Origin of the sequence: Bacillus sp. Root920 (assembly GCF_001429445.1) — a bacterium.
GTDB lineage: Bacteria > Bacillota > Bacilli > Bacillales > Bacillaceae > Bacillus > Bacillus safensis.
The window spans coordinates 115343-173013 of the sequence record NZ_LMJV01000009.1 but is presented as its reverse complement, the minus strand read 5'-3'; the positions used below and the strand labels follow the sequence as shown (position 1 = coordinate 173013).

Here is a 57671-nt window from a genome sequence, read left to right as displayed (position 1 = left end):
CCCAGCTGTTCATTACTCTATGGGCGGATTATGGGTCGATTATGATCAAATGACGAATATCAAAGGTCTATTCGCTGCCGGAGAATGTGATTACTCGATGCACGGCGGAAACAGACTTGGTGCAAACTCACTTCTTTCTGCGATTTACGGCGGAATGGTCGCTGGACCAAATGCGGTGAAGTACATTAGCGGTCTAGAAAAATCTGCGGAAGACCTTTCTTCTGCACTATTTGACAGCGCCGTGAAGAAAGAGCAGGAGAAATGGGACAACATCCTCAGCATGGACGGAACAGAAAATGCGTACGTGCTTCATAAAGAGCTTGGTGAATGGATGACGGATAACGTTACAGTGGTTCGTTACAATGACAAACTCTTAAAAACAGATCAGAAGATCGAAGAACTAATGGAGCGCTACAAGAAGATCAACATCAATGATACCGCATCATGGAGCAACCAAGGCGCTGCCTTCACGCGTCAGCTTGACAACATGCTACAACTGGCAAGAGTCATTACGATCGGGGCATATAACCGGAATGAAAGCCGAGGCGCACACTATAAACCGGAATTCCCAGAAAGAAACGATGAAGAATTCCTTAAAACAACGATGGCTACGTTCAAAGGGAAAAATCAAAAGCCTGCATTCCACTATGAGGACGTCGATGTATCGTTAATTGCACCTCGTAAACGAGATTACTCGAAGAAAAAGGTGGAGAAATAAGATGAGTGAAAAAAACACAATTCAATTCATTATCACACGTCAAGATACTGCAGATGGAAAGCCTTATGATGAGGAATTCGAAATCCCTTACCGCCCAAATATGAACGTCATTTCCGCACTCATGGAAATTAGACGTAATCCGGTCAATAAACAAGGTGAAAAAACAACGGCGATCAACTGGGACATGAACTGTCTTGAAGAGGTGTGCGGAGCTTGTTCTATGGTCATTAATGGAAAACCACGCCAGTCATGTACAGCCTTGATTGACCAGTTAGATCAGCCGATCCGTCTTCAGCCGATGAAGACATTCCCGGTCGTGAGAGACTTGCAGGTTGATAGAAGCCGCATGTTCAACTCCTTGAAAAAAGTAAAAGCATGGGTGCCGATCGATGGCACATATGATCTTGGACCTGGACCAAGAATGCCTGAGAAAAAACGTCAATGGGCGTATGAACTTTCTAAATGTATGACATGTGGTGTCTGCCTTGAAGCTTGTCCAAACGTAAATGATAAGTCTTCCTTTATGGGCCCTGCTCCGCTTTCGCAAGTTCGTCTATTTAACGCACATCCGACAGGTGCGATGAATAAGTCTGACCGTCTAGAAGAAATTATGGGAGACGGCGGTCTTGCGAACTGCGGGAACTCTCAAAACTGTGTGCAGGCTTGTCCGAAAGGAATCCCGCTGACAACGTCAATTGCAGCACTTAACCGAGATACAACATTACAAGCTTTCCGTAACTTCTTCGGAAGCGATCACGCAGAATAACATCACATTCAGTCCTCTTTGCCAATCATGATGAGTGTTTACAAGAGGCTGGATGGAACACAAAATAAACGCCTCTTCCAATATGGGAGGGGCGTTTATTGATGAATAAGGAGATGATGAAGTGAGACTTCCATCATATATTGAGGAACCATTTGAAGAATGGAGAGCATCCTTTCGATTTTATGTCGAAACGACTGTCCGTTTTTCAGAAACGGATATGTTCGGCCATATGAACAATGTCACCCCTTTTGTCTATTTTGAAGAAGCACGGATTGCCTTTTTTCAAAAAACAGGAATTGTGGATAAACGAATGAAACGTGTGAGAGAGACGATTACAGTCGTGGCAAATCTGCAATGTGATTACATCAAACAGGTGGAGATTGGGGAGCGGCTTCGTGTGTATGTAAAGCCGGAAAAAGTCGGATCAAGCTCACTTATCCTTCATTATTTAGGAGAAAACGAGCAGCAGGAACCATGCTTTACAGGCTCAGTCACCATGGTGCAAATTAATAAAGAAACAGGCGCATCTGTCCCATTTACAGAGGAAGAAAAAGAGACATTTCAAGCTCAGCGAAATGGGTAGCATGCAGCCTCAGCAACGTGTAAGCTTCATTTTGTTATAATAAAAAGATCATATCAAGAAGAACAAAAGGAGAACACATGAAGATTTTTCAATATGACACCATTGATAGTACAAATAATGAAGCGAAAAGGCTCATTCAGCAAGGAGAAAAACCTTCATTTGCTGTCTATGCACATCAGCAGACAGAAGGAAGAGGCAGGCTAGGCAGGCCGTGGGAAACGCCTGCAGGGAATGTCGCTTTGACCATGACGGTTTTGCCGCCAGAAGAACTCTCCACCCAGTCAACGATTGCTCCGCTGACGGCACTAGCGATCTACGATGTACTCAAACCTCTCATAAGGGCTGAGGATCAGCTGGCGATCAAATGGCCAAATGATATTCTCATCAATGAAGCAAAGGTATCAGGCACATTGATTGAAGCGGACCGTACCGCCATTTATATCGGGGTTGGCATCAATGTGAAGACAAAGCCGGAGCATGTTCCGTACAAAACCATTTGCCTATCAGAGCTTACAGAGGTAAAAGCCGATCAGCTTGTGAAGGAACTTGCCGCCGCTTTTGAAAAATATCATACACGCTGGAAGAATGAAGGGTTTGAAGCACTCACTTCCCTCTATAACAAACGGTTATATCGTCTTCATAAACCGCTGCGGATCTCGTTAGACCGTGAAAAACAAACATGGGAAGAGGGCATTTGCTGCGGAGTCAACCGCTACGGTCATCTCCAGCTAAAAAATGAGAAAGGGCAAATAAAAGCTCATTCTGCCGGAGATATAGATGCACCGCTACAGCATTAAAAAAAGCAGACGAGAACATCGTCTGCTTTAAGCTTCTCTTTTAATATGAGGCTGAATCACATAGTCTTGTTTTGTGAAAACAACTCCGTCTAGAATTTCTCTTGCAGTTCGAATGACTTTGACTCTGTTTTGAGAGATGTCAATTTCCGTTTGCATAATCCCGGCAGGATGCCCAATACGAAGGGTGTCATCTTGACCTTGGAACAGCTGAGAAGGAAGCGTTTCATCCAAGAAACAGCTGGCCGTCACGCAGACAGAACCGGTAATGGCAAGTGCTTGGTGCGGTCGTTGCATCGATAGCATACGAACGATGATGTCCATATCTTCTGCTCGTCTCAAGATTCCATTTGTATCTACATAATCAGCAGGCTCGCTAATGAGCGCAAGCTTTGGAACAGCTGGAGACTGTAATGTGGCCATTTCTTTTGGTGCAAAGTGACACATTTCAGCAGCGAGGGAACGAATTTCTTCTAAATCATCCAGTAATTCGTCTGTAAACTCTTCAGGTAATTCAGTTCCTTTTAATTGAATATCTTTCGCACGAATAAAGGCAATTGGATTTGCAATGTCAACGATCGAGATTGGAATCTCACCAAACTTTGTTTGAATCGTATCAATTTTGTTTCCAGTCGGATAGGTTTTACCTGTGACAGCTCCTTCAGGTTTCTCAAAGGATAAATAAATGGGAGAACCAGTTCCTTTTACGCCTGGAATTTCTGCCTGTCCTTCAAATTTTACTTCCCCATTTTCAACTTCGACCTCTGCCGTAATGACTTTATTTGTATTGGTATTGAGGATACGTACAGTCGTAATGGGCTCAACTGCTTGAACAAGTCCTTTAATGATCGCATATGGTCCAACGGCTGATGAGATGTTCCCGCAGTTTCCTTTAAAGTCGACATATCTCTCATTAATACTGACCTGTGCAAATGTATAGTTCACATCCACATCCGGGCGTGTGGCTTTATCGATAATGGCCACTTTACTTGTTAAAGAATTACCGCCGCCGATCCCATCGACCTGCAGCCGGTCAGGACTGCCCATAATGTCTAATAGAAATGCCTCGAGCTCATCGTGTTCATATGGTGCATTGTCAGCGTGAATGAATACTCCTTTGCTTGTACCGCCTCGCATGATTGTGATTGGAACTTTTCTCATGACTCTCACCCTCAATTTTTAATTAACTGTTTATCTAAACAAAATGGTAAAGTATAATAAGAAATAAGTTAAATACATTATTTTAAGAGAAATCAATAAAAATATTTTATAATTAGTAAAAAAGGAGGGCATACAATGGATGAAAAAGATTGGCGGTTTTTAAAGGTACTTTATGAAGAAAAGAACATCACAAAAGCGGCAGAAAAATTATTTGTCTCTCAGCCTGCCTTAAGCTATCGATTGAAACAGCTTGAAGAGGAGTTTGATATGAAACTTTTCTTTAAAAGAAAACGAGGAATTGAATTTACATCAGAGGGCGAATACTTGGCTAAATACGCAAATGACATGCTCAAACAGCTGCAGCAAACGAAAGATGGCATGCTCAATATGCAAAAAAAGGTCAAAGGAACGATTCGGTTAGGGGTCTCAAGTAACTTTGCCCAGTATAAACTGCCAGAAATATTAAAAGAATTTTCTAAGCAGTATCCACATGTTCAATTTATGGTCAACACAGGCTGGAGCACAAAGGTAATGGATTTATTAGGAACATCAAGTGTGCATTTAGGGATTTTAAGAGGTGATTATGACTGGAATGGAGAGCGTTTTTTGCTCGATAAAGAGCGTCTTTGCATTATTTCAAAATCAGAAATTCAGCTAAAGGATCTCCCGAATCTGCCGCTCATTGACTATCATACAGACAGTTCATTAAAACGGCTGATTAACAGATGGTGGCAGGAAACATTCACAATGCCTCCGCTTGTCACGATGGAGACAGACCGTCAGGATACATCAAAAGAGATGGTGAAGCATGGTTTAGGCTATGCCATTGTCCCAGAAATTTGCCTCAGACCAAGTGATGAGTTATTTGTAAAAGGACTTTCGTATAAAGATGGACAGCCTGTTTTAAGAGATACATGGCTCATGTACCAGCCAGACTCACTTCATTTGTCTGTGGTGAAAGCGTTCATTGAGTTTTTAAGAAATCAGCAAGGTTGATTATAAAAGAAATTTATTGAATATACGAAAAAATCGATATTTTCATTATAAAAAAAGCTATTATATCCTTGAAATAGAAAGCGCTAACATATAGATCGCAAGTGCAAGGGGGCGCTTGCAGATCATGTAAAGAAGAGGATGGAGGGATATAAAGTGCTAGCTATTTTAGGGATCTTGATGGTCTTGACATTTACATTTCTCATTATGACAAAACGTATGCATCCGGTGGTGGCTCTAACCGTTGTACCTATCATATTTGCATTGATCGGCGGCTTTAACAAAGGATTAGGGGACATGATGCTTGATGGACTGAAAACTGTTGCACCATCAGCTGCTTTATTGTTATTTGCGATTTTATTCTTCGGTGTCATGCTGGATGCTGGATTGTTTGATCCTCTGATTAAACTCATTCTACGTATTGTAAAAGGTGATCCTGTCAAAATTGCTTTTGGGGTAGCGATTTTGTCTATGCTTGTTGCATTAGATGGTGATGGAACAACAACGTACATGATTACCGTATCAGCTATGCTGCCACTTTTCTTAAGAATTGGGATGAACCCATTAATTTTAGGAACAATTTCATTATTATCATTAGGAATTATGAGCGGAATGACGCCATGGGGCGGTCCAGCTACTCGTGCAATCGCGGCGCTTGGATTAGATGCAGGCGAATTTTTCATTCCATTACTCCCAACGATGGTTGGAGGCGGTCTTTTTATACTTTTTACTGCTTATGTACTTGGGAAAAAAGAAAGAAAACGGATTGGGATTGCAGAGATTCAGTACAAAGAAGAGCCGTCTATTTCTCCTGAATTGGCTGCGTCAATTGAAGATGGAGTAGCCGATATCAAGAGACCGAATCTGATTTGGATTAACTTCTTCTTAACAATTGCTGTCATGGTCACTCTCGTCATGGATATCATCCCAATTCCTGTACTCTTCTTAATTGGATTTGTCATCGCTCTGATGATCAACTATCCAAAGGTTGAAGATCAGCGCGAGCGAATTTTATCTCATGCAGGAAACGCATTAACGGTTATCACACTTGTATTTGCAGCAGGGATTTTCACAGGGATTTTTTCTGGAACAAAAATGGTTGAGTCCATTGCCAATTTGGTCATTTACATGATTCCGGATTCCTACAGCTCATTTTTCCCGCTGATTGTTGCTTTGACGAGTATGCCATTTACATTTGTGCTCTCAAACGATGCTTACTATTTTGGAGTTCTGCCAATCTTGGCTGAAGCCGGCGCAGCTTATGGGATTGATCCGGTGGAAATTGCACGTGCCTCTATCATAGGGCAGCCTGTTCACTTACTGAGTCCGCTTGTAGCTTCAACACTGCTGCTTGTCAGTATGCTGAACAAAGATATTGGTGATTTGCAAAAATATGCACTGCTATGGACCGTGTTAACTGCCCTTTTTACAACACTTATTGCATTGTTAACAGGCGCCATTTCAATCTTTTAAATACCACGCAAAAAAGGACGATGTCTCGGGGAGGAGACTCGTCCTTTTTTGCGTGGAAGAAAGCGCAGAAATTGGACGCTGATATGCGGGATTTCTTGATTTTAACGTCACCTACCTCAGGCACCCGGCATATGATATCTCGACTATACAGAATCCCATTCTATAGAGACTAGAGCTCTCACCTTAGCAAGGAGGGTTACAATACTTGAAGGAGAAAGAGTTTCAATCCAAGCCGCTATTAACCAAAAGAGAAAGAGAAGTATTCGAATTGCTCGTCCAAGATAAAACAACAAAAGAAATTGCAAGCGAGCTTTTTATTAGCGAAAAGACTGTTCGAAATCACATTTCGAATGCCATGCAAAAGCTAGGAGTCAAAGGCCGTTCACAGGCCGTAGTCGAGCTTCTGCGTATGGGTGAGCTAGAGCTCTAAAGTCAGCCGGTTTTCCTTCCATATTGGGGAGGAACCGGTTATTTCTATATGGTTTCCATGAGTCTCTTCTTGCATTTTCTTTAAAAAACGAGGAAAATAGACATATACGTTTTAATCAAAGTGAGATGCTATAGTGAGGTATCAATAAAATGGAAACGAATGAATCAGGCCATGTTGCAGAGATTGAAAAATCATTACGCCACATTGCCGCAATTATTAAGCAAAAAGGCAGAGAAATCCTCAATCAATATACGATTACACCTCCACAATTCATTGGGCTACAGTGGCTTTATGAATTCGGAGATATGACAATAGGTGAGCTGTCACAAAAGATGTACTTGGCTTGCAGCACAACCACTGATTTAATTGATAGAATGGAAAAAAGTGAACTTGTCGAACGGGTGAAAGATCCATCTGACCGCCGCGTGGTTCGCATTCATTTATTGCCTGAAGGCGAGCGGATCATTCAAGAAGTGATTGCTAAACGCCAAGAATACGTCAGTGAACTTCTAGGGGCTTTCTCAGAAGAAGAAGCCATCGTTTTCAACCAATCCTTAACGAAACTACAGCAGCAAATGAAAAGAAAATGAGGCGATTTTGTTGGATCAACCAATCGGCGTCATTGATTCCGGCGTCGGCGGTTTAACCGTTGCAAAGGAAATCATGAGACAACTGCCAAAAGAAAAAATCATTTATGTAGGCGATACAAAACGATGTCCATATGGCCCGCGGAAAGAAGAAGAAGTTCTTCAATATACGTGGGAAATGGCACACTACTTACTAAAACACCACCATATTAAAATGCTCGTCATTGCATGCAACACAGCAACGGCGATCGCACTGGATGAAATTAAAGCAACGCTTGATATTCCGGTTATTGGCGTCATTCAGCCTGGTGCCCGTACAGCGATCAAGGTGACAAACAACCAGCATATTGGCGTTATTGGCACTATCAATACGATCAAAAGCGAGGCATACAAAGAAGCGCTGCTGTCACTAAAAGCAGGTCTAACGGTTCAAAGTTTGGCGTGTCCGCTCCTTGTCCCATTTGTGGAAAGCGGTACGTTTTTAGATCAGACAGCAGAGGCAGTGGTCAAAGATTCCCTTGAACCGATGAAAGAAACAGGAATTGACACTCTTATTCTTGGCTGCACACACTATCCGATTTTAAAAGAGCCGATTCAGCGCTTTATGGGCAGTGATGTCAGCATTATTTCATCAGGAGATGAGACAGCGAGAGAAGCAAGTACGATTCTTTCATATAAAGGGCTGTTAAATACCTCTAAAGAAACGCCTGTCCATACATTTTACACAACAGGGCAGCAGCAAAATTTTCAAAACATCGCTCGTGACTGGTTTGGCTACCTGCCAGGGAAGGTCGAAACCGTGTCACTTGAACACATCTATCAGCAATAACCCGCTTCTATTTGAAGTGGGTTATTTTTTTATGAAAAGGGTCTAATCCTCTGGGGGAGCTCGTATACATAGTAGTACAAACTACTAGAGGAGGGTGAAGTATGCTGAAAAAAGGATCTACAGCAGCTGTTACGTGTATCGCGTCAGCCATGCTTTTGTCAGGATGCGGATTGTTTCAAACAGACCAAGCGAAAACAGAGATTGATCCACCACAAAACGTCACATATGTGAAAGAAAATAAAGAAGATAAACAAACAGCCAAAGAAGGAAAAGAAGAGAAGCAGGCAGATACGGTCATGAGAGAATTATATTTAATTGATAAAAACGGGTATGTCGTATCTCAATCCATTCCACTGCCGAAAAATGAAGGAAGTGCCAAACAAACCCTTGAATATCTCGTGGACGGGGGACCTATTTCTAACTTAATGCCGAATGGCTTCAGAGCAGTGCTGCCAGCGGATACGCGCGTATCTGTCGATATTAAAGACGGAACGGCGGTTGTCGATTTTTCAAATGAATTTAAAAACTATAAAAAAGAAGACGAGCAGCGCATTTTGCAATCTGTCACTTGGACGTTAACTCAGTTTGATTCCATAGCCAAAGTCAAATTGAAGATGAATGGACATGAACTAAAAGAAATGCCAGTGAACGGTACACCTATCTCAGATGATTTAAGCAGAGAAGACGGTATTAATATCCAGCACGAGGCTGCTGCTGATATGACAGCGACAAAGCCAGTGACGGTTTACTATTTAGCTGAATCTGATGAACAGACGTACTACGTTCCGGTGACCAAAAGAGCGCCAAAAGACGAGGATGATCCGATTACAGCAGCAATTGATGAGCTCGTCTCTGGACCAAGCAAAAAAAGCCATCTGCTTACAGACTTTGATCAAGATGTGAAGCTGAATGATGTACCAAAAGTAAAAGATGGCCATGTGACACTTGATTTCAACGAATCTATTTTTGGCAGTGCGGATGAAAAGAAAAAGGTTATTTCACAAAAAGTTCTTGATAGCATTGTGCTCACATTAACCGAGCTGCCGGACGTCAAAAGCGTATCTGTCAAGGTGAACGGCAAGGCTGAGCTTGTGAACGAAAAAGGAGCAGAGCTCACAAAGCCGGTTTCACGACCAGAACAAGTGAATACAGGTAGTTTTTAACGTCACACATTGATATAATGGAGAAAAAGAGGCATGCATATTCGCTGCCTCTTTTTTATTCCAAGCGATTAGAACGAGCAGAGGTTGTCAAAGTTAGTAGGAGAACCCCGCTGGCACTCGCGAGGAATGTATATCGTAACGGAGGTAAAACATGAGATTAGATGAAAGACAATATGACGAATTGAGAAAAATTGAAATAGAGGCAGGCTACATCACGCATCCAGAAGGCTCTGTCTTAATCTCAGCGGGAAATACGAAGGTGATTTGTAACGCATCGATCGAAGACCGCGTACCTCCTTTTTTAAGAGGAGAAGGAAAAGGCTGGATTACAGCAGAATATAGCATGCTTCCAAGAGCAACTGCACAAAGAACGATAAGAGAATCATCTAAAGGAAAAGTCACAGGACGTACGATGGAGATTCAGCGTTTAATTGGACGAGCACTCCGCGCAGTCGTTGACTTAGAAAAGCTTGGCGAACGCACGATTTGGATTGATTGTGATGTTATTCAAGCAGACGGCGGCACACGCACAGCATCCATCACAGGTGCTTTTGTTGCCATGACACTTGCGATTCAAAAGCTGCGAGCTGAAGGAGTCATCAAAGAAAACCCGATTACTGATTATTTAGCGGCGATATCCGTCGGAATTGATTCTCAGCAAGGTCTTCTGTTAGATTTAAACTATGAAGAAGATTCTTCTGCTGAAGTAGATATGAATGTCATCATGACAGGCGCTGGACGCTTTGTTGAACTTCAAGGAACAGGCGAAGAAGCGACATTCTCAAGAGAACAGCTAAACGGACTGCTTGATTTAGCCGAAAAGGGCATCAAAGAATTAATCGAAAAGCAAAAAGCAGTAACAGGAGAAGTCATCGAATAAAGAGAAGGGTTTGATCAGGATGAAAACAGCCATCATTGCAACGCACAATGCGGGCAAAGCGAAAGAATTCAAAGCCATTCTTGAGCCAAAAGGATTCACGGTCAAAACACTAGCAGACATTGGCTTTACTGAAGAAATTGAAGAAACAGGACAAACCTTCGAAGAAAATGCCATCATCAAAGCGGAGGCCATTCAAGCCAAAGCAGGTGAAATGGTCATTGCAGACGATTCCGGTCTGTCGATTGATTATCTGGGCGGAAAACCTGGCGTGTATTCAGCGAGATACGCAGGTGAGCATAAAGACGATGCGGAGAATGTGGAAAAAGTGCTGAGCGAACTTCAAGGCATTGAAAAAGAAGACCGCACAGCCAGATTCAGATGTGCCCTTGCTGTCAGCATACCGGGAAAAGAAACAAAGACGGTAGAAGGATCAGTAGAAGGCTTCATCGCAGAAAAACCAATCGGCGAAAATGGCTTCGGATACGACCCAATTTTCATCGTCAAAGACAAAGACCAGACGATGGCCGAATTATCACCAGAGGAGAAAAACAAGATCAGCCATCGAGCGGTCGCGCTTCAAAAGCTTTCATCACTGCTAGACGCAAATGAATAAGGGGGAATGAAGCCATGAAGATACTCATCATTAGTGACAGTCATGGACTCACAGACGAACTTCAAACCATTGCCAAACGGCATGCGGCTGAAGTTGACATGATGATTCACTGCGGAGATTCAGAACTCGAAACGAACCACCCAGCACTTGAAGGATACAAAGTCGTCAAAGGAAATTGTGACTTTATGGGCGATTTTGAAGAAGAGCTCCTGCTCCCACTTGATGGAGGCGGAAAACTATTTCTCACTCACGGACATCTGCATGGCATCAAACAATCCTTGCTTCAAGTCTACTACCGTGCAGAAGAGCTGGGCGCAGACATTATCTGCTTTGGCCACTCGCACATTCCAGGCAGTGAACTGCTAAGAGGAAAACTCCTCATTAACCCAGGCAGCGTGCACTTGCCAAGAGTGCGAAAAGAGCGCAGCTATGCTATACTGACACTAGATGGAAGCGAAGCAAACGTACAGTTTTTCACGGACGAAGGTCAGGCCATACAAGACCTCGAAAACACTGTCACATTGGAAGGTATTTCATAAGGGTGCAGCATTTGCCCCTTATGAAAAAACTTTCGAAAAACCGTTGACTTTAAAGAACAATAGTAATATAATAAATCTTGTCGCTGAGGTAATACACCAAAGCACAATACATAACAACATGTCCCAGTAGCTCAGCAGGATAGAGCAACGGCCTTCTAAGCCGTCGGTCGGGAGTTCGAATCTCTCCTGGGACGTACTAAATTAAAAGCCTGAAACCCTTTATTATCAAGGGTTTCAGGCTTTTTTGTTCTTTGGAACTTAAGTTCGTAACTCGCTCCAAAACAGGGTTTTGGGAGCGGATTTATTTTTAAATATTTCCGTGCCCTGTTTTTGTATCAAAGAAGCTATCAAAATGGGTGGCTGATTTCTGATCAGCTTCTTCGATGACATGGGCGTAAATTGGCATAGTTGTATCCATTTTTGTATGCCCTAACCGTTACTGAATAACTGCGATTTATTTAAATGATTGGATAATTCAGTTCATAATTTGGGTAGCAATAATAAGGCGGTCTACGCCCAATTTCAGACATTAGCCATGAATGCTCCATATAAACCATAGTAACTTTTTTCATTGAATGATTCACAAGTAATAACTCTACTTCTGGATTAAATTCATATCTCAATCCAATGACCTCCTTATATTAGGAATGTGTGGATTCCCCGCCGTCAACATGCAGCACTTGACCTGTAACAAAACGTGAATCATCAGAAGCTAGATAAACAAATGTTGGTGCAAGTTCAAATGGATGGGCAACTCGTTCCATTGGGTTAAACGCTCCATATACAGCCACTTGGTCTGACGAGAAGCTTGCTGCAATGAGTGGCGTCCAGATTCGACCTGGAGCAACAGCGTTTACACGTATTCCTTGTTTTACAACATTTTTAGCCAAAGCACGTGTCCAACCAACAATTGCACCTTTTGTGGCTGTATAATCAATCATTTGTTGCTCACCTACATACGTTACGACTGAAGAAGTACCGATAATAGAACTGCCTGGTTTTAAGTAAGGAAGCGCTGCTCTGGTTGTGTAAAAATGTGAGTATATGTTAACTTTAAAGGTGTCATCGAATTGTTCGTCTGTAATGTCAAGAAGGCTTTGTTGTTGAAATTGGATACCAACGTGGTTACATAGAACATCTAGACGTCCGAAGGTTTTTACTGTTTTCTCTACAATGGTGATACATTGCCTTTTATCTCGCAAGTCTCCTGGCATCAATAAGCAACGTTGCCCGAGTTCTTCGATTCTTGCTTTTGTTCTATTAGCATCTTCGTGTTCATCTAAGTATGCAATCGCAACGTCAGCACTTTCCTTTGCGAAGGCAATGGCTACGGCTGCACCAATACCACTATCCCCTCCTGTAATAAGAGCAACTTTTCCCGCTAACTTACCACTCCCTTTGTAATTTGTATTTTCAATAATTGGAAGTGGTACCATTAAACCTTCTACACCAGGATGACGAAGTTGACGTTGTTCAGGTAAATTAATTGGGATTTCTTCATAGCGTGTGATTTTTCCATAATTAGGGTACATGGGATAAGGTTGAGTTTTCATTTTCTCCAAAAACATCTGTTGCATTTGTTTTATTTGTTGCAACTTATGCTCATCAGATTCTTGTGCCATTTAATTCCCTCCAAACGTACTTATTCCCTTTTAATATCTATGTTGTTTACTGCTAATCCAAGTATTAATAATGGATAAACTTGTGAAGGAGTTATTTGAAGAGTTTCAGTAAACTTTCATGAGTAGGTTGGTATTTCTAGATATTTGAACGCGTTCGAAAACAAGTAATATAACGTATTATGTCAACTATCACACTCTTTTCCTTAATCCTAGATCACTACATTAAAAAATATCTTAAAGAGCGGAACAAAAGAAACTTGCTGCTTTTTGTGGCCGGGATCAATCTATTCAATTACGTGTCAAAGACGTTAAGAAACAATATGTTCTTTAAGGGAGAAGAAGACAGGCAAAGAAAAAAGAATCAAGATAAACAAGACACTTCGGAAAGCACTAGATCAATATATTAAAGATCGTGATGATCAAGAGTATGTATTTAGAAGCAGGGAGAGGCTAAACAAGCCTATCAGCCGCAGCAGTGCATACAACATTTTGAGAGAGGCAGCGGAGTATGTTGGGCTTGATAGCATAGGTACACATACATTAAGGAAAACATTTGGATACTGGCATTATAAGAAGTTCAAGGGTTTGGCTTTGCTGTAAGAAATATTCAACCACTCAAGACCAGATATTACATTGAGATATATCGGGATCACACAAGACACAATGGATAGAACAATGGACGACTTTTGCTTATAGGCTCATCTGTTTAAATGGCAGGTGGGTCTTTTTTTGCGCTCTTTTTCATCAACTAACCATAATGAGAAAATGTCCAACCCATTTTAAAGAATTGGCTGAAAAGCAAGAGGGACAAAGGATTCAACGATTCCCCTGAGTTAGACACAATAATAGATATGGTTAATTGGTGGTTTGTGTGAATAATTGTAAGAAATAAGATAATATTTTCTTTTAATAAAAAACACTTAGTGTCGATATAAAAATAAAAAGGGAATGAATATTATGGAAAGAACAAATAGATGGAACATAATTACTAAATACCTTGATTTACTTGAAGATTCCCCTATTTTATATCATTATACGAACGTTTATGGTTTAGAAGGTATAATGAAGCATAAGGAACTATGGGTATCCAATGCAGATTTTTTAAATGATAAAACGGAACGTAAGTATACAGAAAAAATCCTGTTTAATTTGATTGAGGAGAAATTAAAAGATAATAAAATGAAAGACTTGATAATGGATACTTTGACAATAGCTTTGGACATGACGGAATTTCCTACTTATGTTCTATCATTATCTATAAACAAAGATTCTAACTTATTATGGTCAAATTATTCACAAGATGATGGTTATAACATTTCATTTGATTTTGAAACACTTGAAGAAATAGGAGATTCTTTAAATTCAAGTGTTTTTAAATCAAAAGTTATATATGAAGAAGAAATACATTATGAAGCATTAAATGAATTAGCTGATTATTGCGTTGCGGCATTTAGTAAAAGTAAACCGAATTACGAAGAACTTGTAAGTGAAGTAAAAGTGGTACATACTTCTTTGCAATTACTTGCCTCCTTTTTTAAAAATTCGAGTTTTCAACAAGAGGAAGAGTATAGAATAGTGCTTATCCAAAATACTGAGAATGAACACGATTATGAATGCAGAGTCTCGAATGGAACCTTCATCCCTTATATAAAAATGAAATTTAATAAGAATAATGTCAAAGGAATAACTATAGGTCCGAAAAACAAAATGGATATATCAGAAGAAGGATTAAAGAGTTTTTTAACATTAAACAAATTTAATGTGGAGACTATAGAGATTAACCGATCCAAGATTCCATACAGGTATTAAAGAAATAGAAGGCCTTAATATTCTTTAGGCATTAAAATGGCACACTTTTGGCATAGCATTTTGTCTGAGAGCGGTTATGATTGTATTAGGTGATAAATTGAGAGCGGCTTCCATTGCAGAGGTCGTTTTTTTGTTCGACAAAATTTGCGAATAATAAAATTTTCACAAGACAGGTCGATATATCATCTGAGGTGATCATATATGACTAGGAAACTTGGAGAATCTAAAGATGTTACAAAATATTTAAAAGGTCGCTATAAAAAAAAGTACAAAAAAATATTAAAAACAACTTTGGACGAAGATGTTAAATTACAAAAAGACATTATCTTAGATCATGATAAAGATGAATTAAACAGGATGTTAAAAAGAATTGAAGCTTCTATAGAAGTAGAGAAAGACACTCAATCTTTATACAGTCAGCCTTTTTCAATAATACTTGTTATGGTAACTGTTATGATGTCAGCATCAATGGCAATGGTATCAAGTTTTATGTCACTTATGAATAATATCTTTGGTAAATATTTAGACAGTCAAGATATTAAAAAGATTAATTTTAACGAGTTGTTTAACTCTCTATCTAGTTTTAAACCTGTAATTCAATATGTGTTAATAAGTGCTGCTGTGCCTTTTTTGGTTCTGATGGTTTTTTGGACTTGTATTTATATAAAACGGCATAAATCCATTGGAAGGTTATATGCGACCTTGGTTTTATTGGAAGAGTGTATAGTAGATTATGATAAAGTAGTACAACAGCAAATTAATAGTAAATTAATTCAAGAAACAAAAACTAAAATCACATAAGTATTTCTTTCGAATGAAAGAGATGAAATATATTTTATCTTATTTGAGAGTAGATGGAGGGCATAAAATGAATGAAATCATAACTGCTGCAATTATTGCCGGTGTTGTTTCTATAGTGACAGGTATTATAACAATAATAATTCAAAATAAACATGCAAGAAGGACTTCTATAGTCGATACTATAAGTCGTCAACGAATTGATTGGGTTAACAAGATGAGGGATAATTTTGTAGAAATTAATGATTTGATTTTTACATATTCTTTAAAAAGGAGTTCATATCTTAGAGATAAAGATGGTTGGGATGGAGAATACGATTTCGTAAAGAATCTCACAACAATAAGGAAATTAAAAATTGATATTGATCTACTACTCAATCCAACAGAAGAATATGCGAATGAACTTAGTGTCAAACTTAATTCTTTGCTGCAAATATTTCCAAAATCGGAGCTTGATAAAGATGAAGCAGGGCTTTATCAAAGAGAAATTAAAAAACTTCAGCAAGTGATAATAAAATCTGAATGGAGCCGAACTAAGAAAGAAATACAACAAGGAAAGGTTTTGACTGATAAAGAGGTTAAAAAAATATATACAGAAAAAGCTAAGAAATTAAATATGGAATTAACCAGATAATAAACTTATAGAGTAAAAATCTTTCTTTTAGGAAGGTTTTTTATTTTTATATGAAAAGGAGAATTGAATCGCTGAAACCATGCAATGAACCTGAATGTCCTCAACTAACGCTTGAAGGATATTGCAAACAGCATAAGACATTGAAGTTTTCATACGATCTGCACCGTGAATCATCATCACTCTGGGGATATAACAGCCGTCAAACCGCATAAGGGAGATAAAAAAATGTTCTGGCTTTCTTCTAATTGGCAGCCACTGTGTGCGTTCTGTCACAGTAGGAAGACCGCTAAAGAAGATGGAGGGTTTGGAAATGGATTATAAAAAATGCACATGTGATCAATGCGGAACAACATTTATTATTAGATACTGTTCTAGGATTATGAAGATCGGACGTGGAATCAAACAACGTCTACTAGTGTATCCGAGGTGTAAAGCTGAGTACACATCCTACTATACAAACGCAGAAATCAGAAAGTAGCAAAGGAAAATCAGTAAGCTTATAATGCTATTCGAATGAAGAGGAACAAAAGCCTCCTTGGACAGCAAAGCACAAAAAAGTAAAGTCGGGTCAAGCATTCACGCTTGATAGATAGTTAATCAATGAGGCAAAAATGTAAAAGCTGAAATCAGGCCATTATATTACAGCAACTTTAAAGTATGTTGAAGTAAAGCAGAAGTAAAAGAAAAGCCCTTCCGACAGGAGGGGCTTTTCTTAGTTATTCATCACTGGCCAATTCCCATATTTTTTGACCGTCTGCCATATAAACTGCACTTGGTGTATCTTCATAAAGAGAGATCTCAAACAAAGTGTTTCCCTCAATTAACCAAGTATATAAACTGTCTTTTTCATTATTAAGGGGAGGCGATAAAATTTTATTTACTTGAAAGACTGTAGCGTAATATTCTTTATAATTGATGTCATCATCTTCTAGACCGTTATCAGTTTCAAAAAATGTATCAGTTCTACCGATTAGCCTTAATCCATTTTCATATTCCAATGTAAGGTCTCTATTTTTGTATTTTGATAATGTTTTAAATAAAGAATCAGGTTCCATGTCAATCCTCTTTTCTCATATTTATGATGGTTGTGAAGGCACGATGTGAGCGCCGTTTTTACTATAATGTATAATACCTCTTGTAGTCTCTTCATACTTATTGGTCTCTGTATTGTAATGCTTTCCTATGACTTGACCAAAATCCACTCTTTCTTTATTTTTTGTTTTTAACATATCACCAGTACCTGCATGTTTATCAAGCAATTTTTGTGCTTTTTTATTATCTCCAAAGAAGATACTCTTTGTTTTACCATTAGCTATCTCCTGTTTATAGTTAGGTGCATCAGGAATATGTTTCTCTTGAGCGCCTGGTTTTACTTTTACAGGGAAACCATTTACTTCACGATACGGACCTTTTGGTACGGAATGTTTGCCGAAGGAAGGTGTTTTGACAATCTTCTTGGCTACTTTCTCTCCTTTCATTATTTTAAATACGTATTTTCCTACTTTAGCGATTTTAGCTCCGGGTATCATGTACAAGCTTGATACTAGACGGTCCATGTCAGCGACTTTGTCACCTGTTACAGGGTCTCTTCCTGTGATGACTCGAATGGCATCATTTATTCCTGTAAATTCAACCGCTGTATTTAAGATGTTTGAGGTTTGTTTCAAGTCAGAAATCTTTGTGATGCTTTCAATCTTCACTTTGTTTTGATCCGATATTCGTAACCGATATAGCATTCCATCTCGAATAACTTCAACTGTTTTGGCATTTGCGAAGTCAATCTTTTCATTTGTATTATATACTTTTCCATTTACGAACACGGCGTTTTGATTGATTTTATTAGACGGTTTCTTCTTCACAAGAGTATCCACATTCGATTGCTCTTTATCATTCAGCTTGTTCAGCATGATCATCATTGGGTTTTCTTTAGGGTTGTCTATTTTTTCATTCAATTCGCTGATGTTGCTGCTGATTTTTTCTTCTTTTCCACCTTTGAAAATAGAGCCTTTTTGATAACTGGTAATTTCAATTTTCGGGCCAGTGAACATCTTGCTTAAAGTATCTATGTATTGCTTCATTGTGTGAAGGGAACTTTTTGTTTCATTTAGAGCACTTGTTTGTTCTCTGTCAAATGCATGAAGTAGTCCAATGGTTTTGAACGTCTCAAGCCAGGCTTTTTGATAGCTTTGTTGAAAAGCAGATTCGTCTACATGAGGCAAATGCTCAATATGGCTGACCCTGCTGAGCGCTTGATTCACATCGGATACAATATCAGAAATAGTCCGTTCGGCTTTTTTTAACCCTTGGTCAAGCTCGTGTTCAATGAATGATTGAGAGATAAAACCATTCGGGTTTGATTCAAAAGCATGAAGTGCCTGTTTTGTCTTTTTTAGTGCACCACTGTATTCTTCAATGACGATCTGAAAGAATTGCAAAAAGGGAATGTGACACTCCATATAAAAATCTTTTATCGCTTGTCCAGCTTCTCCCTTCAATGCACCATCTAAGGAGATGATTTGGTTGATTTGCTTTTCTAGGGACTTAACATTATGTGATTGCTGCTTCAACTTGTTCAGCGTTTGGTCAATTCCATTCTTCAACTCAAAGACATCAAGGGTTTTCATTCCGTTCTCCTTTACTTTCTGTTAGTACTCGAAGCAATTAAGCGTCCACATAAAGAAAGGGAGCTGCATAAACGACAGCTCCCAAGTTGAGGAGTTAATTTTTCTTTTTTCTGTAGTCTTTTACTAAGCTTGAAACAACTAAACCCATCACACTATAAGCCACAAGATAAAATAAAACATTTGTTACAGGTGTATCAATTTTCCCTAAGATCATCACAAGGGCAATAATAGCGCAGGGTAAAGTAATTAATAACGTTTTGGATGGCGTGCTTTGCTGTGACACTTAATGACCTCCTGATTGATCCATTAAATAGATATTTTAGTTGATTTTAACATATGGAGATTGTACGAACAACATAAGGAGGATAGCAATCTACTTTAAGAGCGGACAAATGAAACTTACTGATTTTATGGAAATCATTTCAATTAAACCTTTTGTGTAATAAAATGTATATGATTTATACAAAGGGGTGAGATGGAGGTGAAGCATCTTTTAACGGCAATCGTAGTGGCTAGCATTGTGGGGATCATTGTATATGTTGCAGACGATCGTTTAAGCATGTTTCCGTTGATGCTGATTATAGCGGTTGCGATCTATATCGTAAGCAGGATTAGCGAAGCATTGATTAAGAAATACTCAAAAGAAAATAGTTAATAGCACCGCCCTCCATTGGAAGGGCGTTTTTTTATTAACCTTCCTAATGAAAGAGGCATTGTAAAGCAGTAAATGTTCAAAAGAGAGAATATTCTTTCTCCCACTAAAAAAAGTAAGGTGTATAAGATGAAAACGAAGAACCAGTTTGTCTTGTGACGGATTTTCCTTATCATGTAATGACGAGAAACCCATGAAATTATGGGTTCTTTTATTTCTCTAGTCAAACTAAAATCAAGGTGCCACCAATTCGACTTTCATTCTATCAGGATCTTCAAAATAAACAGCGTAGTGTTTATCGCCGCCTGCGAAGGGGTGTGTATCGGTATAAAGAATTTTAACACCCATGCTTTTTAACTTTTCAGTCATATCATCTACTTGCTGCCGGGAACTGGCATGAAAAGCCAGGTGGTTTAGACCTGCCCTGCGTCTATGATAGGGTATGTCCATAAATCGTTCCTCCGTTTGTACGAAAACGATATACGTTTCTCCCAATTTCCAACTTCGACCGCTTTCCCAGGTTTGATACGGCTCGTAGCCTAACTCCTCTAAAAACCACCCCCAAAAAATAATCGAATTCTTTAAATTCGAAACATTTAGTTCAATGTGATGAATAAGCCCTTTTGACAATAGATGAGCCCCCCATTTAGAAGATTAATGATTATATGACTTAATGTAACTTAATTCAGATGAATATGGAACTCTATTTAATGGTTTAGCTGTTAATGAATAAATCTAAAGAAGAATATGCTGCTTATCGAAAGCTTTCAGCAATTTTAAGGCAAATTTAAGATCGGATTTCATTTCAAATGTATTAAATCTTTGTTACAATAAGACAGCTTTGCTCAGAAGAGACGTTCCAAGGTTCGACATTTTTTTAGCATTTCTTAAAATTTTTATGGTTTGATATGAAACTCTTTGAATGAGTCATGCGTCTCTATAAGTGTCAAAAGAAAAGAGGTTATCAATATGCTATTCAAAAAGCTATCAGAAAATAAGTCTGTAAAATGGATAGGATATACAAGCTTTTACTTACTTATTTTGCTATTATTGTTCTTTATTTACGGATTCCACACAGCAAATACGGGATCATTCATTTACAACGATTTTTAATTGGAGATTAAATTATGAAACTATTACAAACGATTCATGAATACCAGCAAACAAAACCAACACAGCCAGCATTTGTTTCTCAACATGCATCGATCACATATGATGAACTTTGGCATTTATCAGACCAAATGGCTGGTGCGATCGATGCAGTCGCAGCTGGCAGTGAACCTGTCATTGTATACGGTCATATGGAGCCAGAGATGCTGATTTCTTTCTTAGGCAGTGTGAAATCAGGCAGACCATATATTCCGGTCGATATCTCAATACCTGTCGAGCGTATCGTCTCAATTATTGAAAGCTCAAAAGCCAGTCTATTGATTTGTGCAAATGAGCAGAATGTATTAGATGTAGAAGAACACATTGATGTGAAGAGTGCGGCATCGCTTTTAGCACTTGAAAAAGAAGCACCGCCATCCACGCAGTGGGTTCAACAAGATGATGTTTTCTACATTATTTATACATCTGGCAGTACCGGAAAACCGAAGGGCGTTCAGGTAACTGCCAATAATTTAGAAAGCTTTACAGATTGGATGTGCCGTGACTTCCCAATTGGTGAGGGACGCACATTCTTAAATCAAGCACCATTTTCTTTTGACTTATCAGTGATGGATATCTATCCAGCGCTTCAATCAGGCGGCACGCTTTACTGTTTAGTAAAAGATCTCGTCAACAAGCCAAAGGATATGTTTGCAGCACTTGGTCAATCTGACGTTGAAGTGTGGACATCAACACCTTCTTTTGTGCAAATGTGCTTAATGGACCCTTCCTTTACAGGGGAGCTTTTACCTGAGCTGAAAGTTTTCTTGTTCTGCGGTGAGGCGCTTCCTGTAGCTGTAGCAAGTGCACTTCTGGAGCGTTTTCCAAAGGCGCAGGTCTTTAATACGTATGGTCCAACTGAAGCAACTGTTGCAATCACATCGATTGAAGTCACGCAGGAGATTCTTGATCAGCACGATTCTTTACCAGTCGGCTATGCCAAACCTGATACAGACATCGTCATTTTAGATGAAGAAGGCAAGACACTTCTTGATGGTGAAAAAGGAGAAATTGTCATCGTGGGGCCAAGCGTCACGAGAGGCTACTTAGGTGAACAAGCCTTGACAGATAAAGTGTTCTTTGAATACGAAGGACGTCCTGCTTACCGTACAGGTGACGCAGGTGTGGCGCAGGATGGTTTAATTACGTGCCATGGCCGTCTCGACTATCAAATTAAGCTTCATGGATACCGGATGGAGCTTGAAGAAATTGAATATCATGTAAGCGAGACAACCTATGTCAATGCTTGTGTGATTGTGCCATTCCAGCCAAACGGTCATGTTGAGTACTTGATTGCAGCGATTGTTCCAGCAGCTCATTCATTTGAAAAAGAGTATCAGCTGACAAGCGCGATTAAGAAAGAAATGGCGGATTCACTGCCAGCGTACATGATCCCAAGAAAGTTTGTCTATCTTGAGCAGCTGTACATGACGCCAAACGGGAAGGTTGACCGTAAGAGAATCGCGAAAGAGGTTCTTCTATGATTCCGTTTAGTTCATTCTTTTTCTTCATTCTAATTGGTATTCTTCTTTTGCCGACGATCATTCTTGGTCTTCGCGGCAAAAGAATGCAGGGCTACAACATGTTTGCAACGGTTGTGGCGCTGGCACTTATTTTCTCAAAGGATGCCCATGGCGCGTTGCTGCTCTTCTTGTTCACGGTGTGGCAAATCTTCATCATCCGCCTGTACCTTGCGTACAGGTTAAAGGCGAATCAGGCATCTGTTTTCTATGCAGCAGTGGTGGCATCTATTTTGCCGCTTGTGCTGTCAAAGATTTTACCGTTCTTTTTAACTCATCAGCCGCACCAGCCGCCGCCAATGAACTGGCTGAGCTTTTTGGGGATCTCGTACTTAACATTTAAAGGTGTTCAGTTAATTATCGAGACAAGAGACGGCTTGATTAAGAAGAAAATTCCGATTCACCGTTTGGTCTATTTCATTGTCTTTTTCCCGACGATTTCATCAGGTCCGATTGACCGTTACCGCCGATTTGAAAAGGATATGGATACGCCGCCTGAAAAGGAAGCATACAGTGATCTTCTATATGCCGGTATTCATAAAATTTTTATTGGCTTCTTATATAAGTTTATTATTGGTTATCTAATTCACACATATATTCTGATGAATATTCATCACATTAGTAGCAGTCACTTTGTTCAGCAGTTAACGTATATGTATGCTTACAGCATGTATTTGTTCTTTGACTTTGCTGGATATACAATGTTTGCTGTAGGTGTGAGTTATATTATGGGCATTAAGTCGCCAGAGAACTTTAATAAACCGTTTATCAGCCGAAACATTAAAGACTTCTGGAATCGCTGGCATATGTCCCTGTCCTTCTGGTTCAGAGACTACGTGTTTATGAGATTTGTGTTCTTTATGACCAAAAAGAAGTGGATTAAGAACCGTATGGCTGTATCAAATATCGGGTACTTTGTCCTCTTTCTATTGATGGGTGCTTGGCATGGTCTTGCCCTTCAATATATTATTTACGGACTATATCATGCAGTTGTTATGTCCGGTTACAATTTATTTGAGAAATGGAATAAAAAGCACAAGTGGTGGCCGGATAATAAGGTCACAATGGTTGTGTCGATCATTATTACATTCCATGTGATTTGTTTCGGATTTTATATTTTTTCAGGAAAACCATTTCATCATTAATGATTAAGGGAGTAGAAAATTATGGAATTTAAAAATCAAGTATACGGTATTATTGCAGAGGTTTGTCAGGACGACGTTGTGAAAGAAAATCCAGAGATTGCGATTTTTGAAGAAGGTCTTCTTGATTCATTTGGTACAGTAGAACTGCTTATGGCAATTGAAAGTCAACTCGGAATCACTGTTCCGATTACAGAATTCGATCGTGATGTGTGGGATACGCCGAATCATATTGCTGAGCAGCTGGCAGAGATGAAGTAATGAAAAAGCGTTTTTTTGGGCCGCTTATTTTAGCGGCTGTTCTATTCATTGGTGTTCTTCTTGTACCAAATGCATGGCTCTCACACCTGATCCCAAAAGACAAATTACAAAAGTCAGCCACAGAATTAGATCCAGGGATGTTTCAAGGGCTTTATTTACAAGATGAAATGCTAAAAGATCCAACTTATTTGCCGATCTATGGATCTTCTGAACTATCACGTTTTGATCCATATCACCCTTCGAATTTCTTTCATGAGAATCCTCAAGGGTTTACACCTTATCTTATTGGAAAAGGTGGATCGCAATCATTAATTCATGCGATGAACTTTGCAGCGCATATGGATGAATTAAAAGGGAAGAAGCTTGTATTTATCGTGTCCCCGCAGTGGTTTGTGAAATGGGGATCTGACGAGAATCACTTTGCCCCTAACTATTCAGCGCTTCAAGCGCTTAATCTCGCCTATAATAAAGAAATTGATCCAACTGTGAAAAAAGAGCTGATCAAAAGAATCATGAAGTTTAAAGCAGTCAAAAACGACATGGTGATTACAGAGCTTTTTAAAGCAGAGCTATCTGGGAACAAGTTCGCTTATGGCGCGATTTCTCCTATTGCGAAAATGTACTATGGCATGCTTCAAAAGAAAGACATGTACTATACGATTGGATCGGGGCATGAGCGCAAGCTTCAACCGTCTCCTTCAGTCAAAGGAAAAACATGGGCTGAGCTTGAAAAAGAAGCGAGCATTTTTGGTGCGAAAAGAGCAGGGGACAACCCGTTTTATATTAATCAAAAACTGTTTGACCACAAGCTGAAACCGATCATGAAAAAGATGAAGGATTCCCGTGAAGGTCATTCTTATGCGGAATCACCAGAATACAAAGATTTTCAAATCATGCTTGATATTTTAAAACAGGCAGGGGCAAAGCCTTTGTTTGTAACGATTCCTGTCAACGGAAAGTGGTATGACTACACCGGTTTTCCGAAAGAAGGCCGTACAGGTTATTATGAAAAAATCAATCGTCAAATTCGAGATAATGGGTATGAAGTCGCTGATTTGACTAAGCATGAGTACGATCCTTATTTCTTTAAAGATACGATTCATGTGTCTTATAAAGGATGGGTGTACATCGATAAGGCAATTGAAAAGTTTTACAAAGAGCAGTAGAATGCAGCAGCTTTCTGCTGCTTTTTGTTTGTCGAATCGGCGGATATCTTGTATAACTAAGGGTAAAGGGCTATGCTGTAGATGGAGGCGATATGATGAATCGTTCTGAGAAAAAAGAACTATTAAAGCGTTCGAAGAAGCATTTTAATGATCATGCCTTTTGGGAAAAGTTAAAAAAGACGGCACAAAAAGCTGGTGTCTCTCTTGTCTATGCTTTGCTATTACTTTACTATACATTGCAAAAACCCGAAGTGCCGGTCAAAGCAAAGACCTTGATTATTGGAGCACTCGGCTACTTTATCCTTCCACTTGATCTCATTCCGGATACATTGGTTGGTGTCGGCTATACAGATGATTTAGGAGCCATTACATTTGCTTTGCTTCAAGTAGCAATGTACATTGATGATGATGTGAAAGGGAAAGCAAAAGACAGGCTGTCAAAATGGTTCGGCGAAAAAACCGATACGTCTTTAATTGATCAAAAGCTTGAGGATGGCGGTATGCCGTCTGTATAAAGAAAAGCCTCCGTTATTGGAGGCTTTTTTCTTTACCCTAAAAATTTCACGCAAACTGGATGAGGGACGGTAATGTCTGATTGTAAGACAGTGAGTCGTCCTGTTTCTTTGTCGCGTTTGTATAACACAAGATTGCTAGATTCTTGGTTTGAACCGACGAGGAATTCTTCTGTTGGATCAAGCACAAAATCTCTAGGCCAGTTTCCTTCAGAAGAAGCAATCTCGACAAGGCTTAATTGGCCGTCAGCGTCTGTTTTAAAAATCGCAATGCTGTCATGACCGCGATTTCCTGCATAAACAAATTGTCCGTCTGAAGAGACATGAATGGCACTTCCTTGATTGTTCTCCGTAAAATCGCTTGGAATGGTCGCGATTGTTTGGATCTCTTCAAAATGACCATCTTCAAAGTAACGAAGCACAATGACCTCTGAGCTTAGCTCTGTCATGACATATGCCACAGGTTTCGTTGGGTGGAATGTGATATGACGAGGTCCGCTGCCTGGCTTTGTTTCAAATGTATGAGCAAGCTCAAGTTTGCCGTCTTCTTTCTTATACGTATAAATTCCATCTGTTCCAAGGTCAACAGCCACTGCAAATTGTTCATCTGGCGTGAGACCCATAAAGTGAGTGTGCGGTTTTTCCTGACGATCTTCGTTAGGGCCAGTTCCTTCATGCTGCGCCTGTGAGAGCGTGCGGATCACTGAGCCGTTTTCAGCATCGATTTCATACATCTCTGCTGTCCCTTTATGATAGTTCGCTGTATACGCCGTTTTCGTTTGACTGTCCACGCTGACGTGGCAAGGAGAAGCTCCATCGGCAAGCTCTTGGTTGATGAAGTGAAGTCTGCCTGTTGTTGAATCAATTTGATACGCAGCAAGGCCGCCCTGTGATCCTTTTTTCACAACAGCATAAACAAACTTTTGATCCTCTGACACGGTTAAATATGTAGGATTTTCAAGCTCAGCAGCGACTTCTACTTGCTCAATCTGCTGCTTGTCCGTATTTAATGTAAACGTATAAACACCTTTACTGTCTCCCTTTGTATACGTACCGATATAACCTCTGATGTTAGCCATGTATTGCCCTCCTTCTATTAGATGCTCTCATTCTATCATAAATTCATAGGAAAACGCTTTAGAAAGGCATGCCAAAAGAAAAACAAAGTCAATGAAATCTCACAATATTCATCAAAAATGTTGTGAAAAAATATCACAAAAGTTTTCTCAAAAGAAAACCGTTCATGTAAAGTAAATAAATTGAAGAAAAAATACAAAAAATTTTAAGTTTTTTCATTCCTTGTCTAGCAAAGGTGTAAGCGTATACATTTAATTTTGATTAGTCTAAATTGTCTAATAATTTTAAAAATGCTGTTGACACTGTATGGAAAGCGGCGTAAGATGGGTTCAACAAAAGCTAAACAAACACGCAGTGCAAGCGAGAGACACTTCAATATAAAGTGTCTGAAAATTCAACTACTTTTTGTTTGAAAGAGAGGGTGCTCACTGAAAATGGAAGACCAAAAGGAACAGTGGATCTTTTTAAACGATGAACTCGTGAAAAAAGAGGATGCGAAAATTTCAGTTTACGATCATGGCTTCTTATATGGCGACGGTGTTTTCGAAGGGATTCGCGTGTATAACGGAAATATCTTTCGAATGAAAGAACATTTAGACCGCCTGTATGATTCCGCCAGATCCATTATGCTGAGCATTCCATATTCACTTGAGGAACTCACGGAGAAAATGATTCATACAGTTGAAAGGAACGGCCTAAAGGATGCCTATATCCGCCTTGTCGTCTCAAGAGGAGCGGGTGATCTTGGTTTAGATCCTAACAACTGCGGGAGAGCCAACACAGTGATCATTGTAGAGCCGCTGGCCATTTTTCCAAAGCACCTATATGAAACGGGTATTGATATTGTAACGGTTCCAACAAGACGAAATCGTCCAGATGTCCTTAGCCCAAAAGTGAAATCATTAAATTATTTGAATAACATTCTTGTCCGAATCGAAGCCCATATGGCCGGTGTGAGTGAAGCGCTGATGCTCAACGATCAAGGGTACGTGGCGGAAGGTTCTGCAGACAACGTGTTTATTTATAAAAAAGGCAAGCTTTATACACCGCCAGGTTATATCGGCGCACTTGAAGGCATCACAAGAAATGCCATCATGGAGATTGCAGAAGACTTAGGCTACGAAGTGAAAGAAGAACCATTCACAAGACATGATGTGTATACAGCTGAAGAAGTATTTCTAACAGGAACCGCAGCCGAAGTCATCGCCGTTGTAAAAGTTGACGGCCGTACAATCGGTGAAGGAAAACCTGGGTTCCACACAAACAAACTTCTTGAACAATTCCGTAAGCGAGTAGTTGAAGAGGGAGAAAAAGTCGTTTTTGCAGATGAAAACATTCATGCAAGTTAAATAGATATCGATAAACGTTGAAGAGGACTAGTAGCTTTAGAGTCAGTATCTACAGAGAGCCGGTGCTAGCTGGAAACCGGTGTTACTTTCTAAAGTGAACTCACCTCTGAGTGTCTGCTTGAAATGATAGTAGGGCAGACCGAGTGACATTGCTCACTCGTTACCAAAATGGACGAAAGATGTCCATGAGACGGCAGCAGGGTTTGCCGTGAACAAGGGTGGTACCGCGAAAAACAAAGCTTTTTCGCCCCTTTGACCTAGTGAAAAGTAGTGTCATTGTGGGGTGAGAAGGCTTTTTTATATGGTCTCATATCTCTATCTTGAATGGAAAAGGGTGAAAGGACTTGACTGAAGCAAGACAAAGAGGAGGAAATCAAATGGGGACAAATGTACAAATGGAGACGGAAAAATCAAAAGCACCACAAACGATGAACGGTGCACTCATGTTAATTGAAGCACTCAAAAGAGAAAAAGTAGAAGTCATTTTCGGCTATCCGGGCGGAGCAGTTTTGCCAATCTACGATAAAATTTACGATTCTGGTTTATTTCATGTCCTGCCAAGACATGAGCAGGGAGCGATTCACGCAGCAGAAGGATACGCAAGAGTATCTGGTAAACCGGGTGTTGTCATTGCCACATCAGGGCCGGGAGCGACAAACCTTGTGACAGGAATTGCAGATGCGATGATTGATTCACTTCCCCTTGTTGTATTCACAGGGCAGGTGGCAACGTCAGTCATTGGATCGGATGCATTCCAAGAAGCAGATGTACTCGGCATCACAATGCCAATTACAAAGCACAGCTACCAGGTAAGGAATCCAGAGGAATTACCGGGTGTCATTAAAGAGGCATTCCATATCGCAACAACAGGCAGACCTGGTCCAGTCTTGATTGATATTCCAAAAGATGTCGCAGGCATTGAAGGAACCTTTGAATATGATCAGCCAATTGATTTACCTGGTTATCAGCCAAAAGTAGAGCCGAACTATTTGCAAATTCGCAAATTAGTAGAAGCTGTCAGCAGAGCGAAAAAACCAGTCATTCTAGCAGGAGCCGGCGTACTTCATGGCAAAGCATCTGAAGAATTAAGACAGTATGTAGAGCAGCAGCAAATCCCAGTCGCTCATACACTGCTTGGACTTGGCGGATTCCCGGCAAAGCACCCTCTTTTCCTAGGGATGGCTGGTATGCATGGCACATATGCAGCGAACATGGCTCTTCATCAATGTGATCTGCTCATTTCAATCGGAGCAAGATTTGATGACAGGGTAACAGGCAACCTCAATCATTTTGCGAAACATGCGAAGGTCGCTCATATTGACATCGACCCAGCGGAAATCGGCAAGAACATTCATACCCATATCCCGGTTGTTGGAGACAGTAAGCTCGTTCTTGAAGAACTGATCAAGCAAGACGGGAAGCAAGGGGAATCAGACGAATGGAAAAATCAATTAGATCAGTGGAAGGAAGAATATCCACTCTGGTACGTTGAAAACGAAGCAGAAGGCTTTAAGCCTCAAAAGCTGATTGAATACATTCATCAATTCACAAAAGGTGAAGCCATTGTCGCAACTGATGTCGGACAGCATCAAATGTGGGCAGCGCAGTTCTATCCATTTGAAAATGCAGATAAGTGGGTCACATCTGGAGGTCTTGGCACAATGGGCTTCGGATTACCAGCAGCCATCGGCGCTCAGCTGGCTGATCAAGAGGCAACTGTTGTGGCGATTTTAGGAGACGGAGGTTTCCAAATGACCCTGCAAGAACTTGCCGTTATCCGTGAGCTGAACCTTCCAGTCAAAGTGATTGTACTCAATAATCACAGCCTTGGAATGGTAAGACAATGGCAAGAAATTTTCTACGAAGAACGCTACTCACATTCTAAATTTTCAGAGCAGCCAGACTTCGTCAAATTATCTGAAGCTTATGGCATTAAAGGAATCAGAATCTCATCAGACGAAGAGGCGAAAGAAAAGCTTGAAGAAGCCTTAACCTCTAGAGAGCCTGTTTTCATCGATGTCAATGTAGCGCGAGATGAAAAAGTATTCCCGATGGTAGCACCGGGGAAAGGACTTCATGAGATGGTGGGGGTGAAACCTTGAAAAGAATTATTGTGTTGACTGTATTAAATCGATCAGGCGTACTGAACAGAATCACAGGCCTCTTTACTAAAAGACACTACAACATTGAAAGTATTACGGTCGGCCATTCTGAGATTCAAGATGTATCACGCATCACGTTCGTCGTCCATGTAGACCAGGAGAAAGACATCGAGCAGCTGACAAAACAGCTGAACAAACAAATCGATGTGCTGAAAGTAACAGACATTACAAACCAATCAATCGTTCAGCGAGAGCTGGCTTTGATAAAAGTCGTATCTGCACCAGCATCTAGAATGGAGATCACAGGGGTCATTGAACCGTTTAGAGCTTCTATTGTAGATGTGAGCAGAGAGAGTGTCGTCATTCAGGTGACAGGTGAGTCTTCAAAAATTGAAGCACTCATTGAATTACTTAAGCCATACGGCATTAAAGAAGTCGCCAGAACTGGCACCACGGCCTTTGCGAGAGATAATCAGCAAAAGCCGCAAACAAATAAAACAATTTCAATTGTCTAAACAAAAGGAGAGAGTCAAATGGTAAAAGTATATTATAACGGTGATATTCAAGAAAACGTATTAAATGGTCAAAAGGTAGCAATCATTGGTTACGGTTCACAAGGTCATGCACATGCATTGAACTTAAAAGAAAGCGGCGTAGATGTGATCGTCGGCGTAAGAAAAGGCGGATCTTATACAAAAGCACAAGAAGACGGTCATCAAGTATTCACAGTAAAAGAAGCAGCGGCACAAGCAGACGTCGTGATGGTACTACTTCCAGATGAGCAGCAAAAGAAAGTATATGATGAAGAAATCAAAGATCAATTAGAAGCTGGCAACTCACTTGTATTCGCACACGGATTCAACGTTCACTTCCATCAAATTGTTCCTCCAAGTGACGTAGACGTGTATCTTGTAGCTCCAAAAGGACCAGGACATCTTGTGAGAAGAACATATGAGCAAGGCGCTGGTGTACCTGCCCTATTTGCTATCTATCAAGATGTATCTGGCCAAGCGAAAGACAAAGCACTTGCTTATGCGAAAGCGATCGGCGGAGCAAGAGCGGGCGTTCTTGAAACAACATTTAAAGAAGAAACAGAAACGGATCTATTCGGTGAGCAGGCAGTTCTTTGTGGAGGTCTTACTTCACTAGTAAAAGCAGGATTCGAAACGTTAACAGAAGCTGGTTATCAGCCAGAGCTTGCATACTTCGAGTGTCTGCATGAACTAAAATTGATCGTTGACCTTATGTATGAAGAAGGATTAGAAGGCATGAGATATTCAATCTCTGATACAGCACAATGGGGTGATTTCGTATCAGGACCACGCGTTGTGGATGCAAAGGTAAAAGAGTCAATGAAAGCTGTTTTGACTGATATCCAAAACGGAACATTTGCAAAAGAATGGATTGTTGAAAACCAAGTGAATCGTCCACGTTTCAATGCGATCAATGCAAATGAAAATGAGCACCAAATTGAAATCGTTGGTAGAAAGCTTCGTGAAATGATGCCTTTCGTTAAACAAGGAAAGAAAAAGGAAGCGGTGAGCGTCGGTGCGGAAAATTAATTTTTTTGACACAACACTTCGGGATGGAGAGCAATCACCAGGAGTGAACTTAAATGCACAAGAAAAGCTAATCATTGCAAAGCAGCTTGAGCGCCTTGGGGTTAATATCATTGAAGCGGGATTTCCCGCTTCATCCCGAGGGGATTTCTTAGGCGTACAAGAAATTGCAAGAACGATTAAAAACTGTTCTGTTGCTGGTCTTGCACGATGTGTGAAAGGTGACATTGATGCTGCATGGGAAGCATTAAAAGATGGAGTGGAGCCAAGGCTTCATGTCTTTATTGCCACTTCTGATATTCACCTGAAGCATAAACTAAAGAAAACACGTGAAGAAGTCGTAGAACAGGCTGTCGCAATGGTGAAATATGCGAAAGAACGTTTTCCAGTTGTCCAATGGTCAGCAGAAGATGCGTGCCGTACAGATCTTGCTTTCTTAGCAGAAATTGTAGAAAAGGTCATTGACGCTGGGGCGAGTGTCATTAACTTGCCAGATACAGTTGGATACCTAGCGCCAAAAGAGTACGGAAACATCTTTAAATATATGAAGGAACACGTTCCAAATATCGACCGCGTCAACTTGTCCGCTCACTGTCACGATGATTTAGGAATGGCTGTAGCAAACTCACTTGCTGCTATTGAAAATGGCGCAGATCAAATTGAAACGGCTGTCAACGGAATTGGCGAGCGCGCTGGAAATGCCGCGTTAGAAGAAATTGCAGTGGCTCTTCATATTCGAAAAGACTTTTACCAGGTCGAATCAACGATTCAATTGAATGAAATTAAGCGTACAAGTGATGTAGTGAGCAAATACTCAGGAATGATTGTGCCGCGTAATAAAGCAGTCGTTGGAAACAACGCTTTTGCACATGAATCAGGTATTCACCAAGATGGCTTCCTCAAAGAAAAAACAACCTATGAAATTATTTCTCCAGAGCTTGTCGGTGTGACAACAGATGTGCTTGTCCTTGGAAAACACTCCGGAAGACACGCGTTTAAAGACCGCATGAAAACACTAGGCTTTAAACTAACGGAAGACGAAATCAATAAATTCTTTGAGACTTTCAAGAACTTGACAGAGAAGAAGAAAGAAATTACAGATGATGATTTGATCTCTATTATATTAGAAGAAAAAGTAGCAGATCGAAAAATTGGCTACGAATTTGAAAGTCTGCAAGTGCACTATGGAACAGAACAAATGCCAACAGCAACGGTTTCGCTGAAAAACCAAGAAACGCAGGAAGTCATCCAAGAAGCAGCTACAGGTGCAGGCAGTGTAGAAGCTGTGTACAACACGCTTGAGCGCTGTATGGAGGAAAGAATTCATTTGCTGGACTACCGCATTCAATCAAATGGAAAAGGCAGAGATGCACTAGCTGAAGTATATGTCACTGTTTCAATAGAAGGAAAAGAAACAGCAGGACGCGGAGTAGCGCAAGATGTGCTTGAAGCATCGGCGAAAGCTTACGTCAATGCAGTGAACAGGCATTTAATCTTCAAATCAAATCTGATTGAAATTGAGAAACATCACGCGATCTCATAGGAAAGGAGGAAGGTTCTCATGAAAAAGAAAATTGCACTTTTGCCCGGCGATGGAATCGGACCGGAAGTCGTGACATCAGCAGTCGCTGTCCTTCAAGAGACGGCGGCGCAATTTAGGCACGAATTTGAATTCGAAACTGCGCTCATTGGCGGTATCGCAATAGATGAAAAAAACAACCCGCTTCCAAAGGAAACAGTAGATGTATGCAAAAGCGCTGATGCGATTTTATTAGGAGCAGTCGGTGGACCAAAGTGGGATCAAAACCCGCCAGAGCTTCGTCCAGAAAAAGGCTTGCTCGCTATTCGTAAACAGCTGGACTTATTTGCAAACATCCGCCCTGTAAAGGTGTTCGATAGTTTAAGCGAGGCATCTCCGTTAAAACAGGATCACATTAACGGAGTCGATTTCGTCATCGTTCGTGAATTAACAGGCGGTCTCTATTTTGGTGAACCAAGCGAACGCTATACGGATGATGAAGGAAAAGAAGCTGCCGTTGATACGCTCCTTTATACAAAGGAAGAAATTGTCCGCGTATTAAAAGAAGCGTTCGACATGGCTTTAACGAGACGGAAAAAAGTGACGTCTGTGGATAAAGCGAATGTCCTTGCTTCTAGTAAACTATGGCGGGATGCGGTAGAAGAAGTTGCTGCCCAATATCCAGAAGTTGAATTTGAGCATATGCTCGTCGATAATGCTGCCATGCAGCTGATTTACAAGCCCGCTCAATTTGATGTCATTGTAACAGAGAATATGTTCGGTGACATTTTAAGCGATGAAGCTTCGATGATTACTGGATCACTCGGCATGCTGCCATCTGCTAGTTTATCAAGCACTGGCCTTCATTTATATGAGCCAATTCATGGTTCAGCACCCGATATTGCGGGGCAAAACGTTGCAAACCCTCTGGCAACCATTTTATCAGCAGCAAGCTTGCTTAGAACATCCTTTGCATTAGAAGAAGAAGCGGCTGCAATAGAAGAAGCTGTGGAAACTGTTCTTGCCTCTGGCAAACGAACAAAAGATTTAGCAGCAAAAGAGGGAACATATCAAACAACTGAAGAAATCACTAATGCGGTTGTAGACGCACTCAAGCAGCGTGTGCAAACCATTGTATAAATAGAATCTTGTGGAATTAGATAGAGGGAGGAAAAGGGTTATGCCTCGAACAATCATCGAAAAAATATGGGATCAGCATGTAGTCAAAAGCGGCGAGGGGAAACCAGACCTTTTATATATTGATCTGCACTTGGTGCATGAAGTGACATCACCTCAAGCATTTGAAGGATTAAGACAAAAAGGGCGCAAGGTGAGAAGACCTCAAAACACGTTTGCGACGATGGATCACAACATCCCAACTGTGAATCGATTTGTGATCAAAGATGAGATTGCTAAAAAGCAAGTGAGTGCCTTAGAGCGCAACTGTGCGGAATTTGGCGTTCGTCTTGCTGACCTTCATAGTGTTGACCAAGGAATCGTCCATGTCGTTGGACCGGAGCTTGGATTGACACTTCCGGGGAAAACAATTGTTTGTGGAGATAGTCATACATCAACTCACGGCGCGTTTGGCGCACTTGCCTTTGGAATCGGTACAAGTGAGGTTGAACATGTACTTTCTACACAAACACTTTGGCAGCAGCGTCCGAAAACGTTAGAAATTAGAGTAGACGGAAAGCTTCAAAAAGGGGTAACTGCCAAAGATGTCATTTTAGCTGTCATTGGTGCGCACGGTGTGAAGTTCGGTTCAGGTTATGTCATTGAATACACTGGGGAAGTATTCAGAAACATGACGATGGATGAGCGGATGACCGTTTGTAATATGTCAATTGAAGCAGGCGCAAGAGCAGGATTGATTGCACCTGATGAAATCACCTTCGAATATTGCCGCGGACGCAAATATGCACCGCAGGGCGAAGACTTCGAAGCAGCTATTAAAGAATGGGAAGAACTTAGAACAGATCCAGGTGCAACCTATGATAAAACCATTGTGTTAGATGGAAATAAGATTTCACCAATGGTTACGTGGGGAATTAACCCAGGAATGGTACTCCCTGTGGATGCATCAATCCCAGGACCTGAGGACTTTGCACAAGAAGATGATCAAAAAGAAGCGATTCGTGCTTACGAATACATGGGTGTCCACCCGCATCAGCGTATAGAAGATATTACGATTGAGCATGTCTTTATCGGCTCATGTACGAACTCAAGAATGACTGATTTACGCCAAGCTGCTTCTATGATTGAAGGACAAAAAGTAGCAGATCATGTCAGAGCGATTGTGGTGCCTGGCTCTCAAAGTGTCAAATTGCAAGCAGAAGAAGAAGGTCTTCATGAAATCTTCCTTGAAGCAGGATTTGAATGGAGAGAATCTGGCTGCAGTATGTGTCTGAGTATGAATAACGATGTGGTACCGGAGGGCGAGCGCTGCGCGTCCACATCAAACCGTAACTTTGAGGGGCGTCAAGGGAAGGGTGCGAGAACGCATCTTGTCAGCCCGGCAATGGCTGCAATGGCTGCGATACATGGCCGATTTGTCGATGTCAGGAAGTTTAATCAAGAGAAAACAGTCGTGTAAGGAGTTGTCATAGATGGAGCCTTTAGTCACTCATAAAGGAAAAGCCGCTGTGCTTAACCGAATCAATGTAGATACAGATCAAATTATTCCGAAGCAATTTTTAAAAAGAATCGAACGAACAGGATATGGCCGCTTTGCCTTTTTCGACTGGCGTTATTTAGCCGATGGCAGCCCAAATCCCGATTTCGAACTAAATCAGCCGATTTATGAAGGAGCATCCATTTTGATCGCAGGGGAGAACTTTGGCTGCGGATCATCTAGGGAACATGCTCCTTGGGCGCTTGATGATTATGGCTTTAAAATTGTCATCGCACCATCATTTGCAGATATATTTCATCAAAACTGCTTTAAAAATGGGATGCTTCCGATTCGCCTTGATTATGATGTGTGGAAAACCTTCGCTGCGTCATATGAGAGCAAAGGATATGAGATGACGGTTGATCTGGAAAAACAGCAAATAGAAGATCACGAAGGGAATATCACCCCTTTTCAAGTCGACCCTCACTGGAGAGAAATGCTCCTAAATGGTTATGATGAGATTTCATTAACATTACTACTAGAAGATGACATTCAAGCATTTGAAGAAAAGCGCAGCAGCTGGCTGCGCGCCTAAGCAACGAGAAGCTGTCCGCCCGAGGTGTGACGGCTTCTTTTTTGCATGAAAACCTCTCGTTACTTGTGTTTACTAATCTTCGTTGGTAAACTGATAAAAAATATGCGCCCGAAAGGAACGTAAGCATGAAGCATGACAAGAAGAAAGACAATGTCATTTTGTTTCCTGGTCTGAAAGAAAGACTGATTGAAAAAGGAATGGCAGCATTAAAAGATAAACAGTATCAAGAGGCGCTTCACTTGTTTTCAGAAGCAAAATCGTATGATGACGATGAAGAATCCGATATTCACCTTGGAATGGCCATTTGTTTTCTGGAGCTGGGTGAGCTACAGGATGCAAAGCGTGTTTGTGAAAAAATGCTGCATGAAGGATATGGCCACTATTTCACTGTGCTCCAAGTGTATATGACGATCCTCATTCAGCTGAAGGAATATGAAGAAGTCAAACAGACAATTGAGGCTGTGCTTGAGGAAAACCACCTTCCGGCAGAAAGTGCGGAGCATTTTTACAAGCTGCTCGAATTTAGCAGAAAAATGATCGAATCACCTGAAGAGATTTTAGATGAAGATGAGGACGCCGGAAGTGAGGTCAACATAGATGATATGCTGAAGCGTCCGGAAGAACAGGTCCAGTTCATTCATTCATTGAAAGACCGGAATATTACACCGCATATGGGTCTATTAAATACCATCTTACAAAATCCTGATGGGAACCCTTTGGTCAAATCAATGATCCTGCAGCTTCTGGCAGAGCATGATGTGGCAAAACCGGTTCATGTGACAAAATTCGGTGATTCTTTAACCCTTATTCCTTCTGAGGCTGTAAAGCCAGAGCAGATGCCGCTTCTTCAGCAAGTCCTTCGTATGCTTGATGACACGCTTGGCAATGAAAATCCGACCCTTTACCAAGCCGTGGAAGAGTTATGGCGCCGGCACTTATTTGTGCTGTATCCATTTCTTCCTAAATACACAGATCCGAGTCTTTGGGCAGCGGCACTTCATAAAGTCGGCTATGAAATGCATGGGATTGAGATTGAACTAGAAGAATTGCATCTATTGTATGAATTTAACGAACGAGAGCTGAGAGAAGCTTGCACAATGCTGAAAGATATTGAAGAAATTTCTTATTTGTAATTTGTCGATTTAGTTGAAAGACGGACTTGTTATGTTATAATATAATGGTTGTATTTGTGCATATATAGTGCAGTTGTCAGATTCCAACGGTTGAAAGACGATATGTATAATCAAGTCAAATGTTGTATACATAATGCAAGCTTCTTAGCGGAGTGCGTGGTTTTTGATTGGACGAAGTCTTTATGATGCTTTAGAATGGAGCAACGCACAATCTGAATAGATTTTTGGAGGGAAACACACATGTCAGTAAAATGGGAAAAACAAGAAGGTAACGAAGGCGTACTAACTGTAGAAGTTGACGCTGAAACATTTAACAAAGCACTTGATGATGCATTTAAGAAAGTGGTTAAGCAAGTATCGATCCCTGGATTCCGTAAAGGGAAAGTACCACGTGGTCTTTTCGAGCAGCGTTTTGGTGTAGAATCTCTTTATCAAGATGCATTAGATATTCTTCTTCCGGTTGAATATCCAAAAGCAATCGACGAAGCTGGTATCGAGCCAGTTGACCGCCCTGAAATCGATGTTGAGAAAATCGAAAAAGGCGAAAACTTAATCTTCACTGCAAAAGTAACAGTGAAGCCTGAAGTAAAACTTGGTGACTACAAAGGTCTTAACGTAGAAAAAGACGACACAGCTGTTACTGATGAAGATGTACAAGAAGAGCTTAAAGGCATGCAAAACCGTCAAGCTGAGCTTGTTGTCAAAGAAGAAGGCGCAATCGAAAACGGCGATACAGTTGTTCTTGATTTCGAAGGATTCGTTGATGGAGAAGCATTCGAAGGCGGAAAAGCTGAGAACTACTCTCTTGAAGTAGGTTCTGGTTCATTCATCCCTGGTTTCGAAGAGCAATTAGTTGGTCTTGAAGCTGGCGCTGAAAAAGACGTAGAAGTTACATTCCCAGAAGAATACCATGCTGAAGACCTTGCAGGTAAACCAGCTGTATTTAAAGTGAAAATTCATGAAATCAAAGCAAAAGAACTTCCAGCACTTGACGATGAGTTCGCTAAAGATGTTGATGAAGAAGTAGAAACGCTTGCTGAGTTAACTGAAAAAACGAAGAAACGTCTTGAAGAAGCAAAAGAAAACGAAGCAGAAGGAAAACTTCGTGAAGAGCTAGTTGCGAAAGCTTCTGAAAATGCGGAAGTTGACATCCCAAAAGCGATGGTTGACACTGAGCTAGACCGCATGATGAAAGAATTCGAACAACGTCTTCAAATGCAAGGAATGAACCTTGAGCTTTACTTCCAATTCTCTGGACAAGATGAAGATGCGCTGAAAGAGCAAATGAAAGAAGATGCTGCTAAACGCGTAAAATCTAACCTAACACTTGAAGCAATTGCTGCTGCAGAAAACTTACAAGTGTCTGACGAAGAAGTGGAAGAAGAACTTTCAAAAATGGCTGAAGCATACAACATGCCAATTGAAAATATCAAACAAGCGATCGGATCTACTGAAGCAATGAAAGAAGATCTAAAAGTTCGTAAAGCAATTGATTTTCTTGTAGAAAACCGTTAATATGGTGCATAATAATAAAACAGGGCGCGAGTGACTCGTGCCTTGTTTTGTACAATTTTTGACTTATCATCGCTTCTTTTGGAAACGATAGTGTAAGTCGCATCTTTCTGTCATACATATCTCAATGTGCAGTGTTAGAAACACATCGTTACCGTCTTTTAGGAAAGTATGGTAAAATGCATACATACTGGACCCAGAAAGGTAGCTGACTGTTAGCTACAGGCAAGTGAAGAAGAATAAGGGGTGAAAGAATGTTTAAATTCAACGAGGAAAAAGGTCAATTAAAATGCTCGTTTTGCGGAAAAACGCAAGATCAAGTGCGTAAACTGGTCGCAGGACCTGGCGTATATATATGTGATGAATGTATCGAGCTTTGCACGGAAATAGTTGAAGAAGAGCTCGGCACAGAGGAAGAAGTTGAATTCAAGGATGTTCCGAAGCCTCATGAAATTCGGGAGATTCTTGATGAATATGTCATCGGACAAGACAATGCGAAAAAATCCTTAGCTGTAGCGGTGTATAACCACTACAAACGGATCAATTCCAACAGCAAGATTGATGATGTTGAGCTTTCGAAAAGTAATATTTCTATGATTGGACCAACAGGAAGCGGTAAAACATTACTTGCTCAAACACTTGCACGTATTTTAAATGTGCCATTTGCGATCGCAGATGCAACATCATTAACTGAAGCGGGTTATGTTGGTGAAGACGTAGAGAATATTTTACTAAAGCTGATCCAGGCAGCGGATTATGATGTAGAAAAAGCGGAAAAAGGCATTATCTACATCGATGAGATCGATAAAGTAGCAAGAAAATCAGAAAACCCTTCTATCACTCGCGATGTATCTGGGGAAGGCGTCCAGCAAGCCCTTTTGAAAATTCTTGAAGGAACAGTCGCTAGTGTACCGCCTCAAGGTGGACGTAAGCATCCGCATCAAGAATTCATTCAAATTGATACGACGAACATCCTCTTCATTTGTGGAGGAGCCTTTGACGGGATTGAGCAAATCATCAAACGCCGCTTAGGTCAAAAAGTCATTGGATTCGGTGCGGAAAATAAAGTCGAAGATCTTGAAAAAGAAGTCCTTCTATCAAAAGTACTGCCAGAAGACTTGCTTCGCTTCGGTTTAATTCCAGAATTCATCGGTCGTCTGCCGGTTATTGCAAGCCTAGAGCCGTTAGATGAAAAAGCACTTGTAGAAATCTTGACGAAGCCTAAAAATGCGCTTGTTAAGCAATATACAAAAATGCTTGAGCTTGACGATGTAGAGCTTGAATTTGAAGAAGATGCTCTTAGCGAAATTGCGAAAAAGGCAATTGAGCGTAAAACAGGAGCTCGTGGTCTTCGCTCAATCATTGAAGGCATCATGCTTGATGTCATGTTTGACCTTCCATCTCGTGATGATATTGAAAAATGTGTCATCACTGGTGCGACGGTTGCTGATGGTGAGCCGCCGCGTCTTGTGTTAAAGGATGGCACAGTCGTTAATAAAGATACAAAAACATCTGCATAAGAGAAGTTATCACTCCTGAATCATTTTGATTCAGGAGTTTTTTATTTATCGTGGAAGACGTGTTTATTCCGTCCAGCTCTAGGAAATACTAGCAGACAGAAACCAATACATAAGATAGATGAAGGAGGGAGCACCGATTGAGCTGGACAGGAATCGTATTATTCATACAGCTGTTCTTTGGTATCGTCATCGGGCTGTACTTTTGGAACTTACTGCGAAATCAGCGCACACAAAAGGTGACGATAGACAAAGAATCAAAGAAAGAAATGGAAGCACTCAGAAAGATGCGGTCAATCAAGCTGAGTGAGCCTTTATCAGAGAGAGTCCGGCCAAAGGGATTTCAAGATATTGTAGGGCAGGAAGATGGCATTCGTGCTCTAAAAGCAGCGCTGTGCGGACCGAATCCTCAGCATGTCATTGTCTACGGACCACCGGGGGTTGGAAAAACAGCCGCTGCCCGTCTTGTCATGGAAGAAGCGAAACGTCATGCTGATTCACCGTTTAAGAAAGATGCGGTATTTGTGGAGCTCGATGCCACAACCGCAAGATTCGATGAACGTGGCATTGCAGACCCACTCATTGGCTCCGTGCATGACCCGATTTACCAAGGGGCGGGAGCGATGGGACAGGCAGGCATTCCGCAGCCAAAACAAGGAGCCGTCACACATGCTCATGGCGGGGTTCTGTTTATCGATGAAATTGGCGAACTGCATCCGATCCAAATGAACAAAATGCTGAAAGTGCTGGAAGATCGGAAAGTCTTTTTAGACAGTGCTTACTACAGTGAGGAAAACACTCAAATTCCGAATCACATTCATGATATTTTTCAAAATGGGCTTCCGGCTGATTTTCGATTGATTGGTGCGACGACAAGAACACCTGAAGAAATTCCGCCAGCGATTCGATCCAGATGTTTAGAAATTTTCTTTAAGGACCTTGACCAGCATGAACTGAAAATCGTCGCTGCTAAAGCTGTCCAAAAAATCCAAAAAGAATTAAGTGATGAAGGGCTGAACTTGTTAACCTCCTATGTGAAAAATGGACGTGAAGCGGTCAACATGGTGCAGATTGCCGCTGGTATGGCGGTGACGGAAAACCGAAAAGACATCACGATTGAAGATGTAGAATGGGTTATTCATTCAAGCCAGCTGACACCAAGATATGAACAAAAAGTACCAGAAAAGCCAAAAGTGGGGGTCGTCAATGGACTGGCTGTTTATGGACCAAACAGCGGTGCCCTGCTTGAGATTGAAGTGAATATCTGTAAGGCGCTTGAAAAGGGAAGTATCAACATTACAGGCATTGCAGAAGAAGAAAGCATTGGCAATCAGTCGAAATCTATTCGACGAAAAAGTATGGCCAAAGGGTCAGTTGAAAATGTATTAACGGTGCTTCGAAATTTAGGTATTCGGACAAATGAATATGACATCCATATTAATTTTCCAGGCGGTGCCCCAATTGATGGACCGTCTGCTGGGATTGCCATGGCGACCGCAATCTTCTCAGCCATACATCAAATTCCGATTGATCATCTGACAGCCATGACGGGTGAAATCGGATTGCAGGGCCAGGTGAAGCCAATCGGTGGTGTGATACCGAAGATTAAGGCAGCGAAGCAGGCTGGTGCCACAACCGTCATTATTCCTTATGACAATCAGCAGTCGATCTTAAAGGAGATTGAAGGGGTCACCATTGTGCCTGTGAAGCACTTCCAAGAGGTGCTGGATCAGTGTCTGGTCAATCCGCCAGACGAGAAGAAAGATGGACTAGAAGACGAAATGAAAAGAAAATCTGTTTAATCCCCATCACATATGGGGATTTTTTAGTGAAATAGATCTTTTTTTCTTTTTCAAGATAAAAAGAAAGGGTATACTACGGTAAGATCATCATTTCTTAAGTCTTTTACATTGTACAAGACTGAAACAGGTATATTATAATGATTCATACTAGTGACGGAGGTGTCAATCAACATGGCAGATGAAATCAAAAAGAATGTTCCGCTCCTTCCATTGCGAGGCTTGCTTGTTTATCCAACAATGGTCTTGCATTTGGACGTTGGACGCGAGAAGTCTGTTCAAGCATTAGAACAGGCGATGATGAACGATCATATGATTTTTCTAGCAACACAGCGGGAAATTTCAATAGATGAACCAGGTGAAGAGGAAATTTTCAAAGTCGGCACCTACACAAAAATTAAACAAATGCTGAAGCTGCCGAATGGAACGATTCGTGTACTCGTTGAAGGTTTAAATCGAGCGCAGATCGAATCATACGTGGAGCTTGAGGACTATACGTCCGTCGATATTAAAGAATTGACAGAAGAAGAATTAAAGGACGCAGAAGCAGAAGCACTCATGCGCACTTTGTTAGATCACTTTGATCAGTACATAAAAATTTCAAAAAAAATATCAGCTGAAACATATGCAACGGTGACGGATATTGAGGAACCAGGGAGAATGGCAGATATCGTCGCTTCTCACCTGCCGCTCAAATTAAAGGACAAACAAGAAGTGCTGGAAACAGTGGATGTCAAAAAACGTCTGAATCGTGTCATCAGCTTAATTCACAATGAAAAAGAAGTGCTGGAAATTGAAAAGAAAATTGGCCAGCGCGTCAAACGTTCAATGGAACGAACGCAAAAAGAATATTATTTGCGTGAACAAATGAAAGCCATTCAAAAAGAGCTTGGAGACAAGGAAGGAAAAACAGGCGAAGTCAGTTCATTAATGTCTAAAATCGAAGAGTCCAGCATGCCTGAGTCTGTTCGTGAAACGGCGTTAAAAGAATTGAATCGTTATGAAAAAATTCCTTCAAGCTCTGCGGAGAGCTCTGTCATTCGAAATTATATTGATTGGCTGATCAATCTTCCATGGGGCATCTATACAGAAGATCGTCTAGATTTAAAGCTTGCAAGTGAAATTTTAGATGATGAGCATCATGGGCTGGAAAAAGTCAAAGAACGTGTGCTTGAATACCTTGCTGTACAGAAGCTGACCAATTCATTAAAAGGACCGATTCTTTGCTTAGCAGGACCTCCTGGGGTAGGGAAAACGTCACTTGCCAAATCGATTGCTAAATCACTTGACCGAAAGTTTATCCGTGTCTCACTTGGCGGGGTGCGTGATGAATCTGAGATTCGCGGACATAGAAGAACGTATGTAGGGGCGATGCCAGGCCGTATCATTCGCGGAATGAGTAAGGCAGGTACTATGAATCCGGTGTTTCTTTTAGATGAAATCGATAAGATGTCCTCTGATTTTAGAGGTGATCCGTCTTCTGCGATGCTTGAAGTGCTGGACCCTGAGCAAAATCACAACTTTAGCGATCACTATATTGAAGAGACATTTGATTTATCTCAGGTGTTATTTATTGCCACTGCCAACAATTTAGCAACCATTCCAGGTCCACTTCGTGATAGAATGGAGATTATCACGATTGCAGGGTATACAGAGGTTGAAAAAGCAGAGATTGTGAAAGATCATCTACTGCCGAAGCAGCTAAAGGAGCACGGATTAAAGAAAGGGAACTTGCAGCTTCGTGAAGCAGCGATTTATGATACGATTCGCTATTACACAAGAGAAGCAGGAGTTCGTGGATTAGAGCGTCAGCTTGCGGCCATTTGCCGAAAAGCGGCAAGAGCGATTGTGGCTGAAGACCGTAAACGTATCACGGTGACGGAAAAGAACTTATCTGAATTTCTCGGAAAAAGACTTTACCGTTATGGTCAGGCTGAAACGACAGACCAAGTCGGGGTTGTCACAGGACTTGCGTATACGACCGTTGGCGGAGACACCTTATCAATTGAGGTATCACTTTCTCCTGGTAAAGGCAAGCTCTTGTTAACAGGTAAGCTTGGTGATGTCATGAGAGAATCTGCACAGGCGGCATTCAGTTATATTCGTTCCAAAGCAGATGAACTGAACATTGATCCTAATTTTAATGAAAAGCACGATATTCATATCCATGTTCCAGAGGGTGCGGTTCCAAAGGACGGGCCATCAGCTGGTATCACCATTGCGACGGCTCTTGTATCAGCACTCACAGGACGTCCTGTGTCAAAAGAGGTTGGTATGACAGGAGAGATAACGTTAAGAGGGAGAGTGCTTCCGATTGGCGGACTAAAAGAAAAAGCATTAGGCGCACATCGTGCAGGGTTGAAAACCATTATTCTTCCAAAGGACAATGAGAAGGATATTGATGATATTCCTGAAAGTGTGAGAGAAGGACTAACCTTTATTCCGGTCTCACATTTAGATGAGGTGCTTGAGAAAGCGTTGGTAGGAGAGGGAAGATGAAAGTAACAAAATCAGATATCGTCATTAGTGCGGTGAAACCAGAGCAGTACCCGAGCGGCGGACTGCCTGAAATCGCGCTTGCTGGACGATCAAATGTTGGAAAGTCCTCGTTCATCAACTCATTGATTAATCGTAAAAATTTAGCGCGTACGTCTTCTAAACCAGGTAAGACACAGACGCTTAATTTCTACATTATTAATGATATGCTCCATTTTGTGGACGTTCCGGGCTACGGTTTTGCCAAAGTATCAAAAACAGAGCGTGAAGCCTGGGGTAGAATGATCGAAACGTATATTACAATGCGTGAAGAATTAAAAGCAGTTGTCCAAATTGTGGATCTGCGCCATAAGCCATCAGTAGATGATGTGAACATGTATGAATTCCTTAAATATTACGGAGTTCCGGTGATTGTCATCGCAACAAAAGCGGATAAAATTCCAAAAGGCAAATGGGAAAAACATGCGAAAGTCGTCAAACAGACGCTCGACATTGACCCTTCAGATGAACTCATCTTATTCTCTTCTGAAACAAAAAAGGGGAAAGATGAAGCCTGGAATGCGATCCTTGCGAAGGTAAACAGCTAAAAAAAGCATCTGTGATGAGCAGATGCTTTTTTATCTTTATCTTCTTTTCAGCGTGATAAGAAAACCCTTGAAGTCTAGAAAGGACGAGTACTGGCGCGGAGCGAATTTGCTATTCGTGAGCACCAGCACACAGGACTGACAACGAATGCGAGGGTTTGTCTTTACGCTGAAGGCATCTGCGATGAGCAGATGCTTTTTTTATTGTATAAGTTATTTCCTTTTTAAAAATAATAAGAGGAGACTGACAGCAATCAGTACATAAGGCCAGTACAATTCAAAGCCGGAAGTAGGGATCGAAAGGGAACTTAGCTGTTTTGTAATTTGCTGAAAGAAATAAAGGAACAGACCGAGTGCGATCAGCACAACACTTTCAATACGATATTCTTTTTTCTGAGATGATTTCACAAAGAGTGCAAGTCCTATGATGAACACAATCATTGTAAATGTGTCTGGCCAGTGGTCCAATTTAGGCTGAAGAATAAAGTGTAGCGAAAGGCCTGTCATGAGCATACCGATAAACACATGAGCGCTTTCTTGCTCCTTTTTTCCTTGATATAAGAACGCGAGACCAAAAAGCAGTACAAGTGTATACCATTTCTCTTGATCCTTCCAAATGTCAAATTGACCTCCTGAGAGAATGGCATATAGCGCTACAGCCAGTAAAGTGAGCGGCAGCAAAATGGATTTCTTCTTCAAAGATGTCACCTTCTTTTAAGCAGATCATTTGTCCGCACGCGCCAAATCTGGTAAATTGCTTGAAGTGATGATATGGCATAATTGATGTCGAACATTTTTCTACTATATCACAACATTTTTGAAATCTGTTCACAATTTTTATCCAGTTAAAAATGAATATATGTTATAATCATTATAAATAATAAATTCTATATTGTAATTATTATAAATTAGACAGGGCGTTGGGGGTGCAAGCTGAAGTTATGCATATTCTTGTTGTGGGTTTAGATTATAAAACAGCCCCTGTTGAGATACGGGAACAGCTGAGCTTTGAACCGAGTGAGCTCGGAACAGCGATGTCCAAGCTTAAAGAAGAAAAAAGCATTCTAGAGAATATCGTCATCTCAACATGTAATCGAACAGAGATCTACGCAGTAGTAGATCAGCTTCATACTGGACGGTTTTATATAAAAAGATTTTTAGCCGATTGGTTCGGCTTAGAAAAGGAAGATGTCTCTCCATATTTGAAGTTCTATGAAAACGATGGAGCGGTTGAGCATTTATTCCGTGTGGCTTGTGGACTTGATTCCATGGTCATTGGTGAAACGCAAATACTCGGTCAAGTACGTTCCAGCTTTAAAGTAGCTCAAGAGGAGAAGACCATTGGTACCGTTTTCAATTATTTATTTAAACAGGCGGTAACTGTTGCAAAACGCTCTCATGCGGAAACAGATATCGCGTCTAATGCCGTGTCTGTCAGCTATGCAGCTGTTGAGCTAGCCAAAAAAATCTTTGGACGTCTTTCTGATAAGCATGTCCTGATTCTTGGTGCGGGCAAAATGGGCGAACTGGCGGCTCAAAACCTTCAAGGTCAAGGAATTGGCCAAGTAACGGTTATCAATCGAACGTTTGAGAAGGCAAAGGAATTGGCTGGTCGTTTTTCAGGAGAGCCTAAGAGCTTAAACCAATTAGAAAAAACATTATCTGAAGCGGACATTTTAATCAGCTCAACGGGTGCGAAACAATTTGTCATTACAAAAGAAATGGTCGAAAGTGCGAATAAAAAGCGGAAAGGCAGACCTCTATTTATGGTAGATATTGCTGTACCCCGTGATTTAGATCCAGCCATTTCTGAAGTAGAAGGTGCTTTTTTGTATGACATTGATGACCTTGAAGGCATCGTGGCTGCCAACTTAAAAGAGCGCCGTGCAGTGGCTGAGCAGGTTGAGCTTCTGATTGAAGCAGAAATTGTGGAATTTAAGCAATGGCTGAATACGTTAGGTGTTGTTCCGGTCATTTCTGCACTTAGAGAAAAGGCACTCACAATTCAAGCCGATACGATGCAGAGTATTGAGCGGAAGCTTCCAAACCTCACAAACCGTGAAATGAAGCTGTTAAATAAACATACGAAAAGCATCATCAACCAAATGCTGAAAGATCCTATCTTAAAGGCAAAAGAAATTGCCGCGGAGCCGAATGCAGAGGAAAAGCTTTTACTCTTTAAAGAAATCTTTGATTTACAGGTTGAAGATGAAGAGCAAAAGGTCGAGCCGATGCAGGTGGAGCAAGGATCATTTCAGCTGTTCAAACCAAATATGGCACAAGGCTTTGCTACAGTTGCCAGTGAGTGATTAAGCGATGATGGAATCCATTGTAGCGAGACTCAATGAAGCGACGATCTTAATCTATGCACTAAGTGTCTTGTTCTATTTCATAGATTTTCTTCAACACAACCGGAAGGCTGGAAAAATGGCTTTCTGGTTGCTTTCTATTGTCTGGCTGCTGCAAACAGTCTACATGTTCTATATTATGATGGAAACAGACCGATTCCCTGTGTTGAATGTAGCAGAGGGGTTATATTTTTATACGTGGGTGCTTGTGACACTTTCTCTTGTGCTCACAAAGGTATTGCGTGTTGAATTTATTGTCTTTTTTACAAATGTGATTGGTTTTTCCATGATGGCGATTCATACCTTTACACCATCTGACCTCCATTCAGCAGAACTAACGGGGAAGCTGACGAGTGAACTGCTCGTGATTCATATTACGATGGCGATTTTATCCTACGGTGCCTTTTCTCTTTCATTTGCGTTTTCACTGCTTTATCTCTTTCAATATCGTTTACTGAAAAAGAAAAAATGGGGAAAATGGCTTCTGAGAATCGAAGACTTATCAAAGCTCGATCATATGGCGTACGTATTAAACATTATTGGTGTGCCAATGCTCTTGCTTAGTTTAATTCTTGGCATCATTTGGGCATATATTTCGTATGATACGTTGTACTGGACAGATGCAAAGGTGCTTGGTTCGTTTATTATGCTGTTTTTATATGGCTTTTACTTATATATCAGATTGGTGAGAAATATGCAGGGCAAAATCGTGGCATTTTGGAATGTCGCTTCATTTCTTGTGCTGATGATTAATTATTTTCTGCTTGGTAGCTTATCAACCTTTCATTGGTTTCAATAATGATGAGTCTTAAAGGCATTGTCGGGAGGAAGACGTATTGCGTACAATTAAAGTAGGTTCTAGACGAAGTAAGCTGGCAATTACACAAACAAAATGGGTCATTCAAAAGCTGTCTGAACTAAACCCTTCTTATTCTTTTGAAATAAAAGAAATTGTGACAAAGGGTGATCAAATTTTAGATGTGACCTTATCTAAGGTTGGCGGAAAAGGACTGTTTGTTAAAGAGATCGAGCAGGCGATGCTGAATCATGACATCGATATGGCAGTGCACAGCATGAAGGATATGCCGGCTGCTCTTCCAGAAGGTTTAGTCATTGGCTGTATTCCTGAGCGTGAGGATGTGCGGGATGCACTTATTTCGAAGGATCATCTGAGTCTCAGCGAACTGCCTAAGGGCGCAATTGTGGGAACGAGCAGCTTACGGCGCAGCGCCCAGCTTCTTCAGGAGAGACCAGATCTTGAGATTAAATGGATTAGAGGAAACATTGATACGAGATTGGAAAAGCTGAAAAATGAAGAGTATGATGCCATTATTCTAGCGGCTGCCGGTCTGTCTAGAATGGGTTGGAGCAAAGAGGTCGTGTCGGAATTTTTATCTCCTGAGACTTGCCTTCCTGCTGTTGGACAAGGCGCACTGTCGATTGAGTGCCGCGGGGATGATGAAGAGCTGCTTAAGCTTCTCGCCCAATTTACGAATGAATATACGAAGAAAACGGTTCTTGCAGAAAGAGCTTTCCTCAAACAAATGGATGGAAGTTGTCAGGTGCCGATCGCTGGCTATGCAACGATGAATGAGCATAATGAAATTGAACTAACAGGTCTTGTTGCATCTGCTGATGGGCACACGATTATTCGAGAAACCGTCACAGGCACTGACCCTGAGGCAATTGGAACAGCGTGTGCGAAGCAGATGGTTGATAAGGGAGCAAAGGATTTGATCGACAAGGTGAAAAAGGATCTGTCTCAATGAGCATAGGCAAATCGCTTCACGGACAGACGGTGCTTGTCACTCGAAATGAACGTCAAGCGGGCGTGTTTCAGCAAAAGATCGAAGCGCTGAACGGTCATGCGGTTTTAACCTCTCTTATTCGGTTTGAGCCTACGCTCACAAAAGAAAAAACGCAGGCCTTTTTAAAGGACTTAGAAAATAGCCACTGGCTTGTTTTCACGAGTGTGAATGGTGCGTCTTTTTTTCTGAATTACATAAAAGACCATCATTTACATAAGAGCTTAACCCATTTGAAAGTGGCTGCTGTAGGAGAGAAAACCTCTGCCTATCTTGAGCAGCACGGCTTAAAGGTGGATGTGGTGCCAGAACGATTTATAGCGGAAGAACTGGCAGATGCATTACTTGACCATGTACGCCCGGGAGAGCGTGTGTTTGTAGCAAAAGGGCATCTGTCACGAGATGTGGTGAAAGAGACCCTCATTCCGCTCGGCATAGAGGTAAAAGAATGGATTTTATATGAAACAGTTAAGGATGAGGAAGGAATTGCTGCTCTTAAATCGGCAATGACGAAGCAATCATTTGATTTTATTACATTTACGAGCTCATCCACTGTTCATTCTTTTATGCATGTGATGGAACCAGACGCAGCGATGCTTGCTGCATCTGACACCTGTTTTGTGACGATCGGTCCTCTGACAAAAGAGGCACTGCTTCAATACGGGATTTCATCTGAAACCCCAGATACTTATACGATAGACGGAATGCTTGATTTAATGTGCCGTTTATCTGAAAGGAAGTTGAACCATTGATGAAATTTAACAGACACCGCAGATTGCGGACAAGCGCAGGAATGAGAGAATTAGTTAGAGAAACCTTTTTAAGACCATCTGATTTCATTTACCCGATCTTTTTTGTAGAGGGAGAAAATGTCCGAAAAGAAGTCTCTTCAATGCCAGGTGTATATCACATTTCTGTAGATCTTGTGAAAGAAGAAGTCCAAGAGCTTGTGGACCTTGGCATCAAATCAATCATTGTATTTGGTGTGCCAGATCATAAAGATCATGTAGGCAGTGAGGCGTATCACGATCACGGCATTGTTCAAAGAGCAACGCTTGAAATCAAAAAGCATTTCCCAGAGCTCGTGGTTATTGCAGACACTTGCTTATGCCAATATACAGATCACGGACATTGCGGAATCGTTGAAGATGGAGAAATTTTAAATGATGAATCTCTTCAGCTATTAGCGAAAACTGCTGTCAGCCAAGCGCGTGCAGGTGCAGATATCATCGCGCCTTCAAATATGATGGACGGATTTGTTGTTGCCATTCGTGAGGCACTTGATGAAGCAGGCTTTATTCATGTACCTGTCATGTCATATGCGGTGAAATATGCAAGTGCTTTTTACGGTCCGTTCCGTGATGCGGCACATAGTACACCGCAGTTTGGAGATCGTAAAACATATCAAATGGACCCTGCAAACCGTTTAGAAGCACTAAGAGAAGCGCAATCTGATGTAGAAGAGGGAGCTGACTTCTTAATTGTCAAACCATCCCTTTCTTACTTAGACATTATGCGTGATGTGAAAAATGAATTTACACTCCCTGTTGTTGCTTACAATGTGAGCGGAGAGTATGCAATGGTGAAAGCCGCTGCTCAAAATGGCTGGATTTCTGAAAAAGAGCTTGTTCTTGAAATGCTGACAAGCATGAAACGTGCAGGAGCAGAACTCATTATCACGTATCATGCAAAAGATGCAGCAAAATGGCTCTCAGAATAAAGAACGGATAGACAGGAGGACGTTGAAATGGGACGTAGCTATGAAAAATCAAAGCAAGCATTTGAAGAAGCACAGCATTTAATGCCTGGTGGTGTCAACAGCCCTGTGCGTGCATTTAAATCAGTCAACACAGACCCGATTTTTATGGAACGAGGCAAAGGCTCCAAGATCTATGATATTGATGGAAATGAATACATCGATTATGTCTTATCATGGGGACCGCTTATTTTAGGACATACGAATGACCGTGTCGTTGAAAGCATTCAGCGAGTAGCGGAACATGGGACAAGCTTCGGTGCTTCTACGTTAGTTGAAAATGAATTAGCTAAACTTGTATCAGAACGGGTTCCTTCCATCGAAGTCATTCGTATGGTCAGCTCTGGTACAGAGGCGACGATGAGTGCACTTCGTCTAGCTCGCGGTTTTACAGGGAGAAATAAAATTGTGAAATTTGAAGGCTGCTATCATGGCCACGGCGATTCTTTGCTCATTAAAGCGGGTTCTGGAGTAGCAACGCTTGGACTGCCAGATAGTCCTGGTGTTCCTGAAGGGACTGCAAGCAACACAATCACAGTGCCGTACAATGATTTAGAAAGTATTCAAGTTGCTTTTCAAGAATTTGGAGACGATATCGCGGGTGTCATTGTAGAGCCGGTTGCAGGAAATATGGGGGTTGTCCCTCCGCAAGAAGGTTTCTTGCAAGGACTAAGAGACATCACGGAGCAATACGGATCATTACTCATTTTTGATGAGGTCATGACAGGCTTCCGTGTGGATTATCACTGCGCGCAAGGCTATTTTGGCATCACACCTGATCTGACGTGCCTTGGTAAAGTGATTGGAGGCGGTCTTCCAGTCGGTGCTTATGGCGGAAGAGCGGATATTATGAGACAAATCGCGCCAAGTGGTCCAATTTATCAAGCGGGAACGTTATCTGGTAACCCTCTTGCGATGACAGCAGGCTTAGAAACCCTAAAACAGCTGACACCTGAGTCTTATGAAGAGTTTAAACGAAAAGGTGACCGTTTAGAAGAAGGCATTTCGAAAGCGGCGAAAGCATACGGAATTCCATTAACGTTTAACCGTGCGGGTTCCATGATCGGATTCTTCTTTACAAATGAAGAAGTGATCAATTATGACAAAGCGAAAACAGCTGATCTTGCTTTATTCGCTGAATTTTACAAAGAAATGGCCGATCACGGCATCTTCCTCCCGCCTTCTCAATTTGAAGGACTATTCCTGTCAACAGCTCATACAGATGAAGACATCGAATATACCATTGAGACAGTGGAAAAGGTTTTTCAAAAACTACGTCGATAAAACAAAAGCCGATATGGAGACATATCGGCTTTTTTGCATTGGAGAAAACCAATCATATTTTCACTTCCTCCCTCATACAACTGTATTGACATCTAATTTTATTTTTTAAGGATTAGATGAAAGGAGGACACCGACTTGTCTCAAAACAATCGATTACAGTTTTCGGTAGAAGAATCCATTTATTTCAAAAGCGGACAGGAAGTCAGTGAGCTGCTGTCAATTTCTCTCGACCCTGACATTCTCGTTCAAGAAGTGAATGATTATGTTTCTATTAGAGGTTCACTCGAGCTAACAGGAGAATACAACATAAATCAAGAGGAGCTATTGGGTGAATTGAGTTCCTTTCCAACATACAGGGAAGCAGATGAGGTAAAGGTCAGAGAAGACGGAACGGCGGAGCTTTTGCATCAATTTCCAGTCGATATCACCATTCCGAAGAACAAAATTAGTCATTTAAATGATGTGTTTGTGTTTATTGATGCGTTTGATTACCAGCTGACAGAGAATCGTTTGCTTACCATTCAGGCTGATTTAGCCATTGAGGGCTTATTAGACGAGGAAACGCCTCCGGCGCCTGTAGAGGAGCCGGATGAATTTGTCCATCGTCCTGAAGTGGATGATGGCGATATGGCCTACGATTATCAGTTGCAGCCAGAACAAGAAGAACAAGAAGAGCTGCAAGGCGAAGAACGTGAGCATGATGAGGATCAGCCTGTATTCCAACATGACACGCGCGCGGAGCAAGAGGAACAGGAAGTGCAGGAAGTACAAGAAGAAGAGGAAGAAGAAATTGAGATAGAATTGGTGAACAGGGAAGTAGAGGAAGCGTCCGACGAACCTGAAGAATTAGAAGAACCTGAAGAGCCAGAACAGCCGGAACAGCCGAATAATCAAGAAGAAGCTGTGGCGCTTGGTTATCGATCCATCCCTGAAGCTCAGGTGCAGGAACCGCCATTTTTTGAACCGCCAAAGCTATTAGAAGAAGAGGAGCGGGAAGAGCCGTTCTTTGAAGTGGAAGTAAGAAAGGATCCGGAAGCTGCTGAAGAGCAGGAAGAAACGGTACAGTCGTATCCGGCTTTTGAATCACCTGCTGATCAAGTGGAACCTGAGCAAGAAGCGCACGATGACGAATATCAGCTCGGGCGATTATATGAACGGGAAGCACCTAAAATATATGAGTCAGCTCAAGAAGAAGAGGAGCTTGAAGAAGACGTGAGAGAAACGTCTGGCAGTGAGAACTCTCTTTATTTAACAAAGCTGTTCGCTAAGCAGGAGGAGGAAGATTTTTCTCGCATGAAAATATGTATAGTACAGCAAGAAGATACGGTCGATCGTATTTGTGAGAGATATCAGTTGAATGTGCAGCAGCTTCTTCGCACGAACTCATTATCGATTGATGCGGAGCTTGAGGAAGGGCAGATACTTTATATTCCTGAATATCAAAAAAGCAATGCATAGCAAACGATGACTGACCGAGAAAATGTGGTGAGTGAACGTGGATGAAATCCAATCTGTCTTATACGAATACGGGCTTGAGGCTGAATATATTGAACCTGTCAGTCCTGCTGTCATCAAGGTATATACAAAGCAGGGTGTATTTGCTCTAAAGCGAGTAAAAGCCAGCCGGCATATACAATTTACAGAACAAATGCTTGAACTGGAATCAAAGGGCTATCGCTCCTTTGTACCGATTTATCGGACGAAGAGCGGTTCCTTTTTCTCAAGTCATCGGGAAAGCCAGTATGCATACTATTTGATGCCATGGCTGACGAATGAAAAGAGAGAAGAGCAAGACGATAAGCATGAATATTTATTTCAAGAGATTGCGAGACTTCATAAGCGGACTGAAGTCATGATGGATATCACAGAGCAAGAGATCGAAGCGCATTACACCCAAATCAAGACCAAATGGGAAACAGAGAAAGACATGTATGAACGATTCATAGAGCGGGCAGAACAAACGTGGTATATGTCGCCATTTGAGCTGGCCGCTGCTATGTATTTTTCAGAGGCGATATCTGCCAGTGAATTTGCGCTTGAACGTTTAGAAGATTGGCATGAAGAAATGAAAGACAAAGAGACAACACGTGTTGTGCTCAATCATGGGCAGCTATCGATCCATCACTTTTTGTATAATGATGTAGGGACAGGACATTTCACCAATTTTGAGCGGTCTAAAAAAGCCGCCCCCATTTATGATCTTCTAACCTTTTACTTTCGGACTTTCAAAACCTATCCCACGTCTTGTCCTGAATGCACTTCCTTGTTTTATAAGTATCAAAAAGGAAACCCTCTTCGTGAGGAAGAACTGCATTTATTCCTGAGCTACCTTGCTTATCCGCAAGGTCTGTTTGATACGATAAAAGCCTATGAAGCAGGCGGACAGGATGAAATGGAAAGCTGTCAGCAGCTGTTAAGAGCATATTGGCAGATGAAAAATTCAGAGCCGACCGTCATGAAGATTCACGAGATTGAGCAGGCTAGACGGCTTGAAGAAGAACAAAGTGCCTCGTCATCGGCGGAATGACGAGGTTATACTGCGTTGGCTTTATATGGGCAGGTACATAATGATGAGTTTTTAAAACCAATCAAGATGAAAGGCACAGGCGAGAAAAATAAGAATACCTAGAATGAGGACGTCAAATGTCGTAGGGAAAATGATCGTACGAAATCCTTGAAATATAGCAATCGGGAGAACGACTTGGGAAGCAACTGCCCGAATTTGTCTTAGCCAGGGGGGAAGTGTGTAAGGATTGATCTTCTTCAAATCAAACGCCCTCCTTCTTCATTTTGTTATTATCATATGGGCAAAAGGGCGAAGGGTGCCTGCCCAATTTGTATAAAGAAGAAGAAAAGCGGAAAAGATGATTGACGAAAACAAAAGGCATTTAGTAATATTAATAAAAGATGAGTATGTGCTGATGAACGTGATATATCGTAAGCGTGGATCAGGAAGAGTACGAGCAAGACCCTAAAGAGAGGGAAGCCAAGAGCTGAAAGGTTTCCTAGGATGTACTTGTTTGGAAGGTCGCCTGTGAGCTTAATTTCTTGAATGAACAAGTAGAGAAATTCGGGAGAACCCCGTTATCCTTTAGAGTGTATGGGACACGTGTATGTGTCTCATGAAAAAAGGTGGTACCGCGAAAAAGCTTTTTCGTCCTTTTATAAGGATGGAAAGGCTTTTTTATGTTTCATCAGCCGAAAAAATGTGGAGGTTACACAAATGGGAACAAATAATCAAGAAATGCCAACAAAGTACGATCCAAATGCGATTGAAAAAGACCGCTATACGTACTGGCTTGAAGGGAAATTCTTCGAAGCACAAAATGATAAAACGAAAGATCCATATACAGTCGTCATTCCTCCACCAAACGTGACAGGTAAACTGCACCTTGGGCATGCATGGGATTCTACACTCCAAGACATCGTGACACGTATGAAACGGATGCAGGGCTATGACGTTCTTTGGCTTCCAGGTATGGACCATGCCGGTATTGCGACTCAAGCAAAAGTCGAGGCAAAGCTTCGCGAAGAAGGCGTCAGCCGGTATGACCTTGGCCGGGAGAAATTTGTAGAAGAGACGTGGAAGTGGAAAGAAGAATATGCAGATTTTATTCGCAGCCAGTGGGCGAAAATGGGCCTTGGTCTCGATTACTCCCGTGAACGTTTTACTTTAGATGAAGGTCTGAATAAAGCCGTTCGCCAAGTGTTTGTTCAATTGTATGAAAAAGGGCTTATTTATCGCGGAGAGTACATCATTAACTGGGATCCAGCAACGAAAACGGCACTTTCTGATATTGAAGTGATTTATAAGGATGTTCAAGGTGCGTTTTATCACTTGAGATATCCGCTTTCAGATGGAACAGGTTCAATTGAAATTGCGACAACAAGACCTGAAACTATGCTGGGGGATACAGCTGTAGCCGTACACCCTGATGACGAACGCTATCAGCATTTGATTGGAAAAACAGTGGTTTTACCAATTACAGGCCGTGAAATCCCAATCGTCGGTGATGACTATGTCGATATGGATTTTGGTTCAGGTGCTGTGAAAATTACACCAGCTCATGATCCGAATGACTTTGAGCTTGGAAACCGCCATGGGTTAGAGCGTATTCTTGTCATGAATGAAGATGGCACAATGAATGCGAATGCCCTGCAATACAAAGGAATGGACCGCTTCGAATGCCGCAAACAGCTTGTGAAGGATTTACAAGAGGAAGGCATTTTGTTCAAAATTGAGGACCACATGCATTCAGTTGGTCATAGTGAGCGCAGTGGAGCTGTTGTTGAACCGTATTTATCGACACAATGGTTTGTGAAAATGCAGCCGCTGGCAGACGAAGCCATTCATCTGCAAAAAGGAGACGACCAAGTTCAATTTGTTCCAGACCGATTTGAGAAGACATATTTACATTGGATGGAAAATATCCGTGACTGGTGTATTTCTCGTCAGCTATGGTGGGGACACCGCATTCCGGCTTGGTATCATAAAGAAACGAAAGAAGTATACGTTGGACTTGAAGCACCAGAAGATATTGAGAACTGGGAACAGGATAACGATGTGCTTGATACATGGTTTAGTTCAGCGCTTTGGCCGTTTTCTACAATGGGCTGGCCAGATGCAGACAGTGAAGACTTCAAGCGCTACTATCCAACAAATCTGCTTGTAACAGGCTATGACATCATTTTCTTCTGGGTGTCCCGCATGATCTTCCAAGGTCTTGAATTCACAGGAGAAAAACCGTTCAAAGATGTCCTCATTCATGGGCTCATCCGCGACGAACAAGGACGTAAAATGAGTAAGTCGCTCGGCAACGGAATTGATCCAATGGAGGTCATCGACAAGTACGGTGCGGATTCATTAAGATATTTCTTAGCAACTGGAAGCTCACCAGGTCAGGATCTTCGCTTTAGCTTTGAAAAGGTAGAATCCACTTGGAACTTTGCGAACAAAATTTGGAACGCATCCCGTTTTGCTTTAATGAATATGGATGGTTTAACGTATGATGAGCTTGATTTATCAGGAGAAAAATCAGTTGCTGATCAATGGATTTTAACACGCTTAAATGAAACAATTGAAAGTGTCACACAGCTTGCTGACAAGTATGAATTCGGTGAAGTGGGCAGACATTTATACAACTTCATTTGGGATGATTTCTGTGATTGGTACATTGAAATGGCGAAACTTCCGCTTTATGGTG

General features: G+C 41.3%; 55 protein-coding genes, 1 tRNA gene, 2 pseudogenes and 2 other annotated features (2 of these 60 running past the window's edge). Of the genes and pseudogenes, 49 read left to right on the top strand and 9 right to left on the bottom strand.

Annotation, left to right across the window (positions count from 1 at the left end; translation table 11 throughout):
* The 4 genes from sdhA to ASE42_RS15995 all read left to right on the top strand — a co-directional run.
* Positions 1-718: the final stretch of a succinate dehydrogenase flavoprotein subunit gene (sdhA, locus tag ASE42_RS16010; protein WP_034279746.1), read on the top strand. Its footprint begins 1043 nt before the window's first position; only the last 718 of its 1761 coding nucleotides appear in the window; its start codon lies beyond the left edge, outside the window; the stop codon is at positions 716-718.
* A gap of 1 nt (position 719) precedes the next feature.
* Positions 720-1484: a succinate dehydrogenase iron-sulfur subunit gene (sdhB, locus tag ASE42_RS16005; protein ID WP_046311996.1), complete on the top strand. Its 765-nt coding sequence runs from the start codon at positions 720-722 to the stop codon at positions 1482-1484.
* Between the two features lie 121 nt (positions 1485-1605).
* The gene (locus tag ASE42_RS16000; protein ID WP_056768074.1) at positions 1606-2067 is read left to right on the top strand and encodes an acyl-CoA thioesterase; all 462 of its coding nucleotides are present in this window, start codon (positions 1606-1608) and stop codon (positions 2065-2067) included.
* Between the two features lie 77 nt (positions 2068-2144).
* Positions 2145-2864, top strand: coding sequence for a biotin--[acetyl-CoA-carboxylase] ligase (locus tag ASE42_RS15995; protein ID WP_056768071.1), 720 nt, complete (start codon positions 2145-2147; stop codon positions 2862-2864).
* 27 nt (positions 2865-2891) lie between these two features.
* Here the strand turns inward: ASE42_RS15995 and ASE42_RS15990 are convergent, their stop codons facing one another.
* Positions 2892-4022, bottom strand: coding sequence for a 2-methylaconitate cis-trans isomerase PrpF family protein (locus ASE42_RS15990; protein WP_024427166.1), 1131 nt, complete (start codon positions 4020-4022; stop codon positions 2892-2894).
* 135 nt (positions 4023-4157) lie between these two features.
* On the opposite strand from ASE42_RS15990, the gene ASE42_RS15985 reads away from it, so the two are divergent.
* From ASE42_RS15985 to ASE42_RS15940, 10 genes are all read left to right on the top strand, one after another.
* Complete coding sequence (locus ASE42_RS15985) at positions 4158-5018, top strand: LysR family transcriptional regulator (protein ID WP_024423208.1); 861 nt, start codon at positions 4158-4160, stop codon at positions 5016-5018.
* A 153-nt stretch (positions 5019-5171) separates the two neighbouring features.
* Complete coding sequence (locus ASE42_RS15980) at positions 5172-6488, top strand: CitMHS family transporter (protein ID WP_025092462.1); 1317 nt, start codon at positions 5172-5174, stop codon at positions 6486-6488.
* Between the two features lie 205 nt (positions 6489-6693).
* On the top strand, positions 6694-6918 hold the full coding sequence (gerE, locus tag ASE42_RS15975) for a spore germination transcription factor GerE (RefSeq protein ID WP_003184172.1): 225 nt from the start codon (positions 6694-6696) through the stop codon (positions 6916-6918).
* A 149-nt stretch (positions 6919-7067) separates the two neighbouring features.
* On the top strand, positions 7068-7508 hold the full coding sequence (locus tag ASE42_RS15970; RefSeq protein ID WP_024423206.1) for a MarR family winged helix-turn-helix transcriptional regulator: 441 nt from the start codon (positions 7068-7070) through the stop codon (positions 7506-7508).
* 7 nt (positions 7509-7515) lie between these two features.
* Positions 7516-8334: a glutamate racemase gene (gene racE / locus ASE42_RS15965; protein ID WP_369810464.1), complete on the top strand. Its 819-nt coding sequence runs from the start codon at positions 7516-7518 to the stop codon at positions 8332-8334.
* Positions 8335-8435: 101 nt separating this feature from the next.
* A complete protein-coding gene (locus tag ASE42_RS15960) occupies positions 8436-9497 on the top strand; it encodes a GerMN domain-containing protein (protein ID WP_024423204.1) in 1062 nt (353 codons plus the stop codon).
* A gap of 151 nt (positions 9498-9648) precedes the next feature.
* Positions 9649-10377, top strand: coding sequence for a ribonuclease PH (gene rph, locus ASE42_RS15955; protein ID WP_024427165.1), 729 nt, complete (start codon positions 9649-9651; stop codon positions 10375-10377).
* A 10-nt stretch (positions 10378-10387) separates the two neighbouring features.
* Positions 10388-10990, top strand: a complete 603-nt coding sequence (locus tag ASE42_RS15950; protein WP_162860205.1) for an XTP/dITP diphosphatase — start codon at positions 10388-10390, stop codon at positions 10988-10990.
* A 14-nt stretch (positions 10991-11004) separates the two neighbouring features.
* Positions 11005-11529 carry a YfcE family phosphodiesterase gene (locus ASE42_RS15945; protein WP_056768068.1) on the top strand — a complete coding sequence of 175 codons (525 nt, stop codon included), beginning with the start codon at positions 11005-11007 and terminating at the stop codon, positions 11527-11529.
* Between the two features lie 120 nt (positions 11530-11649).
* Positions 11650-11723 (top strand) — tRNA-Arg (locus ASE42_RS15940).
* 447 nt (positions 11724-12170) lie between these two features.
* On the opposite strand, the gene ASE42_RS15935 is transcribed toward ASE42_RS15940, so the two are convergent.
* A complete protein-coding gene (locus ASE42_RS15935) occupies positions 12171-13151 on the bottom strand; it encodes an SDR family oxidoreductase (RefSeq protein WP_024423200.1) in 981 nt (326 codons plus the stop codon).
* Between the two features lie 179 nt (positions 13152-13330).
* Between ASE42_RS15935 and ASE42_RS18845 the strand changes: the two are divergent.
* The 5 genes and pseudogenes from ASE42_RS18845 to ASE42_RS19280 all read left to right on the top strand — a co-directional run bounded on the left by ASE42_RS18845 (position 13331) and on the right by ASE42_RS19280 (position 16713).
* Positions 13331-13847: pseudogene (locus tag ASE42_RS18845) on the top strand (tyrosine-type recombinase/integrase).
* Positions 13848-14108: 261 nt separating this feature from the next.
* Entirely contained in the window at positions 14109-14960 is an 852-nt protein-coding gene (locus ASE42_RS15930; RefSeq protein ID WP_056768065.1) for a DUF2971 domain-containing protein, read from the top strand.
* A 201-nt stretch (positions 14961-15161) separates the two neighbouring features.
* Entirely contained in the window at positions 15162-15761 is a 600-nt protein-coding gene (locus ASE42_RS15925; RefSeq protein ID WP_056768062.1) for a hypothetical protein, read from the top strand.
* A gap of 67 nt (positions 15762-15828) precedes the next feature.
* Positions 15829-16392, top strand: a complete 564-nt coding sequence (locus tag ASE42_RS15920; protein WP_056768059.1) for a hypothetical protein — start codon at positions 15829-15831, stop codon at positions 16390-16392.
* Between the two features lie 50 nt (positions 16393-16442).
* A pseudogene (locus tag ASE42_RS19280) lies at positions 16443-16713 on the top strand (hypothetical protein).
* Between the two features lie 395 nt (positions 16714-17108).
* Here ASE42_RS19280 and ASE42_RS15915 read toward each other — a convergent pair.
* From ASE42_RS15915 to ASE42_RS15905, 3 genes are all read right to left on the bottom strand, one after another.
* On the bottom strand, positions 17109-17447 hold the full coding sequence (locus ASE42_RS15915; protein ID WP_056768056.1) for a hypothetical protein: 339 nt from the start codon (positions 17445-17447) through the stop codon (positions 17109-17111).
* 21 nt (positions 17448-17468) lie between these two features.
* The gene (locus ASE42_RS15910; protein WP_056768053.1) at positions 17469-19016 is read right to left on the bottom strand and encodes a T7SS effector LXG polymorphic toxin; all 1548 of its coding nucleotides are present in this window, start codon (positions 19014-19016) and stop codon (positions 17469-17471) included.
* Positions 19017-19110: 94 nt separating this feature from the next.
* On the bottom strand, positions 19111-19299 hold the full coding sequence (locus ASE42_RS15905) for a hypothetical protein (RefSeq protein WP_034621166.1): 189 nt from the start codon (positions 19297-19299) through the stop codon (positions 19111-19113).
* 192 nt (positions 19300-19491) lie between these two features.
* Here ASE42_RS15905 and ASE42_RS15900 point away from each other — a divergent pair, with 192 nt between their 5' ends.
* Positions 19492-19671, top strand: coding sequence for a hypothetical protein (locus ASE42_RS15900; protein ID WP_025092472.1), 180 nt, complete (start codon positions 19492-19494; stop codon positions 19669-19671).
* Positions 19672-19902: 231 nt separating this feature from the next.
* Here ASE42_RS15900 and ASE42_RS15895 read toward each other — a convergent pair whose 3' ends face one another.
* Complete coding sequence (locus tag ASE42_RS15895) at positions 19903-20298, bottom strand: VOC family protein (protein ID WP_024427819.1); 396 nt, start codon at positions 20296-20298, stop codon at positions 19903-19905.
* A 333-nt stretch (positions 20299-20631) separates the two neighbouring features.
* Here ASE42_RS15895 and ASE42_RS18835 point away from each other — a divergent pair, with 333 nt between their 5' ends.
* The 6 genes from ASE42_RS18835 to ASE42_RS15870 all read left to right on the top strand — a co-directional run bounded on the left by ASE42_RS18835 (position 20632) and on the right by ASE42_RS15870 (position 25421).
* A complete protein-coding gene (locus ASE42_RS18835) occupies positions 20632-20781 on the top strand; it encodes a teichoic acid D-Ala incorporation-associated protein DltX (protein ID WP_024427820.1) in 150 nt (49 codons plus the stop codon).
* 14 nt (positions 20782-20795) lie between these two features.
* Positions 20796-22301, top strand: a complete 1506-nt coding sequence (gene dltA, locus ASE42_RS15890) for a D-alanine--poly(phosphoribitol) ligase subunit DltA (protein ID WP_056768050.1) — start codon at positions 20796-20798, stop codon at positions 22299-22301.
* The gene (dltB, locus tag ASE42_RS15885) at positions 22298-23482 is read left to right on the top strand and encodes a D-alanyl-lipoteichoic acid biosynthesis protein DltB (RefSeq protein ID WP_034621161.1); all 1185 of its coding nucleotides are present in this window, start codon (positions 22298-22300) and stop codon (positions 23480-23482) included. The genes dltA and dltB overlap by 4 nt, the downstream gene beginning before the upstream one ends.
* 21 nt (positions 23483-23503) lie before the next feature.
* A complete protein-coding gene (gene dltC, locus ASE42_RS15880) occupies positions 23504-23740 on the top strand; it encodes a D-alanine--poly(phosphoribitol) ligase subunit 2 (RefSeq protein WP_024423191.1) in 237 nt (78 codons plus the stop codon).
* Complete coding sequence (gene dltD, locus ASE42_RS15875; protein WP_025092477.1) at positions 23740-24906, top strand: D-alanyl-lipoteichoic acid biosynthesis protein DltD; 1167 nt, start codon at positions 23740-23742, stop codon at positions 24904-24906. The genes dltC and dltD overlap by 1 nt, the downstream gene beginning before the upstream one ends.
* 95 nt (positions 24907-25001) lie before the next feature.
* Positions 25002-25421: a YkvA family protein gene (locus ASE42_RS15870; protein WP_041115074.1), complete on the top strand. Its 420-nt coding sequence runs from the start codon at positions 25002-25004 to the stop codon at positions 25419-25421.
* A gap of 32 nt (positions 25422-25453) precedes the next feature.
* Here ASE42_RS15870 and ASE42_RS15865 read toward each other — a convergent pair whose 3' ends face one another.
* Complete coding sequence (locus ASE42_RS15865) at positions 25454-26497, bottom strand: lactonase family protein (protein WP_034621158.1); 1044 nt, start codon at positions 26495-26497, stop codon at positions 25454-25456.
* A gap of 432 nt (positions 26498-26929) precedes the next feature.
* Between ASE42_RS15865 and ilvE the strand changes: the two genes are divergently transcribed.
* The 14 genes from ilvE (at position 26930) to yihA (ending at position 45277) form a co-directional block, all read left to right on the top strand.
* Positions 26930-27844 (top strand): branched-chain-amino-acid transaminase, encoded by a 915-nt coding sequence (gene ilvE, locus ASE42_RS15860; RefSeq protein ID WP_056768048.1) that lies wholly within the window; start codon positions 26930-26932, stop codon positions 27842-27844.
* An 8-nt stretch (positions 27845-27852) separates the two neighbouring features.
* Positions 27853-28099 (top strand) — a binding site (T-box leader).
* A gap of 122 nt (positions 28100-28221) precedes the next feature.
* The gene (gene ilvB / locus ASE42_RS15855) at positions 28222-29946 is read left to right on the top strand and encodes an acetolactate synthase large subunit (RefSeq protein WP_025092480.1); all 1725 of its coding nucleotides are present in this window, start codon (positions 28222-28224) and stop codon (positions 29944-29946) included.
* Complete coding sequence (gene ilvN / locus ASE42_RS15850) at positions 29943-30461, top strand: acetolactate synthase small subunit (RefSeq protein ID WP_007501584.1); 519 nt, start codon at positions 29943-29945, stop codon at positions 30459-30461. The genes ilvB and ilvN overlap by 4 nt, the downstream gene beginning before the upstream one ends.
* Before the next feature lie 18 nt (positions 30462-30479).
* Positions 30480-31508, top strand: coding sequence for a ketol-acid reductoisomerase (gene ilvC, locus ASE42_RS15845; protein WP_024423187.1), 1029 nt, complete (start codon positions 30480-30482; stop codon positions 31506-31508).
* The gene (locus ASE42_RS15840) at positions 31495-33048 is read left to right on the top strand and encodes a 2-isopropylmalate synthase (RefSeq protein ID WP_024423186.1); all 1554 of its coding nucleotides are present in this window, start codon (positions 31495-31497) and stop codon (positions 33046-33048) included. The genes ilvC and ASE42_RS15840 overlap by 14 nt, the downstream gene beginning before the upstream one ends.
* 18 nt (positions 33049-33066) lie before the next feature.
* Complete coding sequence (gene leuB, locus ASE42_RS15835; RefSeq protein ID WP_056768045.1) at positions 33067-34164, top strand: 3-isopropylmalate dehydrogenase; 1098 nt, start codon at positions 33067-33069, stop codon at positions 34162-34164.
* 40 nt (positions 34165-34204) lie between these two features.
* A complete protein-coding gene (leuC, locus tag ASE42_RS15830) occupies positions 34205-35620 on the top strand; it encodes a 3-isopropylmalate dehydratase large subunit (RefSeq protein ID WP_048239029.1) in 1416 nt (471 codons plus the stop codon).
* A 13-nt stretch (positions 35621-35633) separates the two neighbouring features.
* Entirely contained in the window at positions 35634-36233 is a 600-nt protein-coding gene (gene leuD / locus ASE42_RS15825) for a 3-isopropylmalate dehydratase small subunit (protein ID WP_056768044.1), read from the top strand.
* 125 nt (positions 36234-36358) lie between these two features.
* Positions 36359-37366: a DNA damage checkpoint antagonist DdcA gene (ddcA, locus tag ASE42_RS15820; protein ID WP_024423182.1), complete on the top strand. Its 1008-nt coding sequence runs from the start codon at positions 36359-36361 to the stop codon at positions 37364-37366.
* Between the two features lie 240 nt (positions 37367-37606).
* Complete coding sequence (gene tig / locus ASE42_RS15815) at positions 37607-38881, top strand: trigger factor (RefSeq protein ID WP_056768041.1); 1275 nt, start codon at positions 37607-37609, stop codon at positions 38879-38881.
* A gap of 251 nt (positions 38882-39132) precedes the next feature.
* Positions 39133-40398 (top strand): ATP-dependent protease ATP-binding subunit ClpX, encoded by a 1266-nt coding sequence (gene clpX / locus ASE42_RS15810; protein WP_024423180.1) that lies wholly within the window; start codon positions 39133-39135, stop codon positions 40396-40398.
* A 137-nt stretch (positions 40399-40535) separates the two neighbouring features.
* Positions 40536-42197: an ATP-dependent protease LonB gene (gene lonB, locus ASE42_RS15805; protein WP_056768038.1), complete on the top strand. Its 1662-nt coding sequence runs from the start codon at positions 40536-40538 to the stop codon at positions 42195-42197.
* 171 nt (positions 42198-42368) lie between these two features.
* On the top strand, positions 42369-44693 hold the full coding sequence (gene lon, locus ASE42_RS15800) for an endopeptidase La (RefSeq protein WP_056768035.1): 2325 nt from the start codon (positions 42369-42371) through the stop codon (positions 44691-44693).
* Positions 44690-45277 (top strand): ribosome biogenesis GTP-binding protein YihA/YsxC, encoded by a 588-nt coding sequence (gene yihA / locus ASE42_RS15795; protein WP_056768031.1) that lies wholly within the window; start codon positions 44690-44692, stop codon positions 45275-45277. Before lon ends, yihA begins: the two co-directional genes overlap by 4 nt.
* Positions 45278-45487: 210 nt before the next feature.
* Here the strand turns inward: yihA and ASE42_RS15790 are convergent, their stop codons facing one another.
* On the bottom strand, positions 45488-45973 hold the full coding sequence (locus ASE42_RS15790; RefSeq protein ID WP_048239024.1) for a hypothetical protein: 486 nt from the start codon (positions 45971-45973) through the stop codon (positions 45488-45490).
* 242 nt (positions 45974-46215) lie between these two features.
* Here ASE42_RS15790 and hemA point away from each other — a divergent pair, with 242 nt between their 5' ends.
* The 8 genes from hemA (at position 46216) to ysxE (ending at position 54994) form a co-directional block, all read left to right on the top strand.
* Positions 46216-47583, top strand: coding sequence for a glutamyl-tRNA reductase (gene hemA, locus ASE42_RS15785; protein WP_024427831.1), 1368 nt, complete (start codon positions 46216-46218; stop codon positions 47581-47583).
* Positions 47584-47590: 7 nt separating this feature from the next.
* Positions 47591-48421 carry a cytochrome c biogenesis protein gene (locus ASE42_RS15780; protein ID WP_025092450.1) on the top strand — a complete coding sequence of 277 codons (831 nt, stop codon included), beginning with the start codon at positions 47591-47593 and terminating at the stop codon, positions 48419-48421.
* Between the two features lie 37 nt (positions 48422-48458).
* Complete coding sequence (gene hemC / locus ASE42_RS15775) at positions 48459-49391, top strand: hydroxymethylbilane synthase (RefSeq protein ID WP_056768028.1); 933 nt, start codon at positions 48459-48461, stop codon at positions 49389-49391.
* Positions 49388-50179: a uroporphyrinogen-III synthase gene (locus ASE42_RS15770; RefSeq protein WP_056768024.1), complete on the top strand. Its 792-nt coding sequence runs from the start codon at positions 49388-49390 to the stop codon at positions 50177-50179. The genes hemC and ASE42_RS15770 overlap by 4 nt, the downstream gene beginning before the upstream one ends.
* Positions 50179-51147, top strand: a complete 969-nt coding sequence (gene hemB, locus ASE42_RS15765; RefSeq protein ID WP_029706177.1) for a porphobilinogen synthase — start codon at positions 50179-50181, stop codon at positions 51145-51147. Before ASE42_RS15770 ends, hemB begins: the two co-directional genes overlap by 1 nt.
* 27 nt (positions 51148-51174) lie before the next feature.
* On the top strand, positions 51175-52467 hold the full coding sequence (gene hemL, locus ASE42_RS15760) for a glutamate-1-semialdehyde 2,1-aminomutase (RefSeq protein ID WP_048239021.1): 1293 nt from the start codon (positions 51175-51177) through the stop codon (positions 52465-52467).
* Between the two features lie 135 nt (positions 52468-52602).
* Entirely contained in the window at positions 52603-53925 is a 1323-nt protein-coding gene (locus tag ASE42_RS15755) for a LysM peptidoglycan-binding domain-containing protein (RefSeq protein WP_056768021.1), read from the top strand.
* A 37-nt stretch (positions 53926-53962) separates the two neighbouring features.
* Entirely contained in the window at positions 53963-54994 is a 1032-nt protein-coding gene (ysxE, locus tag ASE42_RS15750; protein ID WP_056768018.1) for a spore coat protein YsxE, read from the top strand.
* A gap of 51 nt (positions 54995-55045) precedes the next feature.
* Here the strand turns inward: ysxE and ASE42_RS15745 are convergent, their stop codons facing one another.
* Entirely contained in the window at positions 55046-55234 is a 189-nt protein-coding gene (locus ASE42_RS15745; RefSeq protein ID WP_003216497.1) for a hypothetical protein, read from the bottom strand.
* Between the two features lie 168 nt (positions 55235-55402).
* Positions 55403-55632: a binding site (T-box leader), on the top strand.
* Between the two features lie 58 nt (positions 55633-55690).
* Here ASE42_RS15745 and ASE42_RS15740 point away from each other — a divergent pair.
* On the top strand, positions 55691-57671 hold the 5' portion of the coding sequence (locus ASE42_RS15740) for a valine--tRNA ligase (RefSeq protein WP_056768101.1). 662 nt of this gene lie beyond the right edge of the window; the window shows 1981 of its 2643 coding nt (coding positions 1-1981); it begins with the start codon at positions 55691-55693; its stop codon lies beyond the right edge, outside the window.

What these genes read in the sequence shown, in the direction of transcription:
- sdhB (WP_046311996.1), top strand. Translation starts at nt 720, where the DNA reads ATGAGTGAAAAAAACACAATTCAATTCATTATCACACGTCAAGATACT.
- ASE42_RS15995 (WP_056768071.1), top strand. Translation starts at nt 2,145, where the DNA reads ATGAAGATTTTTCAATATGACACCATTGATAGTACAAATAATGAAGCG.
- ASE42_RS15990 (WP_024427166.1), bottom strand. Translation starts at nt 4,022, where the DNA reads ATGAGAAAAGTTCCAATCACAATCATGCGAGGCGGTACAAGCAAAGGA.
- ASE42_RS15985 (WP_024423208.1), top strand. Translation starts at nt 4,158, where the DNA reads ATGGATGAAAAAGATTGGCGGTTTTTAAAGGTACTTTATGAAGAAAAG.
- ASE42_RS15970 (WP_024423206.1), top strand. Translation starts at nt 7,068, where the DNA reads ATGGAAACGAATGAATCAGGCCATGTTGCAGAGATTGAAAAATCATTA.
- ASE42_RS15960 (WP_024423204.1), top strand. Translation starts at nt 8,436, where the DNA reads ATGCTGAAAAAAGGATCTACAGCAGCTGTTACGTGTATCGCGTCAGCC.
- rph (WP_024427165.1), top strand. Translation starts at nt 9,649, where the DNA reads ATGAGATTAGATGAAAGACAATATGACGAATTGAGAAAAATTGAAATA.
- ASE42_RS15945 (WP_056768068.1), top strand. Translation starts at nt 11,005, where the DNA reads ATGAAGATACTCATCATTAGTGACAGTCATGGACTCACAGACGAACTT.
- ASE42_RS15935 (WP_024423200.1), bottom strand. Translation starts at nt 13,151, where the DNA reads ATGGCACAAGAATCTGATGAGCATAAGTTGCAACAAATAAAACAAATG.
- ASE42_RS15930 (WP_056768065.1), top strand. Translation starts at nt 14,109, where the DNA reads ATGGAAAGAACAAATAGATGGAACATAATTACTAAATACCTTGATTTA.
- ASE42_RS15925 (WP_056768062.1), top strand. Translation starts at nt 15,162, where the DNA reads ATGACTAGGAAACTTGGAGAATCTAAAGATGTTACAAAATATTTAAAA.
- ASE42_RS15920 (WP_056768059.1), top strand. Translation starts at nt 15,829, where the DNA reads ATGAATGAAATCATAACTGCTGCAATTATTGCCGGTGTTGTTTCTATA.
- ASE42_RS15915 (WP_056768056.1), bottom strand. Translation starts at nt 17,447, where the DNA reads ATGGAACCTGATTCTTTATTTAAAACATTATCAAAATACAAAAATAGA.
- ASE42_RS15910 (WP_056768053.1), bottom strand. Translation starts at nt 19,016, where the DNA reads ATGAAAACCCTTGATGTCTTTGAGTTGAAGAATGGAATTGACCAAACG.
- ASE42_RS15900 (WP_025092472.1), top strand. Translation starts at nt 19,492, where the DNA reads ATGGAGGTGAAGCATCTTTTAACGGCAATCGTAGTGGCTAGCATTGTG.
- dltA (WP_056768050.1), top strand. Translation starts at nt 20,796, where the DNA reads ATGAAACTATTACAAACGATTCATGAATACCAGCAAACAAAACCAACA.
- dltB (WP_034621161.1), top strand. Translation starts at nt 22,298, where the DNA reads ATGATTCCGTTTAGTTCATTCTTTTTCTTCATTCTAATTGGTATTCTT.
- dltC (WP_024423191.1), top strand. Translation starts at nt 23,504, where the DNA reads ATGGAATTTAAAAATCAAGTATACGGTATTATTGCAGAGGTTTGTCAG.
- dltD (WP_025092477.1), top strand. Translation starts at nt 23,740, where the DNA reads ATGAAAAAGCGTTTTTTTGGGCCGCTTATTTTAGCGGCTGTTCTATTC.
- ASE42_RS15870 (WP_041115074.1), top strand. Translation starts at nt 25,002, where the DNA reads ATGAATCGTTCTGAGAAAAAAGAACTATTAAAGCGTTCGAAGAAGCAT.
- ASE42_RS15865 (WP_034621158.1), bottom strand. Translation starts at nt 26,497, where the DNA reads ATGGCTAACATCAGAGGTTATATCGGTACGTATACAAAGGGAGACAGT.
- ilvE (WP_056768048.1), top strand. Translation starts at nt 26,930, where the DNA reads ATGGAAGACCAAAAGGAACAGTGGATCTTTTTAAACGATGAACTCGTG.
- ilvB (WP_025092480.1), top strand. Translation starts at nt 28,222, where the DNA reads ATGGGGACAAATGTACAAATGGAGACGGAAAAATCAAAAGCACCACAA.
- ilvC (WP_024423187.1), top strand. Translation starts at nt 30,480, where the DNA reads ATGGTAAAAGTATATTATAACGGTGATATTCAAGAAAACGTATTAAAT.
- leuB (WP_056768045.1), top strand. Translation starts at nt 33,067, where the DNA reads ATGAAAAAGAAAATTGCACTTTTGCCCGGCGATGGAATCGGACCGGAA.
- leuC (WP_048239029.1), top strand. Translation starts at nt 34,205, where the DNA reads ATGCCTCGAACAATCATCGAAAAAATATGGGATCAGCATGTAGTCAAA.
- leuD (WP_056768044.1), top strand. Translation starts at nt 35,634, where the DNA reads ATGGAGCCTTTAGTCACTCATAAAGGAAAAGCCGCTGTGCTTAACCGA.
- ddcA (WP_024423182.1), top strand. Translation starts at nt 36,359, where the DNA reads ATGAAGCATGACAAGAAGAAAGACAATGTCATTTTGTTTCCTGGTCTG.
- tig (WP_056768041.1), top strand. Translation starts at nt 37,607, where the DNA reads ATGTCAGTAAAATGGGAAAAACAAGAAGGTAACGAAGGCGTACTAACT.
- clpX (WP_024423180.1), top strand. Translation starts at nt 39,133, where the DNA reads ATGTTTAAATTCAACGAGGAAAAAGGTCAATTAAAATGCTCGTTTTGC.
- lon (WP_056768035.1), top strand. Translation starts at nt 42,369, where the DNA reads ATGGCAGATGAAATCAAAAAGAATGTTCCGCTCCTTCCATTGCGAGGC.
- yihA (WP_056768031.1), top strand. Translation starts at nt 44,690, where the DNA reads ATGAAAGTAACAAAATCAGATATCGTCATTAGTGCGGTGAAACCAGAG.
- hemA (WP_024427831.1), top strand. Translation starts at nt 46,216, where the DNA reads ATGCATATTCTTGTTGTGGGTTTAGATTATAAAACAGCCCCTGTTGAG.
- ASE42_RS15780 (WP_025092450.1), top strand. Translation starts at nt 47,591, where the DNA reads ATGATGGAATCCATTGTAGCGAGACTCAATGAAGCGACGATCTTAATC.
- ASE42_RS15770 (WP_056768024.1), top strand. Translation starts at nt 49,388, where the DNA reads ATGAGCATAGGCAAATCGCTTCACGGACAGACGGTGCTTGTCACTCGA.
- hemB (WP_029706177.1), top strand. Translation starts at nt 50,179, where the DNA reads ATGAAATTTAACAGACACCGCAGATTGCGGACAAGCGCAGGAATGAGA.
- hemL (WP_048239021.1), top strand. Translation starts at nt 51,175, where the DNA reads ATGGGACGTAGCTATGAAAAATCAAAGCAAGCATTTGAAGAAGCACAG.